The 57671-nt window shown below is 35.2% G+C and carries 59 protein-coding genes and 1 pseudogene (1 of these 60 only partly in view); 49 read left to right on the forward strand and 11 right to left on the reverse strand.

Translation table 11 applies throughout. The features are described from left to right. Both HMPREF3270_RS01700 and HMPREF3270_RS01705 read left to right on the forward strand, forming a co-directional pair. Positions 1–1023, forward strand: partial view of an aspartate aminotransferase family protein gene (locus HMPREF3270_RS01700; RefSeq protein ID WP_070848320.1) — the 3' portion only. It extends 315 nt beyond the left edge of the window; the window shows 1023 of its 1338 coding nt (coding positions 316–1338); the start codon falls outside the window, past its left edge; it ends in the stop codon at positions 1021–1023. 13 nt (positions 1024–1036) lie between these two features. Next, the gene (locus tag HMPREF3270_RS01705) at positions 1037–2128 is read left to right on the forward strand and encodes a YkvI family membrane protein (protein WP_070848319.1); all 1092 of its coding nucleotides are present in this window, start codon (positions 1037–1039) and stop codon (positions 2126–2128) included. A 912-nt stretch (positions 2129–3040) separates the two neighbouring features. On the opposite strand, the gene HMPREF3270_RS01710 is transcribed toward HMPREF3270_RS01705, so the two are convergent. After that, the gene (locus HMPREF3270_RS01710) at positions 3041–3412 is read right to left on the reverse strand and encodes a Na-translocating system protein MpsC family protein (RefSeq protein ID WP_023015448.1); all 372 of its coding nucleotides are present in this window, start codon (positions 3410–3412) and stop codon (positions 3041–3043) included. 358 nt (positions 3413–3770) lie between these two features. Further along, on the reverse strand, positions 3771–4568 hold the full coding sequence (gene tagH / locus HMPREF3270_RS01715) for a teichoic acids export ABC transporter ATP-binding subunit TagH (protein ID WP_002481421.1): 798 nt from the start codon (positions 4566–4568) through the stop codon (positions 3771–3773). A 288-nt stretch (positions 4569–4856) separates the two neighbouring features. Between tagH and HMPREF3270_RS01720 the strand changes: the two genes are divergently transcribed. From HMPREF3270_RS01720 to tagD, 4 genes are all read left to right on the forward strand, one after another. After that, positions 4857–5660, forward strand: coding sequence for an ABC transporter permease (locus HMPREF3270_RS01720; protein WP_023015447.1), 804 nt, complete (start codon positions 4857–4859; stop codon positions 5658–5660). Positions 5661–5734: 74 nt separating this feature from the next. Next, positions 5735–6826, forward strand: a complete 1092-nt coding sequence (tarB, locus tag HMPREF3270_RS01725) for a teichoic acid glycerol-phosphate primase TarB (RefSeq protein WP_070848318.1) — start codon at positions 5735–5737, stop codon at positions 6824–6826. Continuing rightward, positions 6823–7881 carry a glycosyltransferase family 2 protein gene (locus HMPREF3270_RS01730; RefSeq protein ID WP_070848317.1) on the forward strand — a complete coding sequence of 353 codons (1059 nt, stop codon included), beginning with the start codon at positions 6823–6825 and terminating at the stop codon, positions 7879–7881. The genes tarB and HMPREF3270_RS01730 overlap by 4 nt, the downstream gene beginning before the upstream one ends. Before the next feature lie 84 nt (positions 7882–7965). Continuing rightward, on the forward strand, positions 7966–8364 hold the full coding sequence (tagD, locus tag HMPREF3270_RS01735; RefSeq protein ID WP_002481425.1) for a glycerol-3-phosphate cytidylyltransferase: 399 nt from the start codon (positions 7966–7968) through the stop codon (positions 8362–8364). Positions 8365–8439: 75 nt separating this feature from the next. Here tagD and pbp4 read toward each other — a convergent pair whose 3' ends face one another. After that, entirely contained in the window at positions 8440–9729 is a 1290-nt protein-coding gene (pbp4, locus tag HMPREF3270_RS01740) for a penicillin-binding protein PBP4 (protein ID WP_060803714.1), read from the reverse strand. Between the two features lie 233 nt (positions 9730–9962). Between pbp4 and HMPREF3270_RS01745 the strand changes: the two genes are divergently transcribed. The 9 genes from HMPREF3270_RS01745 to HMPREF3270_RS01785 all read left to right on the forward strand — a co-directional run bounded on the left by HMPREF3270_RS01745 (position 9963) and on the right by HMPREF3270_RS01785 (position 20873). Further along, entirely contained in the window at positions 9963–11693 is a 1731-nt protein-coding gene (locus tag HMPREF3270_RS01745) for an ABC transporter ATP-binding protein (RefSeq protein ID WP_023015443.1), read from the forward strand. 304 nt (positions 11694–11997) lie between these two features. After that, positions 11998–13227, forward strand: a complete 1230-nt coding sequence (locus HMPREF3270_RS01750) for a NupC/NupG family nucleoside CNT transporter (protein WP_070848316.1) — start codon at positions 11998–12000, stop codon at positions 13225–13227. Between the two features lie 411 nt (positions 13228–13638). Next, complete coding sequence (locus HMPREF3270_RS01755; RefSeq protein WP_002481429.1) at positions 13639–14475, forward strand: YitT family protein; 837 nt, start codon at positions 13639–13641, stop codon at positions 14473–14475. Between the two features lie 293 nt (positions 14476–14768). Continuing rightward, positions 14769–15575 carry an ABC transporter ATP-binding protein gene (locus HMPREF3270_RS01760; RefSeq protein WP_023015441.1) on the forward strand — a complete coding sequence of 269 codons (807 nt, stop codon included), beginning with the start codon at positions 14769–14771 and terminating at the stop codon, positions 15573–15575. 10 nt (positions 15576–15585) lie between these two features. Continuing rightward, positions 15586–16593 (forward strand): FecCD family ABC transporter permease, encoded by a 1008-nt coding sequence (locus HMPREF3270_RS01765; protein WP_002481431.1) that lies wholly within the window; start codon positions 15586–15588, stop codon positions 16591–16593. Then, a complete protein-coding gene (locus tag HMPREF3270_RS01770) occupies positions 16590–17606 on the forward strand; it encodes a FecCD family ABC transporter permease (RefSeq protein WP_002481432.1) in 1017 nt (338 codons plus the stop codon). The genes HMPREF3270_RS01765 and HMPREF3270_RS01770 overlap by 4 nt, the downstream gene beginning before the upstream one ends. 115 nt (positions 17607–17721) lie before the next feature. After that, on the forward strand, positions 17722–18222 hold the full coding sequence (locus tag HMPREF3270_RS01775) for a hypothetical protein (RefSeq protein ID WP_002481433.1): 501 nt from the start codon (positions 17722–17724) through the stop codon (positions 18220–18222). Between the two features lie 326 nt (positions 18223–18548). Continuing rightward, a complete protein-coding gene (locus HMPREF3270_RS01780) occupies positions 18549–19616 on the forward strand; it encodes a YkvI family membrane protein (protein ID WP_023015440.1) in 1068 nt (355 codons plus the stop codon). 228 nt (positions 19617–19844) lie between these two features. Next, on the forward strand, positions 19845–20873 hold the full coding sequence (locus HMPREF3270_RS01785; protein WP_070848315.1) for an alpha/beta hydrolase: 1029 nt from the start codon (positions 19845–19847) through the stop codon (positions 20871–20873). Between the two features lie 156 nt (positions 20874–21029). Here the strand turns inward: HMPREF3270_RS01785 and HMPREF3270_RS01790 are convergent, their stop codons facing one another. Then, positions 21030–21536, reverse strand: coding sequence for a GNAT family N-acetyltransferase (locus tag HMPREF3270_RS01790; protein ID WP_002481436.1), 507 nt, complete (start codon positions 21534–21536; stop codon positions 21030–21032). A 207-nt stretch (positions 21537–21743) separates the two neighbouring features. On the opposite strand from HMPREF3270_RS01790, the gene HMPREF3270_RS01795 reads away from it, so the two are divergent. The 6 genes from HMPREF3270_RS01795 (at position 21744) to HMPREF3270_RS01820 (ending at position 28227) form a co-directional block, all read left to right on the forward strand. Then, a complete protein-coding gene (locus HMPREF3270_RS01795) occupies positions 21744–22424 on the forward strand; it encodes a response regulator transcription factor (protein WP_002481437.1) in 681 nt (226 codons plus the stop codon). Then, a complete protein-coding gene (locus HMPREF3270_RS01800; RefSeq protein ID WP_070848314.1) occupies positions 22411–23454 on the forward strand; it encodes a sensor histidine kinase in 1044 nt (347 codons plus the stop codon). Before HMPREF3270_RS01795 ends, HMPREF3270_RS01800 begins: the two co-directional genes overlap by 14 nt. Positions 23455–23544: 90 nt before the next feature. Further along, complete coding sequence (locus HMPREF3270_RS01805) at positions 23545–24306, forward strand: ABC transporter ATP-binding protein (protein WP_070848313.1); 762 nt, start codon at positions 23545–23547, stop codon at positions 24304–24306. A 67-nt stretch (positions 24307–24373) separates the two neighbouring features. Next, entirely contained in the window at positions 24374–26194 is a 1821-nt protein-coding gene (locus HMPREF3270_RS01810; RefSeq protein WP_256324324.1) for an FtsX-like permease family protein, read from the forward strand. 394 nt (positions 26195–26588) lie between these two features. Then, entirely contained in the window at positions 26589–27206 is a 618-nt protein-coding gene (locus HMPREF3270_RS01815; protein ID WP_002481441.1) for a DUF47 domain-containing protein, read from the forward strand. A gap of 13 nt (positions 27207–27219) precedes the next feature. Further along, positions 27220–28227 carry an inorganic phosphate transporter gene (locus HMPREF3270_RS01820; RefSeq protein WP_002481442.1) on the forward strand — a complete coding sequence of 336 codons (1008 nt, stop codon included), beginning with the start codon at positions 27220–27222 and terminating at the stop codon, positions 28225–28227. A gap of 217 nt (positions 28228–28444) precedes the next feature. Here HMPREF3270_RS01820 and HMPREF3270_RS01825 read toward each other — a convergent pair whose 3' ends face one another. Further along, the gene (locus tag HMPREF3270_RS01825) at positions 28445–29239 is read right to left on the reverse strand and encodes a CHAP domain-containing protein (RefSeq protein ID WP_023015435.1); all 795 of its coding nucleotides are present in this window, start codon (positions 29237–29239) and stop codon (positions 28445–28447) included. Positions 29240–29597: 358 nt separating this feature from the next. Between HMPREF3270_RS01825 and HMPREF3270_RS01830 the strand changes: the two genes are divergently transcribed. From HMPREF3270_RS01830 to HMPREF3270_RS01935, 22 genes and pseudogenes are all read left to right on the forward strand, one after another. Continuing rightward, positions 29598–30245, forward strand: a complete 648-nt coding sequence (locus tag HMPREF3270_RS01830; protein WP_070848311.1) for a Bax inhibitor-1/YccA family protein — start codon at positions 29598–29600, stop codon at positions 30243–30245. A gap of 277 nt (positions 30246–30522) precedes the next feature. Next, positions 30523–32697, forward strand: coding sequence for a helix-turn-helix domain-containing protein (locus HMPREF3270_RS01835; RefSeq protein ID WP_070848310.1), 2175 nt, complete (start codon positions 30523–30525; stop codon positions 32695–32697). Positions 32698–32852: 155 nt separating this feature from the next. Next, positions 32853–33209, forward strand: coding sequence for a transcriptional regulator, SarA/Rot family (locus HMPREF3270_RS01840; RefSeq protein ID WP_002481446.1), 357 nt, complete (start codon positions 32853–32855; stop codon positions 33207–33209). Positions 33210–33404: 195 nt separating this feature from the next. Beyond that, positions 33405–34121, forward strand: coding sequence for a YebC/PmpR family DNA-binding transcriptional regulator (locus HMPREF3270_RS01845; RefSeq protein WP_057510173.1), 717 nt, complete (start codon positions 33405–33407; stop codon positions 34119–34121). 3 nt (positions 34122–34124) lie between these two features. Beyond that, a complete protein-coding gene (locus HMPREF3270_RS01850) occupies positions 34125–34616 on the forward strand; it encodes a cupin domain-containing protein (RefSeq protein ID WP_070848309.1) in 492 nt (163 codons plus the stop codon). Positions 34617–34999: 383 nt separating this feature from the next. Further along, positions 35000–35479 carry a hypothetical protein gene (locus HMPREF3270_RS01855; RefSeq protein WP_070848308.1) on the forward strand — a complete coding sequence of 160 codons (480 nt, stop codon included), beginning with the start codon at positions 35000–35002 and terminating at the stop codon, positions 35477–35479. A gap of 29 nt (positions 35480–35508) precedes the next feature. Further along, entirely contained in the window at positions 35509–35961 is a 453-nt protein-coding gene (locus HMPREF3270_RS01860) for a hypothetical protein (protein WP_057510176.1), read from the forward strand. 391 nt (positions 35962–36352) lie between these two features. Beyond that, on the forward strand, positions 36353–36841 hold the full coding sequence (gene gvpQ, locus HMPREF3270_RS01865) for a gas vesicle protein GvpQ (protein WP_002481451.1): 489 nt from the start codon (positions 36353–36355) through the stop codon (positions 36839–36841). A gap of 60 nt (positions 36842–36901) precedes the next feature. Further along, positions 36902–37252, forward strand: a complete 351-nt coding sequence (gene gvpJ / locus HMPREF3270_RS14160; protein ID WP_002481452.1) for a gas vesicle protein GvpJ — start codon at positions 36902–36904, stop codon at positions 37250–37252. A 75-nt stretch (positions 37253–37327) separates the two neighbouring features. Beyond that, on the forward strand, positions 37328–37597 hold the full coding sequence (gene gvpO, locus HMPREF3270_RS01875) for a gas vesicle protein GvpO (RefSeq protein ID WP_002481453.1): 270 nt from the start codon (positions 37328–37330) through the stop codon (positions 37595–37597). 57 nt (positions 37598–37654) lie between these two features. Then, the gene (locus HMPREF3270_RS01880) at positions 37655–38419 is read left to right on the forward strand and encodes a GvpL/GvpF family gas vesicle protein (protein ID WP_070724559.1); all 765 of its coding nucleotides are present in this window, start codon (positions 37655–37657) and stop codon (positions 38417–38419) included. Between the two features lie 28 nt (positions 38420–38447). Next, on the forward strand, positions 38448–38675 hold the full coding sequence (locus HMPREF3270_RS01885) for a gas vesicle protein GvpG (protein ID WP_256324325.1): 228 nt from the start codon (positions 38448–38450) through the stop codon (positions 38673–38675). Between the two features lie 3 nt (positions 38676–38678). Further along, on the forward strand, positions 38679–39488 hold the full coding sequence (locus HMPREF3270_RS01890) for a GvpL/GvpF family gas vesicle protein (RefSeq protein WP_002481456.1): 810 nt from the start codon (positions 38679–38681) through the stop codon (positions 39486–39488). Positions 39489–39505: 17 nt separating this feature from the next. Beyond that, on the forward strand, positions 39506–39769 hold the full coding sequence (locus HMPREF3270_RS01895; protein ID WP_002481457.1) for a gas vesicle protein: 264 nt from the start codon (positions 39506–39508) through the stop codon (positions 39767–39769). Beyond that, positions 39753–40037: a gas vesicle protein K gene (locus HMPREF3270_RS01900; protein WP_002481458.1), complete on the forward strand. Its 285-nt coding sequence runs from the start codon at positions 39753–39755 to the stop codon at positions 40035–40037. The genes HMPREF3270_RS01895 and HMPREF3270_RS01900 overlap by 17 nt, the downstream gene beginning before the upstream one ends. A 40-nt stretch (positions 40038–40077) precedes the next feature. Then, positions 40078–40392: pseudogene (locus HMPREF3270_RS01905) on the forward strand (gas vesicle protein); the annotation flags it as partial. 97 nt (positions 40393–40489) lie between these two features. Beyond that, positions 40490–42697, forward strand: coding sequence for a YtxH domain-containing protein (locus HMPREF3270_RS01910; RefSeq protein ID WP_070867152.1), 2208 nt, complete (start codon positions 40490–40492; stop codon positions 42695–42697). A gap of 21 nt (positions 42698–42718) precedes the next feature. Then, complete coding sequence (gvpU, locus tag HMPREF3270_RS01915) at positions 42719–43105, forward strand: gas vesicle accessory protein GvpU (protein WP_002481461.1); 387 nt, start codon at positions 42719–42721, stop codon at positions 43103–43105. 237 nt (positions 43106–43342) lie between these two features. Next, positions 43343–43915 (forward strand): ribonuclease FAU-1 family protein, encoded by a 573-nt coding sequence (locus HMPREF3270_RS01920; protein WP_002481462.1) that lies wholly within the window; start codon positions 43343–43345, stop codon positions 43913–43915. A 132-nt stretch (positions 43916–44047) separates the two neighbouring features. Next, positions 44048–44917 (forward strand): LysR family transcriptional regulator, encoded by an 870-nt coding sequence (locus HMPREF3270_RS01925; RefSeq protein WP_070848302.1) that lies wholly within the window; start codon positions 44048–44050, stop codon positions 44915–44917. A 185-nt stretch (positions 44918–45102) separates the two neighbouring features. Further along, entirely contained in the window at positions 45103–46299 is a 1197-nt protein-coding gene (locus tag HMPREF3270_RS01930) for a sugar efflux transporter (RefSeq protein ID WP_070848301.1), read from the forward strand. A 14-nt stretch (positions 46300–46313) separates the two neighbouring features. Continuing rightward, positions 46314–46802 (forward strand): DUF456 domain-containing protein, encoded by a 489-nt coding sequence (locus tag HMPREF3270_RS01935; RefSeq protein WP_070848300.1) that lies wholly within the window; start codon positions 46314–46316, stop codon positions 46800–46802. A 77-nt stretch (positions 46803–46879) separates the two neighbouring features. Here the strand turns inward: HMPREF3270_RS01935 and HMPREF3270_RS01940 are convergent, their stop codons facing one another. Further along, positions 46880–47566, reverse strand: coding sequence for a DUF1129 family protein (locus tag HMPREF3270_RS01940; protein ID WP_002481466.1), 687 nt, complete (start codon positions 47564–47566; stop codon positions 46880–46882). Between the two features lie 204 nt (positions 47567–47770). On the opposite strand from HMPREF3270_RS01940, the gene HMPREF3270_RS01945 reads away from it, so the two are divergent. From HMPREF3270_RS01945 to HMPREF3270_RS01955, 3 genes are all read left to right on the forward strand, one after another. Further along, positions 47771–48151: an SA0632 family lipoprotein gene (locus tag HMPREF3270_RS01945; RefSeq protein WP_070848299.1), complete on the forward strand. Its 381-nt coding sequence runs from the start codon at positions 47771–47773 to the stop codon at positions 48149–48151. 71 nt (positions 48152–48222) lie between these two features. After that, complete coding sequence (locus HMPREF3270_RS01950) at positions 48223–48534, forward strand: hypothetical protein (RefSeq protein ID WP_023015425.1); 312 nt, start codon at positions 48223–48225, stop codon at positions 48532–48534. A gap of 178 nt (positions 48535–48712) precedes the next feature. After that, entirely contained in the window at positions 48713–49258 is a 546-nt protein-coding gene (locus tag HMPREF3270_RS01955; protein ID WP_070848298.1) for a GNAT family N-acetyltransferase, read from the forward strand. A 75-nt stretch (positions 49259–49333) separates the two neighbouring features. Here the strand turns inward: HMPREF3270_RS01955 and HMPREF3270_RS01960 are convergent, their stop codons facing one another. From HMPREF3270_RS01960 to HMPREF3270_RS01975, 4 genes are all read right to left on the reverse strand, one after another. Further along, entirely contained in the window at positions 49334–49909 is a 576-nt protein-coding gene (locus tag HMPREF3270_RS01960) for an LOG family protein (protein WP_002481470.1), read from the reverse strand. A gap of 12 nt (positions 49910–49921) precedes the next feature. After that, positions 49922–50374, reverse strand: coding sequence for a YaiI/YqxD family protein (locus tag HMPREF3270_RS01965; RefSeq protein ID WP_070848297.1), 453 nt, complete (start codon positions 50372–50374; stop codon positions 49922–49924). Further along, positions 50375–51076, reverse strand: a complete 702-nt coding sequence (locus tag HMPREF3270_RS01970; protein WP_057510181.1) for a hypothetical protein — start codon at positions 51074–51076, stop codon at positions 50375–50377. A gap of 166 nt (positions 51077–51242) precedes the next feature. Further along, positions 51243–52142 (reverse strand): undecaprenyl-diphosphate phosphatase, encoded by a 900-nt coding sequence (locus HMPREF3270_RS01975; RefSeq protein ID WP_002481473.1) that lies wholly within the window; start codon positions 52140–52142, stop codon positions 51243–51245. A 419-nt stretch (positions 52143–52561) separates the two neighbouring features. Between HMPREF3270_RS01975 and HMPREF3270_RS01980 the strand changes: the two genes are divergently transcribed. Together HMPREF3270_RS01980 and cydC are read left to right on the forward strand one after the other, a co-directional pair. After that, the gene (locus tag HMPREF3270_RS01980) at positions 52562–54202 is read left to right on the forward strand and encodes an ABC transporter ATP-binding protein/permease (RefSeq protein WP_070867153.1); all 1641 of its coding nucleotides are present in this window, start codon (positions 52562–52564) and stop codon (positions 54200–54202) included. Beyond that, positions 54199–55866, forward strand: coding sequence for a thiol reductant ABC exporter subunit CydC (cydC, locus tag HMPREF3270_RS01985; protein ID WP_070848295.1), 1668 nt, complete (start codon positions 54199–54201; stop codon positions 55864–55866). The genes HMPREF3270_RS01980 and cydC overlap by 4 nt, the downstream gene beginning before the upstream one ends. Before the next feature lie 180 nt (positions 55867–56046). On the opposite strand, the gene HMPREF3270_RS01990 is transcribed toward cydC, so the two are convergent. Continuing rightward, positions 56047–56487: a MarR family winged helix-turn-helix transcriptional regulator gene (locus HMPREF3270_RS01990; RefSeq protein ID WP_023015420.1), complete on the reverse strand. Its 441-nt coding sequence runs from the start codon at positions 56485–56487 to the stop codon at positions 56047–56049. 248 nt (positions 56488–56735) lie between these two features. Between HMPREF3270_RS01990 and HMPREF3270_RS01995 the strand changes: the two genes are divergently transcribed. Continuing rightward, positions 56736–57665 carry a CobW family GTP-binding protein gene (locus tag HMPREF3270_RS01995; RefSeq protein ID WP_002481478.1) on the forward strand — a complete coding sequence of 310 codons (930 nt, stop codon included), beginning with the start codon at positions 56736–56738 and terminating at the stop codon, positions 57663–57665. The last annotated feature ends 6 nt before the right edge of the window (positions 57666–57671 follow it).

Here is a 57671-nt window from a genome sequence, read left to right on the forward strand (position 1 = left end):
GTACTTTTTGGTCTTACTGGTTCTGATGCATGTGATGGAATCATTAAATTTTCAAGAGCTTATACTGGTAGACCTTATATTATTAGTTTTACCAACGCTTATCATGGTTCCACATTTGGTTCGATTTCTTTATCAGCGATTAGTTTGAACATGAGGAAAAAAATAGGGCCGTTATTACCCGGAGTGTATCACATCCCATTCCCAGATAATTACAGAGGAATGTATGGTTCGACAGAATCCAATACTATTGATGAGTATTTAGCACCTTTAAAAGAAATGTTTGAAAAATATTTACCTCCAGATGAAGTTGCGTGTGTAATCGTAGAAACTATTCAAGGAGATGGAGGATTATTAGAACCGGTAGAAGGTTATTTTGAAGCTTTGGAAAAGCTATGTAAGGAACATGGGATTTTAATTGCAGTTGATGATATTCAACAAGGAATGGGAAGAACTGGAAAATGGAGTTCGATAGAACACTTTAATTTTGAACCTGATTTAGTAGCATATGGAAAATCGTTAGCAGGCGGAATGCCAATGTCAGCAATTGTTGGAAGAGAAGAAATTATGGATAGTTTAGCATCACCAGCTCATCTATTCACAATGGGAGCAAATCCAGTAAGCTGTGCAGCGGCGTTAGCAACTTTAGAAATGTTAGAAGAAGATAAGTTAGTTGACAAAGCAGCCGTAAAAGGTAAATACGCTAAAAAATATATGGAAAATTGGATTGATAAGTTTGAATTTGTAGGTGATGTAAGAGGTCTAGGGTTATCTATTGGAATAGATATTGTAAAAGATAAACAAAGTAAAGAAAGAGATAATTTAGCTGCTTTAAAAATTTGTAATCGTTGTTATGAAAGAGGAGTAGTAATTATTGCCGTAGCAGGAAATGTGCTACGATTCCAGCCGCCTTTAGTAATAACAGATAAAGAGTTAGATAAAGCATTGAATATATTAACAGAAACTATGGAAGAATTGCGCGATGGAAAATTAGATGTTTACCAAGTTGAAGGACAAGGTTGGTAATAGGGGTGTTTATATGGAAAAAGGAATTGATTGGAAGAATGTTTTAAAGTTAAGTGGGGCCTATATGGCGTATTTGATTGGATCAGGATTTGCAACGGGGCAAGAAGTAATGCAGTTCTTTGCTTCATACGGTAAAGCAGGAATTGCAGGTATATTTTTAAGTGCACTCCTATTTTGTTCTTTAGGAGTAACATTAATGACTAGAGGCTATGAGCTTCAATTAGCACAACCAGGTGACATTTTTAAACTATACTGCGGAAAAATAATAGGGAGATTGGTAGAGTATTTCACGTTATTATTTTTATTCAGTATTGTAGTAATAATGATTTCAGGTACTGGTGCAATTGCTAATGAACATTTTGGAACACCAACTTATGTTGGACTTTTAGGTATGGGAATTGTAACAATGATAACAGTAATATTTGGCTTGAAAAAACTGGTGGATATTATTGGAGCAGTCGGACCAGTTATTGTTGTTTTAACTATCGCTATTTGTTTAGTGGTCTTCCTAAAAAATATTGGTTCATTACCATCTTTAGACACATTACCGCAAGCTGCTAAAGATTTACAGCCTGCTGGTCATTGGTGGCAATCAAGTATTTTGTTCTTTTGCTATAATATTTTAGCAGGAACGATATTCTTTACTCAACTTGGACAACAATCTGGTAGTCGTAAAGAAGCATATGCTGCAGGTATTTGTGGTGGAGCTGGTTTAATGGCTGCTGTGCTGGCCATGGTATTAGCAATGTTTGCACATTATCCTAACGTATTAAAGTTAGAAGTACCGGTATTATATCTTGGAGATACAATTAGTCCTTGGGTAGCGACTATTTTCTCTATTTGTATATTGCTAGGTATTTATTCAACAACAGCACCGATGTATTGGTTGATTAAAAATGAGTTTATGCGTTTTATTCCATCAAAATTTGGTGTGCTTATCACTGTTTTATTAGGTATTGTTTTTATGGCTGGAGGTACACTTCCATTTGGAGAATTGGTTGCAATGATTTATCCATTTGTAGGATATGTTGGATTAGCATTAGTTATAGTCATTTTCGCACGAACTATATGGTCTAAATTCAAAACTACTAATAGTAAAATTTAAGAAATAAAAAATACGCATTGCAGTAGAAAGGGTAGCTGCAATGCGTTTTATTTTTAAGGGTTATTATTTTATAGTTTCATGTGTTTCAATTAAGTAGTTGAGGGAGCTTAATTGAACACAGGTTTTTTGACATTTTTATTAATGAGGGTAGGATTCAGAATGCAGGGCTAATCACGTTCTGAATCGTCGTGTGATTTTCAAGATTGAGTTTAAACGTTTTGTTTGGGCTCATTTCCATATAACAGGTGTGCGTTTGATCGATGATTATCATTCAGAGCGACTTAAACTCTGTTTTATTTGAGTAAGGGTTGTGTTGTAAGTTTGAAATAGTAACGTGAAGCATAAGAAAGTTGAGGGCACTGCTGGTGGTGATGAATTGTGGGAATTCAATCAGCAGAATATATGCATTGTTACCTTATTTCAATACTTAGCGCGTTTTAAATTTTAACGCAGATTTATTTTAACCATCAATTGCTGTTATAGGCATACTGATTACTATTTGGCACTTAATTTGAACTTACCGGTTGTTGTTAGGGTTATTGTGTAGCTATGACAGCATCTTGCAATGTTTATGATTAGCTTTTTCAATCAAACATTTTAAAACAGGAGGTTGCAAGAGAATTGCTGCTGTATCAGCTTTGTGCGTATAGAATGGGCTGTTTTCTTATACGTAAAGCACATTGTTATAATTTGGGCTGGTTTCAATAGACTACTATAGTGGTGAGTGTAGCGTATTGAAAATTTTTATAGAAATGAATGGTTGTTTAATAAGGTAAGTTCAATTTAATGTTATATGGAAATAAAAAAACTCGCTCCTGTTTACATGCATCACCTCCTTGAAAAGTCTTTATGAGTTTCAAAGTAGGTTAGTAAACAGCACCGAGTACCTTACACCAATCCTAATATATTCTATTACGATTCAATATTGCGATCGAACACGAATATTGAAATGACTTCATCATCTTCTAAATTAACATCTGTAAATAGTTTTACAAATTTCGCGCCTACCAATTCTTCCATTTCTGTAGGTGGATGTTGGTTGTAAAGTTGTTTAATTTCTTCTGTACGTCCAAATTTAAGCATTCTTTCGAATTCCTTACTTTGAGTATTACGCAAATAGAAGTTTTCAACTTTACTTAGGCTTCCTGTCATATGGGCAACCGCCCAGTTATCTTTGAAAAACACTTTGATTTGTTCGGGACCTTTACCGATGTGTTCTTTACGATACGCACGGACAAGGTTCGCAAATGCTTGTGTCTTATTTTGTTTAGCTATATCAATCACCTGCTTACTTGAGAAATGATATGACATATTGAAGTTCAGGCTGATTAGATTTCAATATTTTGATACACCTTCACTTTAAAGAAAATGAAGTGTGCAGCAAGACTATTGAAATGATTACTTGTATCAAAATGTCATTGTATGAGAGCATCCGACATTAATCAAGTGTGCAATATTATTTTGCCTGTTGTTAATACACTTGTACTTAATGATAATACTTTTTTTCTTTGATTTAAAGAGGTTTGCTTAAAGTTTTTTAAGTAAAAAGATTCAGAAATATCAATATCGCTTTAAAAGAGTGAAGTAGAAGAAGAAAAGAAAAAGCAGTTTATACTGCGATTTCTTTTACAGCTTCAATTGTTTATTTCATCACAAATCTTTCTTCGTCTAAGTTTTTACGGAAAGCTTTTTGGTCTGCTTTAGATTTCTTTTTAAAGTCTTTAAGGAATTGTTCGTACTTAGGCAATACTTCCTCAACTTCGCCGAATTGTTTCAAGCGTCCGCCTTCAATCCAAGCGATTTTTGTACAGAATTGACGGACTTGGCCGATGTTATGGCTGACGAAGAAAATCGTTTTGCCTGCTTCTTTAAATTCGTGGATTTTGTCTAATGATTTTTGTGTGAATGTTTGGTCTCCGACAGACAACGCTTCGTCAATCACTAAAATATCCGGATCAATCGTGACGTTGATAGAGAAACCAAGTTTAGCACGCATACCACTTGAATACTTTTTAACGGGTTGGTAAATAAACTCTCCCAGTTCACTGAATTCAACGATTTTAGGTGTGAGCTTTTTAATTTCTTTACGTGTAAAGCCCATGCACAACATTTTAAATTCAATATTTTCTAATCCTGTTAATTGTGCGTTAAGCCCTGCATTGATCGCAATAACACTGACTTCACCATTTTTTTCAATTGAACCTGCAGTGTTGGATAAAGATCCGCCGATAATATTGCTGAGGGTTGATTTGCCTGAACCGTTGATGCCGACTAAACCGATAATATCACCTTTATACGCTGTCATTGAGACATCTTTTAACGCGTAAAATGTTTTGTTCTTATGATTAGGAATGAGCGCATCTTTGATTCGTTCTTTGTTATTACGATAGATACGATATTCTTTTGTAATATTATCCATCTTTACAGATACATCTTTCATTGTATAACCTCTTCCTTAACCTCTATTTACTCTATTATAGTACATATTGCGATGCCGAGCGGTCAAAACGCATATGAATTCTTCAACGCTATAAATTTTACCATTTCTTGAAGAATTGGTCATTATTTTCGTCGTTAAAGTCATTTCTTTGCCATTAGTAATGAAAATTATTCCATTCTATATTATAATTACGTATAATGTTGAGATGGATATATTTCAAGCATAGAGAAAAAATTACATAAGCATATGTAATGAAATGCGCAAATCGTTTGAAAGCGTGGTTTGAACATGGGAGCATTAATAACTGTTCTGAAAGAACATATTAAAGGATTTTATTTGATCCACAGGTTAGCACAATTTGAGTTGAAAATTGCTAACCATAATAACTACTTAGGTATGGCGTGGGAGTTAATTAACCCGCTTATCCAAATTTTAGTCTACTGGTTCGTGTTCGGATTCGGGATTCGTACAAACGCACCGGTTGATGGGATACCCTTCATCTTCTGGATGCTTGTCGGTATCAGTATGTGGTTCTTTATCAACCAAGGAATATTAGATGGGACACGCTCGATTGTATCGAAATATAATCAAGTGGCGAAAATGAATTTCCCGTTATCGATTATTCCGACGTATACCGTAACTGCAAAATTATATGGACATTTAGCATTACTCGGGATTATTATTATTTTCTGTATCGCTTCAGGTATTTATCCGACGATACATATTATTCAGTTATTCTTATACGTACCATTTGCGTACATTGCTACAAGTGCTGTCGCAATCTTAACTTCGACTCTAGGTGTATTAATTCGTGATACACAAATGATGATGCAAGCGTTAATGCGTGTATTATTCTATGCATCACCAATTTTATGGGTCGCTAAGCCAGGTTCGATTGTACAAAAGATTCTGATGTTGAATCCGATTTATTTCATCGCAGAATCATACCGTGCAGCAGTACTGTATCATAACTGGTATTTTATTGATCATTGGCAATTAGCACTTTACAACGTATTTATTGTCGTATTTATATTCTTTGTAGGTTCGATTCTGCACATGCGCTACAGAGATCAATTTGCAGACTTTATGTAAGATTATTTAAGAGTAAACTCCAAGCATGTTTTAGCGTGTTTGGAGTTTTTTTAAAATAAGCAGAGGTGAAAAACATGAGACAAGTCATCAAGAAGCTGTATTTAACCATTATCAATGTATTTAATACATTATGGTTCAATAAGAAAATCGATACGCATCATATTGTGTTGTTTATGAGCTTTAAAGAAGATATATGGCCTTTAGTTCAAAGGTTTCATAATGAAGGTTACCGTTTAACTATCATCGGTAAAGAAAAAGATAAACAACAAGTTGCACAATTATCAGGTGTTGATTATGTCATCAACAGTAATAAAAACGTTATTGCGCAATTAAAAGCATTAGCCACTGCTAAAGTTATTTTTGTCGATAATTACTATTTGTTAATGGGAGGTTATCGCAAGAAAAAAGGGCAGACTGTCATTCAAACATGGCATGCGGCAGGCGCCTTAAAGTACTTTGGCCTAAAAGATCATGCGGTCGATTTGTCTAACAAGAAAGTGGTAGATCAGTATTTGAAAGTATATCATGCGACAGATTACTATCTCATAGGCGGCGACCCAATGGAAATTTGTTTTAGAAATGCTTTTAGTGCAACACCTGAACAAATGTTACGCTTTGGTTTGCCTAGAATGCAACAGTACTTTACAGTTAACTTAGAACAACAAAAAGAAAAGTTGAAACAACAGTATGGGATTAAAGATAAGCTTGCAGTATATGTACCGACATACAGAGAACATCAAGCAGCGAACAGAACGATTGATGCACAACATTTTGAACAGGAGTTGCCAGGCTATACAATTATCAATAAATTACATCCAGCTGTAAGACAAGGGTCTACACCTGATATTGAGACACAACACTTGTTCTTGATGGCAGATGTCATCATTACAGATTATAGTTCACTTGCGATTGAAGCGAGTTTATTGAATAAACCTGCCTTATTTTATGTTTACGATCAAGCGGAATATGAAGCGGATCGGGGTTTGAATCATTACTATTGGCAAATTCCTGAAAACTATAAAGCATATAATGAAGCAGAGTTGCTGCATAAATTAAAAGAAGGTTTAGAACATTATCCGCCGCTCTTTAATGAATGGCATGATTACAATACGGATGAAACTTTAAATCAGATATCAAATTATATAAAAGAATTGGTGAAACGATGAAAATTTCTATTATTATTCCAGTTTATAACTCAGAAGAAGTCATTAAGAAAGCAGTCAGTTCCATCGATACGAAATACGATCATGAAATTATTTGTATTAATGATGGTTCTACAGATGGCACACTTGAAGTACTTGAAACAATTCAAAAAGAAAATAAGCACGTCAAAATTATCAGTCAATCTAACAAAGGCGCAGCGGCTAGTCGTAATGTCGGCTTATCTCATATTACAGGCGATGTCTTCATGTTTTTAGATGCTGATGATGAATTTTTACCGAGCCGTATCGATGTGATGGCACGTCGTTATGAACAAAATGACGATGTTGAAATCGTGATTGGACAAACAGGACGTGATTATCATGGTGAATGGCGTACTTTCCCGACACATGAAGAAATTAAAAAAGATGAAGTTGTGAATTTAGCACAATGCCCAGCGATGCTGCAATCTATCGGACCAAGAGATAAGATGTTCAGCGCACGTTTCAAAGATTTACGTTTTGATGAAGACATTGTTTTTTGTGAAGAACATACATTTATGGCACATGCATTTAATCAAGCACATGATATTCAATTGTTACCAGATATTATTGCGGGCTATAATGTACGTGAGAACTCGATTACAGCACGCAGTGTTGAGCGTTTCTTTGATTATATGCACGATGCTTATATTGTACGTGGCCGCGTGATGGATTACTTGAGACTTCGTAATGTACAACAATATTATAGCTATCGTATGGATGAATTGATTGTCAGTTATATGCTTCAAGCTTATGTGACAGAAAAACCAAAAGTGACACAAGAATTATTAGATACAGTTATCCAATACATTGAAGGTATGCAAAAGACGCATTATGATGGCGATGCATTATTTAGAATTGTCAAAGTGATGGAAGGCGGCTGTAAAGGTTGGACGTTGCATTATTATCGTCAATGGCGTGAAGCGTTGAACAAAGTAGGCATCGGACGTCCGAACTATTTAGCGTTCAAAGCACAATTAGTGCCTAAACAATCAGCTTTTAGAGGGCGTGCTGCTTTAAAAAGCGCGTTAAAAAAATAAGCAAACTTACAATTTTAATATGAATTGAAGTGTGAAATGTGTTATTTTTTTACAGTAACTAAAATTGTGAAGGAGGGTTTAAATTTGAAGAGAGTTATTACGTACGGTACATATGACTTATTGCATTATGGTCATATTGAATTACTGAGAAGAGCGAGAGAAATGGGAGATTACCTGATTGTGGCACTCTCTACAGATGAATTTAACCGCATTAAAAATAAAAAATCTTACTACAATTATGAACAACGAAAAATGATGTTGGAATCTATTCGTTATGTAGACTTAGTTATTCCTGAGGATGATTGGGGTCAAAAAGAACGTGATGTGGAACGTTATGATGTAGATACTTTTGTCATGGGTCATGATTGGGAAGGAGAATTCGACTTCTTAAAAGACAAATGCGAAGTGATTTACTTAAAACGTACAGAAGGTATTTCTACGACACAAATCAAAAAAGAATTATATGGTAAAGATGCCAGATAAAATAAAAACAGAGGTATAATCGCCAGGGCTTGGCAGTTATACCTCTGTTTTTGATTTGTATTTAAAATTTCAACATTATTTCTTACGTCCGAATGATGAAATAATCATATAAACAACGATGGCTAGTGCTGCGACAATAAATGCAACGCCAAGGCTCGTTAGAATCGGATGTGTACTCCAAGAAGATTCTGCGAATGTTGTTGCTTTTCGCATCAATGGACGTTGAACATCTACTGATGGCGGGCCATAATCTTTTGAGATAAATTGTCGGTCATAGTCTAGATGAAGCTTGCCATCTTCTACGACGAATTTATAATCTTCTTTTTTAAGATTGCTTGGAACAACATCGTATAAATCTTTTTTCACGTAATAGGTTTTATTATTGATTTTGTGTTGTCCTTTAGACATAACTTTAACGTATTTATATTGTTCAAATGAACGATTGATTAAACTGTTGCCCATTTTATTACGTTCTTTATCTCCGCCTAGATGTTCGAAGTCACCTGCACCCATCATAGCTTGATCAATACGGAAGCCATCACGCTTAGTACTTAATGTGTGGTTATAATCAGCGATGTCGCTTGATCCAGTTTTTAAACCATCTGTACCAGGTAAGCTCAATTCAGAACCTTCAAGCGACCAGTTGAACGTATAATATGTTACACCGTGTTGAGTTGGTGAGATTGCTTTAGTAAATTTAAGCACTTTAGGTGTATCTTGCACGACACGTTGTGATAAAATCGCGAAATCTCTTGCGGTTGATGTACTAGACATTTCATCTTTATAACGTTTTGGCGCAAAACTTTTTAATAAGTTATTTTCAGCGCCTGTCGGATTTACAAAGTGTGTATGGTTCATACCGATTTCTTTAGCTTTTTCGTTCATCTTGTCGGTAAAATCAGATGTGGAATCAGAAACTTCATTTGCTAAAATCAATGCAGCCGCATTACTAGAGGCTGAAACCGTAATTTGAAGCAATTCACTGATGGTATAAGTTTCACCAGGATATAATTTAGTATTACTTAACTCTGGAAGGGTAGACATCGCATAATGTTTATCGGTGATTTTCACTTTATCATCTAACGATAATTTACCTTCTTTAACAGCTTCTAACGTCAGGTACATTGTCATCAATTTCGTCATTGAAGCGGGGTACCATTTCTTATCCATATGATAGCTGTAGAGTACTTGCCCGGTTTGACTAATGTTCACAGCACTTTCTGGTTCAAAACCTTCTCCGATATTTTGACCGCGTTCATTAGCGATTTGGACAGGTGATTTGGTTTCAGTGTCCGCATCAGAAAATGGTGTTATAATGGTACTTACGAAGAATATTAACAGTGTCAGTATTACTATCTTTTTCATTATGTATGTTTCAGTCCTTCAACAATAATAGTTTCACAGTAAAACTATTTTATCATAAAAGTAGTTTGATACAAGGGAACAATAAATATATGAAAATTATGCCTATTTTAGACGTCAGTCTAACGGTTGTCTGACCGAAGGGTGCCCGGACGTCTAAAATCATGTGAAAAGTCGGGACTATGCATCATAATTTAAGAAGAAACATAAAACTATAATTGAGGTAAGCGTGAAAAATGAAACAGACTAACAAAACATCTAATCCACTCTTATTCTTATTGAAGAAACTGACATGGCCAGTCGGCTTGATTGCGATTGCAGTATCTATTTCTTCCTTAGGGAGCATCAGTGGTTTAATTGTCCCTTTATTTACTGGAAGAATGGTTGATAAATTTACTGGCGAATCCTTCAACATGCAGTTTATTTTAATCTTTATTGCTGTGTTTGCGTTGAATGCAGTCTTAAGCGGTATCGGCTTATACTTATTAAGTAAAATCGGTGAAAAAATTATTTATGCGATTCGTACTGTTGTATGGGAACACATCATTCGTTTAAGAATGCGTTTCTTTGATGTGAATGAAAGCGGACAGTTAATGAGTCGTTTAACAGATGACACTAAAGTGATTAACGAATTTGTTTCTCAAAAATTACCGAATGTGCTGCCTTCTATAATCACATTAATCGGTTCATTGATTATGTTGTTTATTATGGATTGGCAGATGACGTTATTAACTTTTATTACGATACCTTTATTTGTGATTATTATGATCCCTTTAGGACGTGTCATGCAGAAAATTTCTACGCGTACACAAGCAGAAATTGCGAACTTCAGTGGTTTGCTTGGACGTGTATTAACGGAAATGCGTTTAGTTAAAGTTGCCAATACGGAACAAGTTGAACTAGATAAAGCACATATAAATTTAAAAGAAATTTATAAGCTGGGTCTGAAACAAGCGAAAATTGCGGCAGTCATCCAACCGATTTCCGGTTTGATCATGTTGTTAACAATCGGGATTATTCTTGGTTTCGGAGGTATCCGTATTTCATCAGGCGCGATTACTGCAGGAACACTTGTTGCGATGATTTTTTATGTTATTCAAATGTCGATGCCGCTTGTGAACTTGTCGACATTGATGACAGATTATAAGAAAGCAGTCGGAGCAAGCAGCCGTATTCATGAAATCATGCAAGAACCGTTAGAAGAAGTCTATATGCCTACGGGTCAATCTTTAGGTAATGGTGACATCGCATTTAAAGAAGTTTCATTTGGTTATGATACAAAAGAAGTCTTACATGATTTGAATTTTGATATTCCAAAGGGTAAAGTAACTGCATTTGTAGGGCCATCAGGATCAGGAAAAAGTACGATTTTCAATTTAATAGAACGAATGTATGACGTGACACACGGAGACATCCTTTATAATGATGTTTCTATCTATCAATTACCGCTATCGGATTGGCGTAATAAAATTGGTTATGTCATGCAGTCTAATGCGATGATGAGCGGTACAATTCGAGATAATATCTTATATGGTATCAACCGAAAAGTGACAGATGCTGAATTAATGCAGTATACACAATTAGCGAACTGTCACGAATTCATTACAGATTTTGATGAGGGATACGATACCTTAGTCGGTGAACGCGGATTGAAACTTTCTGGTGGTCAACGTCAGCGTATTGATATTGCGCGCAGCTTTGTGAAAAATCCTGATATTTTATTATTAGATGAAGCGACCGCAAATTTAGATAGTGAAAGTGAAAGAAAAATTCAAGAATCATTAGAAACATTAATGAAGGAACGTACAACTGTGGTAATCGCACACCGTCTTTCTACCATTATGAAAGCTGATCAAATTATCTTCTTAGATGGTGGACGTGTGACGGGTATTGGTAAGCATCATGAGTTAATGCAGTCGCATGAAAAGTATAAAGAATTTGTGATGACACAAAAACTAACAGATTAATGATAAAGGTTGAGACAAGAAGAAAAGTCTCAACCTTATTTTTATAACAAAAGAGATATATAGACGAATTATGACAATCATATTTATTGCAAGAATTTTTGTTTCATTTCTCAAAAATCTAATTCAAAGGTAACAACCAACATGATATACTAAAAAAGCACTTAAATTTTTTACAATTTGTAAATACGAAATATCTCAAGTAACAGGCGGACATTGTAAGGATTATAGGGAATTCAATCGGGAGGTTATGATTCTGTCAGTGTAGACTTGTACATAATAAAATAATAGAAATGGCGGGTGTAAAATGTATTTACTTATCAACATTGTTGGTTTGATTGTATTTTTAGGTATTGCAGTGCTCTTCTCTAGAAATAGAAAAGCGATCCAATGGAAATCAATTGGTATCTTAGTCATTGTAAACTTATTCTTAGCATGGTTCTTTGTCTTCTTCCCATGGGGAAATATGGCAGTTTCTAAAATGGCTGATGGTATTGCATGGTTGATTGAATCAGCGAACGCTGGGACTGGCTTTGCGTTCAACAGTTTTGTAGAAACAAAACAAATGGATATGGCGGTTGCAGCCTTATTCCCAATTTTACTCGTAGTACCTTTATTCGATATTTTAATGTACTTTAATATTTTACCGAAAATTATCGGTGGGATTGGTTGGGCGTTAGCTAAAATTACACGTCAACCAAAATTCGAATCATTCTTCGGTATCGAAATGATGTTCTTAGGGAACACAGAAGCATTAGCTGTTTCAAGTGAACAGTTAAAACGTATGAATGAAATGCGTGTACTAACAATTGCGATGATGTCTATGAGTTCAGTATCTGGTGCAATTGTCGGTGCGTATGTAACGATGATTCCAGGCGAACTTGTGTTAACAGCAATTCCATTAAATATTATCAATGCGATTATTGTTACTTCTATCTTAAACCCAGTGACAGTTGAAGAACGTGAAGATGTGATTTACCACATCCAACAAGAAGGTGTAGAACGTCAACCGTTCTTCTCATTCCTTGGAGACTCAGTTATCAACGCTGGTAAATTAGTATTGATTATTATCGCATTCGTAATCAGTTTCGTAGCATTAGCGGACTTAATTGACCGTTTACTTCACGTACTTTCAGGTACAGTAATTGGTTGGTTCAATGTCAAATTCAGCTTTGGCTTAGACCAAATTTTAGGTGTCATCATGGTACCTTTCTCATTATTACTTGGTCTACCTTGGAGCGAAGCATGGCCAGTTGCACAACAAATGGCTAAGAAGATTGTCACAAACGAATTCGTAGTCATGGGACAAATTTCTGATGCGGTTAAATCATATGATCCGCATAGACGTGCAGTTATTTCTACTTTCTTAGTATCATTTGCGAACTTCTCAACAATCGGTATGATTATCGGGACATTAAAAAGTATTGTTGATAAGAAAACATCTGATTTCGTTTCGAAATATGTACCTATGATGTTATTGTCTGGTATTTTAGTTTCATTACTAACAGCAGCATTCGTAGGATTATTCGCTTGGTAAGCGTATAGATAGAAGCATTGTATTCGGTAGTTGTTACTGAATATGATGCTTTTCTTTTTTAAGCAAAATGAAAACAGGTGAATGAATGTGGGGAGACACAAACATTACCTGCTTTCAACGGGAAATGAATTTGATGCACGTAATCAGTAAGGACTAGGTACTGATGGTGCATTCGAGCGAAAATTTTGCTTGTTTATTGTAAACAACACAAAGGAGATAACTTCCTTAATCTCTTGATTAAGGAAGTTGAAATTTATTATAGCAAAGCTTCAACACAAAGTAAACAAAATTTTCAGAATAATTAATTTAATATTAATAAACACTGTGATTCAGGGGTTTCACATTGTTGGTTAAGAGCGCCTGTGCTAGTATTTATCTTATCTACACAATTTAATAAGGGGGCGATTGGATTTGAAACGAAGAACGTGGCGTGACCTCGCACTCGTAGTATTTGGTTCATTTATGTTCTCTGCAGGGGTCAATACATTCATTATTTCCGCACAATTAGGGGAAGGCGGCGTAACAGGACTATCCATTGTATTTTATTATGCTTTTCACATTTCGCCAGCTATCACTAACTTTGTGATGAATGCGATTTTAATTGCGATTGGCTATAAGTTCTTAAGTAAGCGAAGTACGTACTTAACCATTCTTGCAACAGTGTTAATTTCAGTCTTTTTAGGACTGACTGAATCTTGGCATGTTGAAACTGGCAACATTATTGTGAATGCCATTTTCGGGGGTGCTTCAGTCGGATTAGGTATTGGCGTTATTGTACTTGCAGGGGGGACGACAGCAGGTACAACGATTTTAGCGCGTTTAGCACATAAATACTTAGACGTCAGCACATCTTACGCGTTGCTATTTTTCGACTTAATCGTTGTGGCGATTTCATTTACTGTGATTCCAGTCAATAAGTTATTGGTAACGATTATTTCACTTTATATTGGTACGAAAGTTATGGAATTCGTTATTGAAGGTTTAAATACGAAGAAGGCGATGACTGTAATTTCAAGCCGACCTGATGAAGTGGCGAAAGTTATTGACCAAAAAATCGGACGAGGGGTTACGATTATAGATGGTCGCGGTTATTACTCAAAAGAAGACAAAGAAATTTTATATGTGGTTATCAGTAAAACACAAGTTTCAAAAGCGAAACGCTTAATTCGAAAAATTGATGAGAATGCCTTTTTAGTCATCCACGATGTGCGTGATGTGTATGGTAATGGCTTCTTAGTAGATGAATAAAGGATGAGAAATCGAGGCGATAGTCTCGATTTCTTGCGTTTTAGTACATAAGAATTGTTAGGAAATCGCTCCAAAAAATGTTATAATATAGCCTATGATAATGATTATCAATTACAAGACTGTAGTTGATAAAAGTATGAAAGCTTTCACGATAATCTTTACAGGTCATAATTATAAATAAATGCAATGAGATAAGAAATAGAAATAAATTCTGCGGCAGACCTTGAAAAGAGACAGGTGTTTCGGCAACTGTATTTAAGGTTCATGTCGTATCCAATGGAGGATGAAGTATATTGGCAAATCGTTTAAATGGTCAGCACGTAACAATCGGATATGGGGATCATGTGATTGTTGATAACCTAGATGTAGAAATCCCTGATGGAAAAGTTACGTCTATTATCGGACCTAACGGTTGCGGTAAATCAACATTACTAAAAGCATTATCTCGTCTTTTATCCGTTAAAGGCGGAGAAATCACATTAGATGGTAAAAATATTCATACACAATCTACGAAAGAAATTGCGAAGAAAATCGCCATTTTACCACAATCACCAGATGTTGCAGATGGTTTAACAGCAGGCGAATTGGTTTCATACGGCAGATTTCCACACCAAAAAGGTTTTGGCCGCTTAAGCGCTGAAGATAAAGCTGAAATCGATTGGGCGCTTAAAGTAACAGGTACGTATGATTTTAAACACAGAGCTATTAATGATTTAAGTGGCGGTCAAAGACAACGTGTATGGATTGCGATGGCTTTAGCACAAAAAACAGATATTATTTTCTTAGACGAGCCAACAACGTATTTAGATATCAGTCACCAATTAGAAATTCTTGAATTAGTTCAAGAATTGAACCGTGAACAAGGTTGTACCATTGTAATGGTGTTACATGATATCAACCAAGCGATTCGTTTCTCAGATCATCTGATTGCGATGAAAGCAGGCGAAATTGTTTCGAGCGGTGAAACACAAGAAGTCTTAACGAAAGATATTTTAGAAAGATGTTTCAATATAGATGCAGAATTAAGTACAGATCCACGTACAGGTAAACCGATGTTAGTCACATATGATTTATTGTGTAAACATTATTCGAAAGTATGAGGCACGGTAAATGAGTGATAAAGAGAGAAAAGAGAAGTATCCCAGATTTATATTGTTATTACTTTTATCATGTGTGATGTTAGGGACAATGTTGGTGCTCTCCATTTTATATGGAGATGCGCCCATTCGTCTTGGGACGATTTATGAAGCGGTTTTCCATTATAACCCTATGAATGAACAGCACAACATTATCAGTGAAATTAGAATACCTAGAGACTTAGGTGCAATACTTGTAGGTATGGCGCTTGCGGTGGCTGGGGCAGTTGTTCAAGGTGTGACTAAAAATGGTTTGGCAGATCCAAGCTTAATCGGCTTGAATGCTGGTGCCAGTTTTATGCTCGCTTTAACATATGCCTTTGTACCGCAAGCTTCTTTTAGTTTATTGATGCTTGCAGGTTTTATCGGTTCAATATTAGGCGGTACAATCGTATTGATGATGGGCCGTTCTAGAACTGATGGGTTCAATCCTATCCGTATTATTTTAGCAGGTGCTGCTGTCAGTGCATTCTTGACGGCTTTAAGCCAAGGCATTGCATTAACTTTTAAATTGAATCAAGACATCAATTTTTGGAGCATGGGCGGTGTTTCTGGCACAACTTGGGTTCAATTGAAATGGAGTACCCCTGTTATTTTAGTGACGATCGTTTTGTTAATCTTACTAAGTCGACAATTAACAATTTTAAACTTAGGAGAAAGCTTAGCTAAAGGCTTAGGCCAAAATGTGCGCGTCATTCGTACAATCAGCTTAATACTAACGATGCTGTTAGCAGGTGTTGCTGTAGCAATGGTCGGACAAATTGCCTTTGTCGGTTTAATCGTGCCACATATTGTACGCTTTTTAATTGGTACGGATTATGCGAAAGTGATTCCGTTAACTGCTGTTTTAGGCGCATTTTTAGTTCTTTTAGCAGATACCGTCGCACGTATGTTAGGAGATGCGCCAGTCGGTGCGATTGTATCCTTTATTGGCGTGCCTTACTTTATTTATTTAATTAGAAAAGGAGGTCGCTCAATATGATAGAAGATAAATTACGAAGACGTCAGTGGCTGGCTTTATTAATTACGAGTGTCCTTTTGTTTGCGGCCTGTGTTTGGAGTATCACGTCAGGTGAATATCAAATGTCAGTCGGCACGTTCTTTAAAACTTTATTTGGTTTAGGTGACTATACGGACAGTTTGATTCTACTAGATTTTAGACTGCCGAGAATGTTAGTAACGATTCTGGCAGGTGCTGCATTAAGTTTAAGCGGTGCGATGATGCAGAGTGTAACCAATAATCCACTAGCTGAACCTGGTATTTTAGGTATTAATGCAGGAAGCGGCTTCTTTATCGCACTCTTTATTGTCATCGGACAAGTGAGTGCAGATAGCTTTATCTATGTTTTGCCAATACTGAGTATGACTGGCGGTATTTTAACTGCATTAATTATTTTCTACTTCAGTTATTCTAAAGAACGCGGTATGACTCCAGCTAGTATGGTCTTAGTCGGTGTCGGTTTATCTGCCGCACTCTCTGGCGGTTCGCTGACATTGATGTCTAAATTTGATAAAGACCAAGCAGAGTTTATGGCAACATGGCTTGCGGGTAATATATGGGGTGATGAATGGCCGTTTGTCATCGCATTATTACCATGGTTGATTGTCATCATACCGTTCTTGTTTATGAAAGCAAATACATTAAATATCTTGAATACCAATGACCTATTAGCACAAGGCTTAGGTGTAAATGTCAGACGAGATCGTATGATTATTTTACTGGCTGCTGTTGCTTTATCATCAGCAGCTGTAGCGGTGAGTGGTGCTATCAGCTTTATTGGTTTAATGGGACCGCATATTGCGAAAACGATTGTGGGACCAAGACATCAACTCTTTATGCCTTTAGCAATTGTTATTGGCTCGTTCTTACTAGTATTCTCGGATACAGTTGGTCAAGTGATTTTACAACCATCAGGTATTCCAGCTGGTATTGTCGTTGCGTTAATCGGTGCACCTTATTTCTTGTATTTAATGTATCGTACACGTTCATTGTAATTTAACGTAATGAAATATTGTTATACGTTATAGTAATTGATGTGAAATCCAAAAAAATATGGTAAACTAATACTAATTGTAGATAAAATCTGTTCAACAATAGGAGGACATTGGCATGAAAGATTTAATCAAGCGACATGTCTTAAACGGCGAATTTGAATCTGTGAAACGATTAATGTCCGAATCAGATTTTATGGAATTTGAAGAACATTACATTTCAAGTGCGCATGAAGCAGAAAGTGTTATGTTTTATACGTGTATCTTAGATATGATCAAAGATGGAGAAACAGCGGAAATGCATGATTTAGCATTCTTGCTTCTTGTTTATCCATTAAGTGACTTAGAAGGTGCATTGGATTCTGCTTACTATCATGCAGAAGCTTCCATAAAACTCACTGAGGGCAAAGAAGTGAAGAGTTTATTACAAATGTTGTTGCTCCATGCAATTCCTGAACCTGTTATTTCTGATAAAAAAGCTTTCGATATTTCTAAACAGATCTTGAAATTAGATCCTAATAATAACGTAGCCCGTAATATCCTTAAACAGACAGCGAAACGAATGGATAACGTGGTGGTCAGCATTGATGAACTGAACCAAAATCGTGATGCAAAATAATGAATTTAAAATGAATTAAAGGGTATCTCACATGAGGTATCCTTTTTGTTTTGCACAAAAAAGATATTTATCCATAAGTTTTACTAATGGGTATGTTTACAAAGTTTAATGAGTAATTCTATCAAATTGAGGGTAATTTATTGTTGTGTTTGGGTAATTACACTTAACGGCTATTGCGCAATTGAGTGTTTTATTGTTACTATATACTTTTCATGGAATAAGTAATGGCCTTTTTCAGAAAAAGACAGAAACATAAGCTATGGATAGTAAGTATTAACGTTGGCAAGCATTGTTTTTAATTACACGAGGAGGTATTCAACGTTATTATGACGTTTAATAAAGAAACAGTAAAAATTGGCTTTGCCTATGTCGGTGTAGTCGTCGGCGCAGGTTTTTCAACAGGCCAAGAAGTTATGCAATTCTTCACTGAATATGGTCTATGGGCTTATATCGGTGTTTTAATTTCAGGTATTATCTTAGGATTCATCGGAAGACAGGTCGCAAAGATAGGGACAGCTTTCGATGCTGAAAACCACGAATCAACTTTGGCATATTTATTTGGAAAATACGTTGGACGGATCGTCGACTATATACTGGTCTTCTTCTTATTCGGAATTTCTGTCACAATGATTGCAGGGGCAGGTTCTGCATTCCATGAAAGTTATGGCATCCCTACATGGTTAGGTTCACTGATTATGGTAATTGCTATTTATATTACATTACTTATGGACTTCAATAAGATTGTCCGCGCACTTGGTGTGGTAACACCTTTCTTAATCATCTTAGTGATTGTGATTGCAGGTGTTTACCTATTTAAAGGTCAGGTGCCATTTAATCAAATTAACGCAGAAATGCCTAAGACAAGTCCGCTTTGGGGCATTATCATGGGAACAGTTTACGGCGGTTTAGCGTTTGCGGTAGGATTTAGTACAATCGTCGCTATCGGCGGTGACGCAAGTCGTAGAAGAGTATCAGGTGCCGGTGCAATGTTCGGCGGTATCATTTATACGATTCTGTTAGCATTGATTACATTTGCATTGCAAACTGAATTCCCAGCAATCAAAGAAGCGGCTATTCCAACATTGACATTAGCGAATGGTATTCACCCAATCGTAACAATTGTATTGTCAATTGTGATGTTAGCCGTAATGTACAACACAATTTTGGGTCTGCTTTATTCATTCGCAGCAAGATTCACAACACCTTATAGCAAAAAATATCACATTTTAATCGTGATTATGATGCTTGTCGCTTACGGATTAAGTTTCGTAGGTTTCTCAAGTCTGATCAACTTCTTATACCCAACAATGGGTGTTATCGGACTTGCGATTGTTATTGGCGTGTTAGTGAAATATTTCAAACGTAAAAAAGAGAATGAACAACATATCGCATAAATTGCCCAATGTGTGACATTTACTAGATATAGCAGAAAACTTATGAATAATGAAGGTCAACTTACTGCTTGTAAGCAGTAATGATGAAAACAATAGGTATAGCGCAGCTGATTTTGCTGCGCTATTTTTCTTGATTTCACCCTTTGAGATGACTTTAAATATAAAGTACAATAAATACAAATTGGAAATTATCTTGCCGATAGAATAAAGAGAGGACTTGGTAATCAAATGAACAGTCGAAGAAAAAAATGGCTGGCAATCGGTGCGATTATCTTCGTGTTATTAGGCATCGCTGTCGGTGTTGGTATAAAACTTTATATGGACTATCAGCATAAACAAAACATGAAACCTAAAGTCGCGATTAACAATAATAATGTAAAGGTCTTTAATAATATTACATATAGTAAAGCATTCCCGAAGAGTCAGCTTGATATCATCACACCAGCAGAATTAGATAAAGATGTGAAATTACCAGTGATTTTTTGGATGCATGGCGGCGGCTTTATTGCGGGTGATAAACAATATAAAAATCCATTGTTGGCAAAAATTGCAGAACAAGGCTATATTGTAGTGAATATTAACTATGCTTTAGCACCACAGTACAAATATCCGACCCCTTTAATTCAAATGGATCAAGCTGTAAAATTCATTAAAAAGAATCCGCATGAATTGCCGATTGATTTTACGCAAGTGGTGTTCGGCGGCGACTCAGCAGGTGCACAGTTATCCAGTCAATTTACTGCGATTCAAACAGATGAACAGTTAAGGAAAGATATGCACTTTAAACAACGTTTCAAACCGAAAAATATTCGTGCAGCTATCTTTTTCGGTGGTTTCTATAACATGAATACAGTCAGAGAAACAGAGTTCCCACGTATTCAACTCTTTATGAGAAGTTATACTGGTACAGAAGAGTGGGAAAGTGAATTCAGAGATTTATCTGAAATGTCGACAGTGGAACATGTCACAAAAGATTATCCACCGACTTTCTTATCTGTTGGGGATGCAGATCCATTCTTCAGTCAAAATCGAGAATTTGCACGGGTCTTAGAAGAAGACGGTACATCAGTCGATACATTCTTTTTTGATGGGTCACACCATTTAAGACATCAGTATCAATTCCATTTAAACTTACCAGAATCAAAAGAAAATCTAGTCTCTGTACAACGTTTCTTAAGTAGAAATACAAGCTCAACAACGATTAAAAATCCAGATGAGCAATTTGAACCGATTCAATTAAATCCTTATAAGGATTAGTATGTTAATAACAGATCATATTTTAAAAGAAGTATCACAAAGTAATTGGCTTTGTAGATACTTCTTTTTGTTATAAGATAATAAGTGGGTTATATGTAAAATAGAAAATGAAAGTAATAAAAAACCTGATATGTTTGTGACATATCAGGAGAAATATTAGTGCAATAGTTTAGCCATAACGTATTCACTATAGTATTTATTATCTATTTTGAGTTTATCGCGCATTTCGCCTTCAATTTGATAGCCTGCTGATTTGAATAAATCTACAGCATGCTCATTTTGAGGGACAACTAATGCTTCTAAACGACGAATATCGTGGTTGTATGCCCATGCATCCACTGCATTTAATAATGATTGTCCAACACCTTTGCTGCGGTATTGTGCGCGAATGCCAAGACGCACGCGTGTTTCGTGGCGTGTACGTTCATATTCGCGAGATGTGACAATCGCAAAACCAATCAACTTACCGTCGATTTCTGCAAGATAAATAGTATTCGATGGAGAAGTGATAAAATGTTCAAGCTGTTGTAATGCGCTTGAAAGAGATGGCACATATTCGCCAGGGCTATACAGCATATAGCTAGATTCATCATAGATATCTTTTAATAAAGCAATATATGCATCTGCATCATTGATACTTATTTCTCTAATCGTATGTTCCATAGACACCCTCCATAATATAAGGTAGTATTACACTGAGTATAGCGTAAATGACGATTGTCTGCATCGTTTTTAGTTTCATTTTACTTTAAAATGATAGAACGCAATGATTGTTAGAGAATCGCACAAAGATAAGTGTAAAATAAAAGTTGTGAAATGTAAATGAAACAGTTTTGAAATAATTTCGAAATAAAAATAATAGGTGATAACATGAAAATTTTATTGGTAGAAGATGACAAGTCCTTATTTGAACAATTAAAAAAAGAACTAGAACATTGGGATTTGCAAGTGTCTGGTATTGATGATTTTAATCAAGTTATGGAAGCATTTGAACAGGAACAACCAGAAATTATTATCATGGATGTAGAGTTGCCGAAATATGACGGGTTTTATTGGTGTCGTGAAATACGTAATCAATCGAATGTACCTATCTTATTTTTATCAGCGAGAGATAATCCAATGGATCAAGTTATGAGTATGGAACTAGGGGCAGATGATTTTATGCAGAAGCCTTTCTATACTAATGTCTTAATCGCGAAGCTTAAAGCCATATATCGCCGTGTATATCAATTCAATCTAGAGGAGCAACGTATGTTGTCATGGGGCGATGTCCAAGTGGACCTTGGTAAAGGCGTATTAGAGAGAGGAAATGAAACCGCACATCTTTCTAAAACTGAAATGCTTATTCTAGAGATTTTATTAAAACATCGTAATCAAATTGTCAGTCGTGATGAGATTATTACGGCGTTATGGGATGATGAAGCATTTGTGAGTGATAATACGTTGACGGTTAATATCAATCGACTACGTAAAAAGTTAGCAGACTTTGGATTAACTAATGCGATTGAAACACGGGTCGGTAAAGGATATTTAGCACATGACAATATTTAAACGTATCTCAAATTATTTAGTCTCTCGGTTGAATTGGTTGGCGTTGATTGTTGGCTTTCAAATCTTTTTAGTGATTTTAGCTGTACTAGATCAAAATTTATCTGTTGAATCTATGCTTTATGTCATTTTATGTAATATTATCTTCACATTGGTGTTCCTCATTTTTTCTTACAACTATGAAACTTCGTTCAACAAAAAATTGTCTGAAATGAAAGAGGTTGAGGAGTTGAAGCATAAAGAAGCGGCCAATACTCCGATGGAAGAAGAAGTCTTACAATATTTATATCTGATGATTCAAAGACAAAAACAAATTGTATCTAGGCAATCTGTGCAATTAAAAGAAAATGAACAAAGCCTAACGGAATTTGTGCATGAAATTAAAACACCTTTAACCGCATTGAAATTAATCATTGATCAAGAAGAAGATATGACTCGTCGACAAGCTTTATTGTTTGAATGGTCACGCATGAATGAAATGTTAGACCAACAATTGTATTTATCACGATTAAGCCAAAAGCACCAAGATTTATATTTTGAAGTCGTTTCATTAAAACGTATGGCGATTGAAGAAATTCAGTTAACACGTAATATTTGTAGACAGCGCGGTATTGGGTTCGATATAGACTTTAATGAAGAAGATAAGGTCTTTACAGATATGAAATGGTGCAAGATGATGATTCGCCAAGTCCTTTCAAATGCGGTGAAATACAGTCAAGCGGGTACAGAGATACAAATCATCACTAAAGAAGTCGAAGGACATATTGTGCTTGAAATCAAAGATACAGGACGCGGAATTGCTTCTCAAGATATGCCGCGCATATTTGAACGTGGTTTTACGTCAACACAATACCGCCACGAGACAACTTCTTCAGGTTTAGGTTTATATTTAGTGGATCAAATCAAACAGCCATTACATATACAAGTATCGGTTGATTCTATTGCAGAAGAAGGGACAACAGTCTCTTTTATCTTCCCCAAACAGAACGAAATGTTAGAACGTATGTCTGAAGTGACAAAATCGTCACTTTAAACATGCGTTTTGTAATATCAAATCAACGACCATAAAATCACTTATGCGTACACTATAAATACAAGAGTTAAGAAAAAAGGAGCGCAAAAAATGGAAATTCTAACAGTATCCAATTTAACAAAAGTATTTGGAAATAAGCATGTGGCGCATGAAGTGCTGAAAGGCATCTCGTTTAAAGTTGAAAAAGGTGAATTCATTTCAATTATGGGACCGTCTGGTTCTGGTAAAACGACATTATTGAATATGTTAAGCTCCATTGATTATATAACACAAGGTTCAGTGGAACTTAACGGACATCAATTGCAGAAATTAAGTAACAAAGCACTGTCAGAAGTGCGTAAAAAAGAAATCGGCTTTATTTTCCAAGATTATAATTTATTAGACACGTTGACAGTTAAGGAAAATATTATGTTGCCGTTATCTATTCAAAAGTTATCCAAAAAAGAAGTGGATGCACGATTTGATGAAGTGACAGAAACATTAGGTATCAGAGATTTAGCAAATAAATATCCATCTGAAGTTTCAGGTGGTCAGAAACAAAGAGTTTCTGCAGCCCGTGCATTTATCACACGTCCAGCAATTATCTTCGCAGATGAACCAACAGGGGCGTTAGATTCTAAAAGTGCACAAGATTTATTAAGACGTTTGAAAAATATGAATGAACGCTTTGATACGACTATTTTAATGGTGACACATGATCCGGCAGCAGCCAGTTATTCAAACCGTGTCATCATGTTGAAAGATGGTCAAATTTATTCTGAGTTGTATCAAGGTGAACGTTCAAAACAAACGTTTTATAAAGAAATTATTCAAGCACAAAGCGTCTTGGGCGGTGTGTCTTATGACGTTTAGACATATTGTATTAAAGAACTTAAGACAAAACATCAGACATTATGGTTTATATCTTTTTTCTCTCATAATGAGTATTTCCTTGTACTTTAGCTTTGTGACATTAAAATATACAGAAACAATCAATAATAGTGAATCTTCGAAATTAATTCAAAAAGGCGCGAGTTTAGGTAGTGTTGTACTGTTCATTATCATTATAATCTTTTTAATGTATGTGAATCAGCTCTTCATTAAACAAAGAGATAAAGAACTTGGACTCTATCAATTAATCGGATTAACGAAAGCAAATGTAGTTCGTATGTCGATGTTAGAGCAATTTGCGATATTTGTTGTCACAGGTCTTGTCGGCATAGTTGTCGGCTTAGTAGGGTCTAGAATTTTATTATTGATTGTGACGAAATTAATGCAAATGAATGAAACAGTACATTTGCATTTCAGCTTAAAAGCAGTAGGCGCAACGGCATTGATGTTAGTAATTGCGTACATCTTAGTTATTGTTCAAAACGCAATCTTTATCAAACGACGTTCCATTTTAGGATTAATGCAAACTCGTCGTACGGCTGATGTGAAATCAAATAAAATTACAGTACTTGAAGCAATCAGTGGGATTGTAGGGCTTGCGATGATTATTTCAGGATATGTTATGGCGGTTGATACAAAGCTTTTAGTGAATATGGCTATTCCGTTTTTAATTTTATTCCTGACAATTGTCGGTGCTTATTTATTCTTTAGAAGTACGGTATCTTTATTATTCAAGACATTGAAGAAAAGAAAAAAAGGCCAAGTTTCAATTAATGATGTCATTTTCACGTCATCTATTATGCATCGTATGAAAAAGAATGCCTTATCTTTAACTATTATTGCGGTCATTTCTGCGATTACAGTAACTGTACTTTGTTTTAGTGCTATACAAATGAAGATGGAAAAAGTGCAACTCAATATGTTTTCGCCATATGATGTGACATTACAATCGAAACATGATGTGGATTTATATGAAAAAGCATTAAAAAAACATCATATCGATTATGACTTAAATTATAAAGAGCTGTTGATGGTACAGTCTCAGAAGAATAATTTATTTAAGAAAAATGTCGGATACGAGATAGGTATTCGCGTCACAAGTGAAAAATATGTCGACAATGCAGGACTCTCTGATCATACCGCAAAACTTTCACATCCTTTTGGAACAGGTATGCTCTTAAAACCGATTACTAACGATTCATATGTAGCATTTCAAGATAAACAAGGACAACAACTCTTCCGTGTGAAAGTACAAGACACTGAACTTGATACACGTTTCAGCTTGCTTACGTTACGTGGCGGTGTGTTGGTAATCGTCAATGATGAAGACTATCGTTTATTGAAAGAGAAAGGGGAAATAGATAAAGATGACCTTTCTCCGCAATATGGCTTTACTATTACAGATAAATCTCAAATGAAAGAAGCTTCGAAAGCATTGGATGAAGTTGATCCAGGTTATGAGACAAAAGAAGAAATAGCTAAGGATAATAGAGAAAATAATGGTATGTTCTTATTCATATCATCATTCTTAGGTATTGCTTTCTTAATTGCGGCAGGTTGTATTATCTACATTAAACAAATGGATGAAACAACAGATGAAATCGGTAACTTTAAAATATTGAGAAAGCTAGGTTATACACAAAATGACATGCGTCACGGTTTAAAACTTAAAATCATGTTCAACTTTGGTTTGCCATTGATTGTAGGTTTGGCACATGCATACTTTGCATCATGGGCATTCTTGAATTTGATGGGGTCTGATGATCATTCTCCAGTCTTTATCGTAATGGGAGTTTATACATTGATTTATGCATCATTTGCGATTATTGCTTATATACACACAAAACGTACTATAAAACAGTCAATATAGTATAGAATAGTAAACTTACTTCGAAAACTTGAAATAATGAGTTTTCGGAGTATTTTTTTGGATTGGAATGTGTAAGAATGGTGAAGTTAGGTAAAATTTTTAGAGAGGAAGTATTTACTTTTCGCTTAGGATTGTGGAAATTTTGAAAACTTAGCGAAGTAATCGGACATTACAATTATGTTCAATTGTTAAGATTTTGTAAATAGAATTGTAGTGTTGTAAATTTTGTGCTATTTTCTTTTTAGGAAGGTAAAATTTATTTGAAGCTAGTGTGAAGATGGTATACATATTAGTTTCAAAAGTATCACACGATTACTTTTTACAATTATATACTTTTGAGTTCAAATTTATGAAATGTGATTGGGAAGCAATCGCTGAAAATGGAGGATTTTCAATGTTTAACAAGAAAAAGGATAAGTTCATGGTTAAATTGGAGGAAATGGTATTCAATTTAGATCGCGCAGCAATTGAGTTCGGGAAAATGGACTTTAACACACACCTAGATTTAAAAGCTTATTCTGATAATATCAAAACGTATGAGTCACACGGTGACGAATTAATGCACCAAGTAATCTCAGACTTGAACCAAACGTTCATTACCCCAATCGAGCGTGAGGATATTTTATCTTTATGTAACGCTATTGATGATGTTTTAGACGCAATGGAAGAAACATCAGCAATGTTCGAAATGTATTCAATCGAGTATTCAGATGAATACATGGCTGAATTTGTAGATAATATTCAAAAAGCAGTAGCTGAAATGAAATTAGCTATCGGCTTATTAGTAGAAAAGAAACTTTCTCACATGCGTATTCATTCAATTAATATTAAAGAGTTTGAAACAAATTGTGACGGTATTTTAAGACAATCAATTAAACATATCTTCAATAGTGAAACAGATCCAATCACATTGATTAAAATTAAAGACATATATGAAAGCTTAGAAAACATTGCAGATAAATGCCAAGCAGTCGCAAATAATTTCGAAACAATTATCATGAAAAATAGCTAAGGAGTAATATAAAATGGATTATATTATAATTATCACTGTAGCTATCGTTATTTTTTCATTGGTGTTCGACTTTATTAACGGTTTCCACGATACAGCGAATGCGGTAGCTACTGCAGTGTCGACAAGAGCACTGACACCAAAACGCGCAATCTTTTTAGCAGCGATTATGAACTTTATCGGTGCATTAACATTTACAGGTGTAGCAGGGACAATTACGAAAGACATTGTGGATCCATTTAAATTGCAAAATGGATTAGTCGTGGTATTAGCGGCTATTTTCGCAGCGATATTCTGGAACTTGTTAACATGGTACTTCGGTATTCCAAGTTCTTCATCACATGCCTTAATCGGTTCGATTGCAGGTGCAGCGGTTGCATCTCAAGGTTCATTTTCAGTGTTGCATTTCCAAGGCTTCACTAAAATTATTATTGTGTTGATTGTATCGCCATTGATTGCCTTTTGTGTAGGTTTCATTATGTATAGTATTGTTAAAGTCGTATTTAAAAATGCGAATTTAACAAAAGCTAACCGCAACTTTAGAATATTCCAGATTTTCACAGCATCATTACAATCATTCTCACATGGTACAAACGATGCGCAAAAATCAATGGGTATCATTACACTAGCTTTAATTGTTGCGAACTTACAAGATGGTAACAATGTTGAACCGCAATTATGGGTTAAAGTAGCCTGTGCTGCCGCTATGGGTCTAGGTACAGCAGTAGGTGGTTGGAAAATCATCAAAACTGTCGGCGGTAACATTATGAAGATTCGCCCAGCTAACGGGGCTGCTGCAGATTTATCTTCAGCATTAACAATTTTCGTCGCATCTTCATTACATTTCCCATTATCAACAACACACGTTGTATCTTCATCTATCCTTGGTGTAGGGGCATCTAACCGCATCAAAGGTGTGAAATGGAATACAGCACAACGTATGATTGTAACTTGGGTAATTACATTACCAATTTCAGCATTCGTCGCAGCAATGATTTACTGGATTATGAATATTTTCTTATAATCAATCTCAATCATTGAGACATAAACATAGAGAACATTAAATAGAAAGCGGATCATTTTCTGATTTTGAAAATGATCCGCTTTTTTTGCGATAAATCGGTCTTAGAACTATATAAAAGCGATTGAGGCGCTCAGTTTGATTAGCATGTTACATCATCTATTGGTTTTCAAATATAAGTCAAAATAAAAAGACGATGCGTCATCGTCTTTTTAGATTATTAATGAATGTAGTTATAGCTAGAAGCCATTGAAGCAGGGATTGTACGGTAGTCGACAATGCCTGGAGGTGTATTGTAGTTCATTTCAGAAATTAAAATGCTGCCATCACCATTCACTTGTTCTACATATGCAACATGACCGATTGGTCCTTCATAGTTTTGCATAATTGAACCAGCTGCAGGTGTGTTGTTTACTGTGTAACCGTCAGCTTGTGCATTGTTTGCCCAATGATCTGCGTTCCACCAGTATGTACTGATTGGTTGGCCTGTTTCAGCACGACGATTGAATACATGCCAAGTACATTGTCCCCAGTCATATAAGTTAGCATGATTAAATGTCGGTGATTGGTTCGATGCAGGTGTAGCTGTAGGTGTACCGCCTGAACCACCAGCTGCGCCAGAAATTTTTAATTGTTGGCCAGGGTGAATTAAATAACCATTCAAGCCGTTAGCTGACATGATTGCCTCAGCAGATGTACCGTATTGATTAGCAATGATATTTAATGATTCACCAGCTTGCACTGTATGAGTGCCACCAGAAATGTTAACAGTCGCCCCTGTATTTGAACTTTGACTGCTGCCATTTACTGTAATGACTTGGCCAGGGAATACCATATTATTCGATAAATTGTTATCTTGTTTAATGCTTTCGATAGAAGTGCCGTATTCTTGTGCAATAGACCAAAGTGATTCACCGGCTTGTACTGTATGCTGTGTCGATGCATCAGCATCTTGTTGAGTAAGCGCTAAGGCTGCACCTGTTGCAACTGAAAATGTAACTGCTAACTTTTTCAAATGAGATTCCTCCTCTAATAAGTTTGGTTCAGTAATTATACATTCGTTTTATATTTACTATGTAATACGAATATCAATCATTATTTCTATACTTCCACATCTTATCAAAAATATGCGGTGATTTGTCGGTTGTTACGTGCTTGTAATAATTTTTAATAAAACCTGAATTGTCTAAAATTCAGAAAACACTAGACAATATAGGGTTTATTGAAGAAAAATTTGGATTTTGACAATACTGATGTAATGTTTGTAATGAAAAATGACAATACATTAAAGCGCTTTGAAGATTTATAGTTGCTAAATCAGAAAGTGGAAATCAGAATACACTCTATGAAATAATAATTAACAAATAGTTTCAATGAAGGAGTTGAACAACTTGGTAAACGCAACACATACTACCTCTAAATCGAGTGCTTATGCGAAGGTTTGGCTTTACTTTATGTACTTTTGGATTATTTTTGGTATTGGTACATATTTTGGCCAATATCTGCCTGATGTTTGGAGAAGACCACTCTCTATCGGTTTGACGGTATTAATTTTGATTTCGTTATTTGTGAATCGATCACGTAAATTCGGCTTTTTAATTTCTAATATATATGCTGTAGCAATTGGGTTATTAGCTTATGCTGCATTTACGACATACATGCAGAATTTGGGTCCAGAGTTATTTTATAAAAACGTAGCACTTGCAGTAGGTGCCTTTATTGCGTTTGGTGTCATTGGATACTTTTTCGTGCAGAATGCATCAAGTATCGGCAAATATCTATTTGTGGTATTAATCGCATTAATTGTGGCCACTTTAATTGGTTTCTTTGTGCAAAACCCGATTTTTTATACTGTTATCAATGTTGTAGCAGTTGGTTTATTCTTGCTGTATACATTGTATGACTTTAACAGATTGAAACGAGGACAATTTGCACCAAGTGAAATGGGCTTTAATTTATTTGTGAACTTATTGAATATTATTATTAATATCTTAAGTTTAGCTAATCGTTTTAGAGATTAATATCATCAAGAATAGGACTGGAACAAAGAAAAACAATGTTCCAGTCCTTCATTATATTATATAATCTAGTTATCATTGATAAGAATAGTACGATATAATCATACGTTACGTAATTTGAAACAACATAAAAATACTATTAAATTTTAAAATTTGTGTCTAATTGCGTTGTATGCTAAATTTGTAGAGTATAGTCCTAGAGAAATTACAGGAAGGAATAAAATAAAGAGAGATGTATCATTACGACTTAAAACAGCTTATTTTATTAAAGGTTATATAAATGAGAAGTAGTATTATCGATTTATACGCAGCTGAAAATTTGCCAGCCAATCGTTGTTATGATGGAGTGTTATTACTTTGGCCAGTAAACGATACAGCAGAAATCCAAAGGTCCGCTCAAGTTGAAACAGTAAATAACACGGTTTGTCTCATCAACCATAATGAAGTTTTTCAAGTTTCGAAAAACAAAAAGATGATGATGGTTTATGTTGCGAGTGATTGGTTCCTTGAGAAGGATTTCGCTTTTTTTAATTATTGCTTTAATATTCAAATGGTTCAGTCGAACAGTAAAATTGAAAAAGCAATGTTGATCTTATTGGAAAAGTATCTTGAAGAAACCTTAACAGAAGAACTGATTAAAAAATGTATTAGTGAGATATGCGACATTTTAATTGAAGAGGCGAGTGTTGAAATCAAACATACGTCACACCAGTTAATTGCATCGCTAGATTATAGAGAAAAGAAAATCGTAGATTATATCAACGAACATATTGGAGAGAAACTAACTTTAGAGACAGTAGCTAAAGAAGTTTATATTTCTCCAACAACACTCTCTTCTTCCTTTTATAAAATATTTAATATGGGTTTCAGGAATTACATTGAAACATTACGAATTGGACTTTCTATAGAAATGTTAGTAACGACTGACCGAAAAATTTTGGATATCTCTGAAGAAGTAGGCTTCAGTAATTTCAGTGGTTATTATCGGAAATTTAAACGTCATTTAGATACAACGCCTAATGACTACAGACATAAATCTAAGCTGAGTAAAGACCTTTGTTATTTAGTAAAGGATCAAGATTCTGAAGTCAGTGAACAAGGTAAAAAAGTATATTTAAAGAAAATCAAAGACATACTGAAGAACTGGACAGAAGATAAAGAGAACATTATTTATGCAGATAATAATAATCCCATCTATTCTCCTACACGTCCATTTGTGATGACGATTCAAATTCGCACGCTTGAAGAATTGAAGGAAGTGATGGTTTATCACAGGCATCAAGAAATCTTTGATTTCGATGATGAAGTGATGTTCTTAATCCATCCAAGTATACCAACGATTCATCAACATTTTAGCACGAGTGAACTAGTTGCTATGCTTGATACTATCTATCAAAGCAATGCGAGGGTAGCTTTTGAACTTGAATCAAAAGAAGATATTGATTATGTGAAACATGAATTATTACAGTCACGTGCATTTACAGATCATCAAGCCTATGCATATCTTAAAAAGGATACATCTAAGATTTCGATAACATTTAGTTTGCAGAATCAATCGTTGAAAGACATCTATATACAAAAAATGAGAATTAAAGAAATTGGGTTTAATGTTAATTTTAACCTAGATGTCACTAAATTGTTTAATGATCCTGAAAAATTTAAAGCATTAGAACTCCCAATTAAACGAGTGAATTTTGATTATTTCTTTATTGATAATGAAAAGTTGAAACATCCTTATTTGGAAAAATCTTATAAAAAAATGCCGATGAAACAACTAGCCAATTTGAATACGCTGCAGTCAGTTATGAAACAGGTTCATTTAGAAGAACGTAAATATATACTGCTTAATGTTCCGAATAGAAAATTATTGAATGAAGATATGAGTCTCTTAGATAGCACACCATTAATGATGTATATGTTTATGCGCTTTTATAGTATTTTATCTGGAATCGGCGTGGATTTATATCAACGTACTGATACGAATATCGCATTTCTTTTTGATACAAATGGTTTCAAGACCACACTGTATTTTTTATATAGACAACTGTCTGGATTTGAGACGTTTTATTTCTATGAAGATGATGCTTGTCTCATGACACGTGGGGATGAACATTACAGTATTATCGTCTATGACTGGCGTATTATTGAAAATGAAATACATGAAGGTAATCAAAGTTGTCATCGTTTCTATATCGGTTTTAAAGATAAAAGTTTAAGAGACAATTATTTGGTAACACGTGAAGTAACAGATTATAAACACGGTAATATCAAGGAGATTATTTCACCCAATATCATGCCTACATTTAAATGGCCAAAAGATTTAAAACGTAAGATAAAAAACGCCAATAATCCAAAGTTTGATGTATTTGAACACAACTTTAACAATGGCACATTGAGTGTTGATGTTGAATATAATTCATTGCAATTGATTTCTTTATATAAAACAACGAAATAGATTGAAGTTTATAAAAGGTAATTGTATTTTATACAATTCAATTTGTCGTACTTAGGAAAATTGCAAAGACAATGTGGGGAAACACTAAAGACTTTTAGAGTTTTAATATTCATACTTAATGTATTATATCGATATAAAATCTGGAGGCGTATACTTTGAAAAAAAGTAACTTAGAGAAATTGCTCAATGAATACAAAAAATTTATGGATTTGACACGTTTCATTGAAGAAACATATAAAATCAACATGAATGACTTTGTAATACTTAATTGTGTTCATGAGAATTGCACCGAAGAAAAGATGTTAATGCAGCCCTTTTTAAAGATTGCAACAGATTCATTTGAAATTAGCCGAACTAAAGTTTTGGCATCCATTCGTAAACTAGTCAATCAAGACCGTGTCAGCAAAGTCCGTTCTGAGTCTGACGAACGTAAGGTTTATATTTATATGGATGATAAAAACATAGAAAAACTTGATCAAATGCTTAAAGACATTGATAAGTTCTTAGGTTGATAATACATCTGAACACCCCATACTAGAGAGATATAATATTGTGGATGAACAGCCCGGTTTTTGGGCTGTTTTTTTATGAGAAATCAAAGTAATTATGCACAAAAGGGGAACTTGGTTTTCAATAACTATATATTAAGCGTGAAATCATGTATAATAGTTGATGTTAAAAATTGAGAGCGAAAGCGAGATGGAAGTATGGGACGTAAATGGAATAACATCAAAGAGAAAAAAGCCCAAAAAGATAAAAATACAAGTCGTATTTATGCGAAATTCGGTAAAGAAATTTATGTAGCTGCGAAATCTGGTGAACCTGATCCAGAATCGAACCAAGCATTACGTTTAGTGCTTGAACGTGCAAAAACGTATAATGTACCGAAAAACATCATCGACCGTGCGATTGACAAAGCAAAAGGTAATGATGATGAAAACTACGATGAATTACGTTATGAAGGGTTTGGTCCTAGCGGTTCAATGCTGATTGTTGATGCATTGACTAATAATGTTAACCGTACTGCATCAGATGTACGTGCTGCTTTCGGTAAAAATGGCGGTAACATGGGTGTATCAGGTTCAGTATCATATATGTTCACACATACAGGTACTTTCGCATTTGAAGGCAAATCTGCAGATGAAATCTTAGAAGTTTTAATGGAAAAAGATTTAGATGTGCGAGATGTTGTCGAAGACGGTGATTTAACTATCGTTTATGCTGAACCAGATCAATTTGCACAAGTACAAGAAGCTTTAAAAGAAAGCGGCGTTGAAGAATTCGAAGTAGCTGAATTTGAAATGTTACCTCAAAATGACATCCAATTATCAGATGAAGATAAAGCAATTTTAGAAGGCTTAATCGATGCGTTAGAAGATTTAGAAGATGTTCAAAACGTTTATCATAACGTGGACTTGGATTAAGTAATGGAACATTCTGTATCGGAATGGGTGCGCCAATTAGATTTATTACCGCATCCAGAAGGCGGCTATTATAAAGAAATTATTAAAGCTGAACGCCAAGAAGAAGGACAAGCACGTCCAACTTATACGAGTATTTACTTTTTATTAACAGATGATAATATTTCACATTTTCATCGTATAGATGCAGATGAAATTTGGTATTATCACTATGGTAATACTTTAACAGTGCATATGATTTATCCTAATGGTCAATATGAAGCGGTAGACCTTGGACCCGATATAACAAAGGGTGAAGTGCTACAACACGTTGTGTCTGCAGGTACAATTTTTGCATCTTCGATTAAAGATGAAAAAGGCTATGCGCTGGTTGGATGTATGTGCCAACCAGGTTTCATGTTTGAGCATTTTGAAATGTTTGATCAAGCGGAACTTAAAAAAGCGTATCCTCATTTGATTGAAGTGATTGAACACTATGCACTAGAAACTATTGATTGATTTTAAAATTGAATCTATGTTTTACCAGGCACTTGCTTTAGATTTTGGGAACGAGCCCAAGCTAAAACAAGTGCTTTTTTTGTATCTCGAAATATTTTAACTATAGCAGAAATTTATATTAGGGTAACACCTAGAATTTAATACGTCTTACGAATCAGCTATTTAATCTATTCGCATTGATGAAGTTTAAATGTTTAAAGCGAATATTGGAGAGGATTTTATTGGTAAATAGTTTTTATCTTACAGACTAATTCTCAATCAATTAAAATAAAATACAAATACGTTTTACCTAAAAAGTATAAATGAATATAAAAATGATTTGTTTGCAAATTAGAGTTGAGGGTAAAAACAATAATACCAATTAAAGAGAGAGGGGTGTTATCGTGAGCAGGTATAAAAAGGGCGTAAATATTAAAAAGAAGAAAAACAAGGGCAATAAAAACATTCATGTCGCTGATGCTATTGTAGGCGGTGTGTTCGGCGCAACTTTCGGCTGGTTCTATAGACGAGAGGGCACTCAAAACATGATTCACCGTGTAAAAGAATCAGAGTTATTCCAAAACATTGCTTCAGATGTTTATGAAATTACTGAAGAAAATATTAAAGCCTACATCGCGATGAATATTGAAAATAAAACCCGCGATTTTTTTCAAAAGCCCGATGAAGAGGACGAAGACGAAGAATATTATGAAGATGATGAAGAGTTTGAAGAAGCATACGTAGAAGATGAAGACGGTGCTTACGATGATGAAGATGAAGAAGAGTTAGATGAAGAAGAATATTACGAAGCGTTATTAGAAGAAAATGAACAGCTTAAAGAAGCTATCAGTCGTTTAGAAGATCGCTTTGAAGAATTACTGTAAAAACATTAAGAAAGTAGAGGGAAAACAGTATGAGTAAACAAATTAAAAACCAGACAGAAAAAACTAAAAAGTTACAACCTAAGAAGAAAAAATGGACATCTAGTCCCGTATACCGCACAGTGGCTGGGGGAGCAGTCGGTGCAGGTCTTGGTTATGTCTTAAAACCTAAGCAAGATAAAAAAGCACTTTATACTAAAAAGAATGCTTCAAATGCATCATTAAAAGATAAAGCTTCTGATTTAAAAGACTCTATCTTTGGTGATGATAAGAAGAAAAAAGGCAAAAAAGGTAAGAAAAATGCTGGGTTATTCAGTAAAAATACTAAAGGTAAAAAACGTAAAAAGAAACCAAATAAGAAACAGTTTCAGTTATTGAAATCCGAAAATGAAACACTGCAACAACGTTTACAATTTTTAGAAGATAAATTAGATCAATATACAACATCAAAAAAACGTAAGAAATCTCTTTTCCGTAAAAAATAAACTTTGATTAAACGTTCAATCGAAAAGGTGCACAGTTAAAAAAACTGGCACCTTTTTTAACTAGTAATACAAGCACTTTCAAAACCTCAAGATGTTAAACGTCAATACAATGATTGTAATGTATATTAAGAGAATATTTCAAAAGTTGTAATTGTGTTTGAGTTTAAATTTAAAGTGGTACTGTAATTAACATGAAAGAAAATAGATTTTACAACTAAATCGAATATTCAACTAAAAATAATAAATAATTTAAAGGTATTCAGACATCCTTTGAATCAAACGATAAGAATGTACAGAAAAACATCTTAGACATCTTTATTTATTTTATTTATTGATAAGTCAAAGGTGGTTTCTATCAAAAAAGAAAATATCAATTTAAAGGAGGTCTACAATGCCTAATAAAATGGTGAAAAAAGCTGCTGGTGCAGTGGCAAAAAAAGCAATTGAAAAGACTCCTGACGAAATTGAAGATAAAGCAAAAGATAAATTAAAAGATAAAGCACACGAGATGATGGAAGAGAAAATAACAGAAGGCGTTCAAGATAAAGCAGATCAAGCAGCAGGCAAATTACAACAAGTGAAAGAGAAAAACCAAGAAGTTGTGCCTGAAGTTGCAGATAAAGCAACAGACAAAATGCAAGGCGCCCTGTTAAAGACACGTGATAAATTAGGACAAGTCAAAGAAGCCGGGGAAGCATTCCAAGAAAAAATCAACAAAGATGAGTCCGGTAACAGCAAGAAAAAAATCAAAGGTGTTCAAGACATCAAAAGCGTTCAAAACATCAAAGGTATTTCTAACATTAAAAGCTACAACGACATTAAACATGCCTCAGACATTAAGGGAGTAGAAGATAATAAATCAACATTGATTGACAACTAAAAGAAACATTAAAAGTTTAACGAATGAAAACAATATCAATTTGAGAGGGGATTGAACATTATGAGTTCAGTACAAAGAAGTGCAGATACGTCTAGTTTAGCAGAAGTAATCGACAGAATTTTAGATAAAGGTATCGTTATTGATGCTTACGTTAGAGTTTCAGTAGTAGGTATCGAAATCTTAACTATCGAAGCAAGAATCGTAATTGCCAGCGTAGATACTTGGTTAAGATATGCAGAAGCTGTAGGCTTACTGCGTGATGAAGTTGAAGAAGAAGGCTTACCAGGCCAACAACAAGAACAACTTTCAGGAGATACGAACCAACAGCAACAAATTTCTCAACAAAGTGAACCAGAAGAAGCAGAAACAAAAGAAGCAGACGACAAGAAAAAATCAAAATATAGTGTTTAATTTTTAAATTAAAAGGGAGGCGGCGACGGAATGTTGTCGTCATCTCTTACTATATAAGATTGATGGAGGATAATTATGACGATCAAAGAACTTATGAGTAAAATTAGAGAATTCTTCAATGAAAATGTAGCACCGCCTTTCAAAATTACTTCAATCGAAGAACGTGAAGGCGATGAATCAGGTTGGACTGCGACAGTTGAAGTGATTGAAGAGAAAGAATATATGAAACGTTACGCGAAAGATGAAATGCTTGGCACGTATAGCGTTGTATTAGATAAAGATGGCGAAGTCACTTCATTTAAACGTGAAGGTATTCGTTACAGAAGTAAAGTAGACGGTAGTTAATTAATAAACGCTTTAATTAAAGGACACTAATACTAGGTACTCAAAGGAGATAAGCTTATGGCACAAGAAGAAACAGGGATTTATATATTTTGTGGAACACAGACAGATCAAAACGACGATTTCGGAACTGTTGAAGTAGAAGGTGAAAATCGTGAGTTGTTCACAATCAGATATAAAGATGCAGCTATTGTTGCTGCAGAAGTTCCGATGAAGATTTATGCACCGAAGAAAGATAATTTAATGATGCACCAAAATGTTGTGGCGACTGTTATGAAAGAAAAAGATGCAGTGATTCCTATCAGTTTCGGTAACGTATTTAAGTCTAAAGACGATGTTAAAGCTTTACTTGAAAAATTGTACCCGCAATTTGAAACGTTATTCCCTGAAATCAAAGGAAAATTTGAATTAGGACTAAAAGTCATTGGCAAACAAGAGTGGTTAGAGTCAGTAGTGAATGACGACCCTAAATTACAGGAAATGGCAAAATCAGTACGCAGCAAATCAGAAGATGCAGGCTACTATGAACGTATTCAACTGGGTTCTGCGACACAAGATGTTTTCAAGCAATTATCTAATAAAATAGAAGCGGATATTTATGAACCGCTCGCAGAGTTGAGTGCATCTGCTAAATCGAATGAACCTCAAAGCGAGAAAATGCTATTAAATGCAGCATTTTTAGTTGATGAGAAAAATGATCAAGCCTTTGATGATTTAGTAAATAAACTCTATGAAAAATGGGAAGACAAAGTAGAGTTCAAGTACACAGGTCCATGGGCCGCTTACAACTTTGTGAATATCCGTCTTAATATCGAGGGATCATAAAATGATAGTATATGGCTCACTTAAGTTATTGAAAAAAATTGCAGAACAAGTCAAAGATGAAGCAGACAAAGAACTTTATGACCTTCCGACAATTGAAAAGAAATTAATTCAATTACAAATGCAAGAAGAACTAGGTGAGATACCAGAAGACGAATACAAAGAAAAAGAAGAACAATTATTAGCACGTTATGAAACTGCTAAACAAAAAGAAATTGATGAAGCAGAAGCAATGATACAACAAAAGGAAGATGAATAGCGAATGGAAAACTTGTTATATTTATATGCACTTGTTCCAGAAGCGGAACTAGAAAACCAAGACCTTCCTTCCCTAACTGGTTTTGATGGTGAAGGCAGCTTATATACAGTTCCTGTTGATGATAAAATCACAGCAATTGTATGTGATTTAGATGGGAATGAATATTCAGAAGAAGTAATCGAAGATAAAATCGATAATGATATGGAATGGCTACAGAAGAAAGCTGTTCATCATCATGAAACGATTGAAACACTTTATCAAAACTTTACTTTAGTTCCATTGAAGTTCTGTACGATTTACAAAACAAAAGACAGTTTGAAATCAACAATTCAAGGTTATAGCGAAAAAATTACTGCCACTTTCAATTTCCTAGAAGATAAAGAAGAATGGACAGTTAAAATTTATACAAACGATAAGAAACTTCGCAAAGAAGTCAGCAAAAATAATAAAGCTGTTGAAGAAAAACGTGAAGAAATCAAAGACTTACCACGCGGTCGTCGTTTCTTTGCGGAAAAGAAAATTGACAGTATCGTTGATAAAGAGTTAGAAAATGAAAAAGACCGAGTCAGCGAAGACTTACATCAAAACCTCAAAGCATTAGCTGTTGATTTCTCAATTAAAAAGAATTGGGGCAGAGATGTAACAGGTTTAGAAGAAGAAATGGTATATAACAGTGTCTATCTTGTACCTAATGAAAAGGTAAATGATTTTCTTGAAGTCATTGATGACACTAAAAATGAATTACCAGAAGAAGGATGGCATATAGAAGTCGCTGGACCTTGGCCTGCCTACCATTTTTCTAGCTTTAACTAATATGGAGGTGGATAGAGATGCCGTCGACAAGAGAAACTATCGAAAACAAAGAAGTCGGTCTCATTGATATTTTAGATGTCATTCTCGATAAAGGTGTTGCGATCAGAGGAGATTTAATCATTTCGATTGCCAATATAGACTTAGTCTATTTAGACTTACGTGTTTTGATTTCTTCAGTAGAAACATTAGTACAGTCTTCTATGGGCAATCGTCGACATGATATTACTTCCGAAGCATTTGATGAACAAAGGAGGGAACTTCTAGATGCCACAGATGAATAATAATAGCTCACGTATCAACTTAGGCCAAGATAATGCAGAAGATGGATTAGCGCAATTAGTAATGACAGTAATTGAGTTATTGAGACAAATTGTAGAACGCCATGCCATCAGACGTGTAGAAGGCGGAACACTGACTGACGAACAAATCGAAGAGTTAGGTGTTGCCTTAATGGATTTAGAAGAAAAAATGGAAGAACTGAAAGACGTATTTGGACTAGACGATGAAGATTTAAACATCGACTTAGGTCCTTTAGGAAGACTTATGTAACAGTTCGTTATGAATTTGATTAAGGGAGTGAGAATAAGTTATGGCAAATGAACAACTGCCTCCTGCTTCAAACGGTTCTAGTAACTTAGTAGATGTATTAGAGAAAGTATTAGATAAAGGTGTCGTAATCGCCCGAGATATCAGAGTCGGCATCGCAGATGTCGAATTATTGACCATCAAAATTCGTTTAATCGTAGCTTCAGTTGATAAGGCTAAAGAAATGGGCTTAGATTGGTGGGAAACAGATCCGTATCTCACATCTAGAGCTACAGACATGAAAATTGCAGAACAACAAAATGCTGAAGCTGAAAACAAAGAACTACAAAAGAAAGTTGAAGCTTTAGAAAATAAACTCAACGAACAAAATGAAGCACCTTCAACAGAGAAGTCTACAGCTAAAAATGCTTCAACCAAAAAGGCATCCGATAAGCAATTAGATGGAGAGGATAAGGATGAGTAAAAAATCTAGAAAAAAACAAAAAAAGAATCAAAAGCGTGAAATTAACTTAACCAAAACCATAGCTGGCGGATTAGTAGGGGCTTCTTTCGGTTATCTTACGGCTCCTAAGAGCCGTAAGAAAATCGTAAAAGAATTAAGTAAAATTGTATTAAAAGGGACTGCCAAAGAATTTGGTCATACAACTAAGAAAAAAATAAGCAGCTTAACACCTTCCCCTAACAATCCTTTCAAAAAAAAAGCACCCGACGAAGAAAAATCACACGACATTCAAGAAGATGAAGACAAAGAAGAAAACACAACAGTATTAGTTCAAGGTGAAGATGATCGAGAAAATGAAGAAAATCAAAACGATCAAGACAACGATGAAAATGACACTGATGAATCTGAAACAGAGGAAGTAGAAGATACAGAAGACAACGAAGAAACTGAAGAAGATGATTCAGCAGACGAAGACAGCGATAAGCCTAAAGGTAAGAAGAAAAAGAAATTCTTCGATAGATTCAAATCGCATAAATCTGATAAAGAAGAGTCAGATGATGATGAAGACTCAGAAGATGATGAAGATGAAGAGAACGATGACCAGGATAAAAAAGCATCAAAAAAATCTAAGTCAAAAGAAGATGACGATGATTCTGAATCTGATGAGGAAACAGATGAATCAGAAGATGAGGAAGAAGATACAGAAGACAACGAAGAAGATGAAGAAGATGATTCAACAGAGGAAGACAACGATAAACCTGAAGGCGAGAAGAAAAAGAAATTCTTCGATAGATTCAAATCGCATAAATCTGATGAAAAAGAGTCGGATGATGAAGAATCTGAGAATGATGAAGACACTGATGAATCCGAAGATAATTCTGAAGAAGAATCCGAAGAAGATAGCGACAAACCTGAAGGTAAGAAGAAGAAAAAGAACATCTTCAGCAAGTTAAAATCACGTAAATCAAAGAAAAATGAATATGAAGAAGAACAAGCATCAGATGATGACGATGAAGACGAAGAAAAAGAAAAACAAGACAAAAAAGCAACTAAGAAAAATAAAGCAAAAACTAAAAAAGAAGATGATTCTGAAGCTAAATCCGAAGATGATGATGTAGAAGATTCTGAAGAAGATGAGACATCGAAAGATGAAGAAGAATCCGAAGAAACTAGTGCGGATAAAAAAGCATCAAAAAAATCTGAGCCGGAAGATGAGACAGAATTAGTATCAGAAGATGACACATCAGAAGCAGATGAACCTGACGAATCAGAAGAAGAATCCGACGACGCAGCTGAAGAGTCCAAAGAAGACACTTCAAAAGACGAGGACGCATTAGAAGAACCTGAAGCGGATGAGAAAACATCAAAAGCATCAGCCGGAAAAACTTCTGAAAAACCCGAATCAGAAGAAGAGTCTGAACCAGAATCAGATGATGAGACATCAGAAACAGATGAATCTGATCAATCAGAAGAAGAATCAGACGATGAGGCTGAAGAGTCCAAAAATCAAGTTGAAGATTCTAAAGTTGATGACACTTCTGATGATAAAGATGAAGCTTCAGATGAGAAAAATGAATCCGAAGAAGATAGTAATTCAGACGATGAGGAATCCGAAGACGAAGCTGAGGAAGATTCAACTAAATCAGATGAGTCTAAAAAAGCAGATAATGTAAAGCTTGATTCTGAGGATTCAAAAGATGAAGAGTCTAATTCGAAAACAAAACAGCCTAAGAAATCTACATCAAAGAAAAAAGCAGATAATTCTAAACCAGATAATCAATCTGACGAAGATGATGAAAGCGAAAAAAATGATAGTAAAGAAAAGGCAACGGGGGAATCTAAAAACTCAAAGATGCCAACTGAACCTGAACAAACTAAAGATGAAGACAACGAGGAAGAGAAGGGTTCAAAAGAAAAAGGCACTCAATTCAACCAAGTTGCCAGAGCAAAACTCAAAGGCTTGAAAACATCAACGGCAAGCCTGTTCAAAAAGGATGATAGTGATGACGAACAATCAGAAGAAATTGAAGAAAATGAAAGACAAGAAACTAAAACAAATCAACAAGATGAAAAAGAACCTGAAGAAAAACTTCAAGAAGAACAAGAAGAAACCTCTTCTAGGCAAAAAGAAAAAACACAGACCACTAAGAAGCAAGAAGAAACGTCTGAAGAAAAAGCTGGAACGTGGATAGAAAGTCATGATGACACAGGTGACAGATAATTAAACGAGAGGAATGATATAATGAGTAACAAACAAACATCTAAAGATGATATTCTTGAATCATTTGTAAAAGCCGCAAACGAAGACGACTTTACTCTAGATATTTCGTTATTAGTCGACGGTGCCATTGTGACTGGTACATTGATTTCAGCGAAAGAATACTTTAAAACATTAAGCAAATCATTTAAAGGCGGCAATGCAACGTCTAAACAATTTAGCGAAGACTTAGATGAAGCTGGTGACTATGCCGCTGAAAGTGATAACGATGAAATCAATTATATTCACTTAAAAGATACAAGTATATTTATCAGTGAGAATAAACCTACACCTTCAAGTGGTAAGTTGATTTGGAGAGGTAAATTAAGCGAAGTAAACAGTTTCTTTTTAGGAAAAATTAAAAGTAATTAAAACTTAATATAAGCACTGAATAAATAGTGTGATATAAAACGAGGGACCGTACTTATCAGCTGAAAGTACGGTCCTTTCTATTGTTGTAAGCTATTTCTGTTTTACTTACAGGACTCCATTGTTATGTGTACAACTTGTAAAAAGAGCTTTTAATTTGTGTAATACTTTTGATAATATCAAACATTGAGTGACATGTATGTGACAGTTTTATATAATAATGTCAAGGAGTTGGTGACAGTGAAAGTAAAATACATCGACAAACGTCACTGGCGTCGTCTGATTGAAAGAGATTATACTGAAGTTAAGGTGAATAATAATAAATTCAAAGGAATCATTGGCTTAATCACAATGAAGAAAGTAAAGGAACCTTTAAAAGTTTCTGTCGTCGGTAAAACCATGATAGTCGCAGATGATAACTATCAATGGCTTCAAATTGTACCGGATAAGAAACGTTACAGTATAACAGTGATGCTAGATGAAAAAGGCAACCCACTTGAATATTATTTTGATATCAATATTAAAAATATCACGCAAAAAGGTAAAGCACGCACAGTAGATTTATGCTTAGATGTTATTGTATTGCCTAATGGAGAATATGAGTTGGTTGACGAGGATGATTTATTACGAGCATTAGAAACAAAACAAATTTCGAAGAAACAATATCACGAAGCATACATCATTGCACATCAGTTAATGATGAAGATTGATCATGATTTTCCAAGTATGCAAGAAAATATCATGTATTGCTATAATAAGATTAAACATAAGTATTTAAACGATAAACATACGACGCATCATCACCGAGGATAACAGTCAGGAGAACCCAGCACACAGTGTGAAAGAGTGTTTGTATGAAAGGTACCATGCTGTCGCTGTCATAAGACTGCCGCATGGTTTTTATTTCATAGTAGAAAAGGATTGAAGGAAGTAGGAGGATAAAACGTGAAGATTGAGGATTACCGTTTGTTAATCACGTTAGATGAAACACGTACATTGCGTAAAGCAGCTGAAATTCTTTATATTTCTCAACCTGCTGTAACACAACGATTAAAGGCCATAGAAAGTGCCTTCGGCGTTGATATTTTTATTCGTACTAAGAAGCAGTTGATCACTACAACTGAAGGTGCAATGGTTATTGAACATGCGCGCGACATGTTGAAGCGCGAGCGTTTATTTTTTGATAAAATGCAAGCACATATGGGCGAAGTAAATGGCACTATCTCTATAGGGTGCTCTTCTTTAATCGGCCAAACTTTATTAACCCAAATACTTAGTCATTATAACGATCAATACCCCAATGTTGAAATTCAAGTAAAAGTAGGTTCTACTGATCATATAAAAGCACATCATCGTGATTATCACGTGATGATTATCCGTGGAAGCAAGATTTTGAATTTGAACAATCAGTATTTGTTTAATGATAAACATTATTTTATTTATCCTAAGGGTCAAAGAGATAAAGCACCAGAACTGCCGTTTATTGAGTTTCAAGCTGATCCGATTTATATTAATCAGATTAAAGAATGGTATGGTCGTAATTTAGGACGTGATTATCATGCGATGATATCCGTAGACCAAGTTGCGACTTGTAAAGAAATGTTAGTCGGCGGTGTAGGTGTAACTGTATTACCAGAAATTATGGTAAAAGATTTAGACACAGAACGCTTTGACTTTGAGCAAGTTGATATAGAAACACATCCGTTAGTGCGTTCAACCTATCTAAGTTACGATTCTAGTATGTTGCAATTGCCACAAGTGGAATCATTTGTAGAATTAGTCGTAAATGATATTGCGAAAGCTCCGCAGAATTAACTGATGTGTAAATAAGACATCCTAGCTAGGGTGTCTTTTTCTCTTGTGTGAAGATTTCTATATAGAAACGCTGCTTTTTGAAATTATATGCTGTTTTAATGGAAATCTTTGTACATCTATTCCAAAAGGTAAGAAAATTGATTAAACTAGAGATTATCTAAATAAGTTTTAAGAGAGGTTAGACTATGTTTGCAGCGTTACTGCACATTAAAAATTATAAATTATTCGTAGTTAATATGATGCTGGTCGGTATGGGGATTGCGATTACGATTCCTTATCTTGTTTTATTTGCGACAAATGAACTTGGTATGACAACTACTCAGTTCGGTGTCTTATTAGCACTAGCCGCAATCAGTCAGTTTACTGTTAATACCATTGTGGCACGTTTTTCTGACAGAGGGAATGTAAACCGTAAAGTCTTAATTATCGGTGCGCTGTTTATGGGCGCAATGAGTTTCGGTATTTACTTCTATGTTCATACAATCTGGCTGTATATTGCGTTATATGCTTTGTTCCAAGGTTTGTTCGCACCTGCAATGCCTCAACTTTATGCTTCAGCTCGTGAATCTATTAATGCATCCTCTTCACGCGGTCGTGCAAAATTTGCTAATACAGTATTACGTTCTATGTTCTCGTTCGGGTTTTTATTTGGTCCGTTAATCGGAGCTTTGTTAAATAAAAGTATGGGCTATGCCGGTTTGTTCGGCGGTACAGTAGTTATTTTATTATTTACACTGTTACTTCAAGTCTTCTTCTTTAAAGAAGTGAAAACGAATCGCCCGATTGAAGAGGGTACACATATCGAGCGTAAAGCCCCAAGTATGTTGACACACAAGAAATTAATCGTACCATTTGTTGCATTTATCTTACTGCATATTGGACAGTGGATGTACACGCTTAATATGCCTCTATTTGTGACGAATTATCTTCATGAGAGTGAAGACTATGTCGGAGTGCTTGCGAGCTTGTGTGCAGGATTAGAAGTGCCATTTATGATTATACTAGGTGTTTTGTCTGCGAAACTTGAAACAAGAACCTTATTGATATTCGGCGCATTGTTTGGTGCACTCTTCTTCTTCAGTATCGGAGTGTTTGATAACATTTATATGATGATGCTTGGGCAAGTCTTTTTAGCAATGTTTTTAGCGGTATTATTAGGGATTGGTATCAGTTACTTCCAAGACATCCTGCCTGATTTCCCGGGTTATTCTTCAACACTCTTTGCGAATGCGCTTGTAATAGGTCAACTATGTGGGAATTTACTTGGCGGTGTGATGAGTCAAATCGTAGGATTAGGGAATGTATTCTATGTATCCGCTGCTTCTTTAGCATTAGGAATGATTTTAATCTTCTTTACGAGAGAGCAGAAATTTATTGAATAAGAAAGAGGTTTACCATGCTAACAACAATTTTATGGCTATTGATTATTGCGTGTTTCGTTACCGCATTTATTGGTTTGATTAAACCTGTTATCCCATCAATGCCAATGATGTGGATTGGATTTTTAATTTATCAAATCGGTTTTCATAACGGAAAATTATCTTGGGTCTTTTATATCTCAATGATTATTTTAACAATCTTTATTTTTGTGGCTGATCTGATGATGAGCCAATACTTCACTAGACGCTTTGGCGGTTCTAAAGCAGGGGAAATCACAGCTTTAATCGGTGTGATTGTCGGTTGTTTTGTTTTCCCACCATTCGGTATTATTTTAGTTCCGTTAATCGCAGTGTTTATTGTAGAAATGGTATTAAGACGTGACCCAATGACTGCACTTAAAGCCAGTTTTGGTTCAGTTGTCGGCTTTTTAGCAAGCACTGCAGCTCAAGCCATGGTCATGATCATTATGGTCATTTGGTTCTTCTTAGCAATTTTAATTAACTAAATTATTGAGAAATAGTGCAAACACTAACAGCCTCAAAAGCAAAGATAATCCTGCTTTTGAGACTGTTTTTTAATTTATCATAAATAAGTATTGCTGTTTTTCTTCACAAAATGATGGTCGACATAAAACGCAATTGGCGTGATGATGAATGAGACAATAATAAATGTCCAATTACCAATATGGATGGACGGACCAAATGTAAGGTAAGATTGCGGGATATATAAGACATAAAATAACAGCGCAATTAAGCCGAAAATAACCGCATAAGTTAAAAGCCAAACCCAGTTAGACTTATTGAAAGCTTGTATTTGTACCGTTTTAAAAATCCACCATACGAATAAAAAGATGATAAATAATCCCATTAATACGATGATTGGGAATGTGAAATAATAGATAGGTTTTTCGCCTATGAAGAAGCCTATAAATCCTTTGAAGAACGCAAAAATACCAAGTAAAAACAAAATGTGATGCCAAATATATTTGAAAATATTTTGTACCGTTTCGTTTTTTAGTTTTTTAATCGTTTCTTTCGCATGCGCACGAGGATTATGATCAAAGAAATCCATGGCTAACATACCCTGGTTTTCTGATTTTAGCAGTTCTTTTAAAATACGATTCAACATTAATTCAGAATCATGAGGGTTGACGCGTAAATCAGCACGAATATAAGTCATATAGCTTTCGAAAATTTCGCGGTCTGTATTATTAAGATGCAACGCTTTTACGTTATTTTCGCGCATCAATTGTTCTGTAGATTTAGCCATTGCTTTTGCCCTCCGATTCATATTATACAATCAAGCATATTATGACTAAATTGCGCGCATAAATCAATGATTGAAGCAATATCTCGCTTTCTTTTTTTAGTGTATGCGTGGAAACTATGAGCGAAGCCGGATACATGGTAAAATATACATAGCAAATTGACGTTACATAGGCGTTGGATTCATGGTAAAAGGAGTTAAAGATACATGAAAAAAGTGATGATGGTGCTGTTAGCTTCAACTTTAATGTTAAGTGCTTGCGGTAAAAGTGACGAGAAGACAGCGCTTGAGAATGATATCAAACAACTAGAGAAAGAAAATAAACAGTTGAAAGATAAAAAAGAGAAGTTGGAAAAAGAACAAAAATCAGTGAAAGAACGTGTAGATAAGTTAGAAGATGAAGTGAAAGATAAAGTTGCGACAGAAAGAGCAAAACAACAATCTGAAGCAGAAGACAAAGCTAAAAAAGAACAAGAAGCTAAAGATAAAAAGGAAAAAGCAGCAAAAACGTCATCTAACACAACAAAAGAAAGTGATCAAAAATCACCCACACCGCATTCTGACAAGAAAGAAAACAAACCGTCTTAAGCGTTTGTTTGAAAAGTCAGAAGGGTATTAAATAGGTAATGGATAAACGAACTAAAGGAGTCGATTGAATCATGTACGAACAACAATTTTTTGAATTAGAAGGTAATAAGATGACTTTAAGAGAAGTCGGCAAAGCCATCGAAAAAATTACAGGCTACCAACATGATGCGCCTTCAGCACAAGTAAGACGCAGAGTTGCGCAAAAGCCTAATTTTGAATCAGATACAGATACATTTGAAGCAACTTATAAATTAAGTCATTTAGGCGATTTTGTTGACGTAGTATTTACAGCACCTAAAAGCGAACGTGATCGTTTACAAGAAGTGCCTGTAACTGTTCAATTAATCAGTTATAATACGCGTTCTGAATTTCCTCAAGCATAATCGCAACTATAAGTAATTTCGACAATCTTATAAAGTATACAAAAAGGCGCTTATAAGTGAAGTCATATCGCTTTGCATTACTATCATGATTAGAGAACACTTTACTAAAGTGCTTTTTTGTATATCGATTTTTTAGATAGAGCACAAGAGATTGAATGGGTGTACGAGGTGGAATCAAATGAGTGTATATTTGGAAACACAACGTTTAAAGTTAAGAGATTGGGAAGATAAAGATTTATTGCCATTTCAAAAAATGAATGCGAATCGACAAGTTCGCAGATTCTTCCCAAGTATATTAAGCTATCGCCGTTCTGAATTGGATATGCAGGCGATGCAGAAACAACTGAAACAATCAGGCATTGGTTTATTTGCGGTAGAATTGAAAGAAAGCGGAGAATGGATTGGCTTTATCGGATTGAATTATCTCCCTAAACGCAGTCAGTATCCATTTAAAGATCTGCCTTTCTTTGAAATTGGATGGCGTTTGATACCTGAGGTTTGGGACAATGGTATCGCAACAGAAGGGGCAAAAGCAGTGCTTGAATATGCCAAAGAAAAAGGTATCGAAGAAGTTTATAGTCTGACAGCCAAAACAAATATGGCTTCAAGAAGAGTGATGGAAAAAATCGGTATGACATATTTAGAAGACTATGAATTACCGAACGTGTCAGCAGAACATCCATTAAAAACACAAGTCAGATATTATAAAAAGCTGAATGAATAAAGCGAGAAACTCAAGGTGACGTTTCTCGCTTTTTGTTTTGAATGAACATAGGGTATGTTATTTAATCTAGAAGTGTTAATCATAAGTACGTGTACCGACAGAACGATAGTGTTCTAAACCGTCGAATAAATCATCTAAGTTATCATAAAGCGGAGCTAAGCCGCGATATTTATCATCAATAAAACCAGCTTCAATCATAGATTCAATGAGTTGTTGAAGCGGTTCGAAAAAATTGTTGATATTAAAAACTGCCATCGGTTTATCGTGGATACCGATTTGTGCCCAACTATATGTTTCAAAGAACTCTTCAAGTGAACCAGCGCCGCCAGGTGCTAAGATAAATGCATCGGCTAATTCACTCATTTTGGCTTTGCGACCATGAAGTGAATCTACTAACACTAAATCTGTTAAGCGTTGGCTCGTAATTTCTTTATCATCTAAGCTTTTCGGCATCACACCAATCGCTTCTCCACCGTTATCTAAGACGCCATTAGAAATTGCGCCCATTACACCGACAGAGCCGGCACCGTAGACTAAAGTATAACCATTTTCTGCCATGTATTTACCTAAGGCATAGCCTTGCTCCATATAAACTTTATCTTTCCCTCTGCTTGCGCCGCAAAATACTGCAATACGTTTTAATTTACTCATAAATGTCATCTCCTAAGAAGAAATCTGATTGATTACACGTTTAAATGCTTGCTCAAAATGATTGCGTGTCTCTTCTGAGAACTTTTTCGGACCTTTATGACGTCCTCTTTGACGTCTGGTTTGTGCATTCAAATAACGTTGTTCGAGTAAGGAATTAATATTCTTATCACTATATAGCATACCATTATGATGCATCACGTACTGTATTTTATTAATCAATAGGTTAGCTAAACCATAATCTTGTGTGACGACAATATCATTTGGCTTGGCTAATTGAACAATTTTATAATCCACTTGATCAGGACCATCATCGACGTAAACGACACGAACATGGTCAGGATAATCTCGCATTGAAAAGTGTGCATAACTACGTACCAACACAACAAAAATGCCTGTCCCTTCAGTCAATTGAATAATTGAATCTGTAACGGGACAAGCATCACCATCAATAATGACTTGTGTCATTTAGAGATTCGGCTTATTTTCATGTTTTTGAATCTCTGCGATGCGTTCTTCTTCGTTGGCACGTCTAGCTTCTTCTTCGGCTTTTAAACGTTGTTCAATGCGATCTTCTAAAATACGGTTCATGTCATAAGCTTCATCTTTATTTTCTTGTTCAAGTTCTTCACCTTTATTGTGAAGTTGTTTGTCAGATTGACCGCCTGGTACAAGTCCGACTTTTTTCTCGTATTTCTGAGCGTCTTTTAATTCTTTCACGAGACGTTTACGAGTTGCTTCTGAATCTTTATCTTCTTTTTTATGGCGTTTTTCAATGTTTTTCTCTAATTTCTTCGCCATTTTTTCAGCTTCTTTAGCGTTTTGTTTTTCTAATTTGTCACCTTTAGCTTTGATGCGTTCTGGGTCATTGGCTTTCGCTTCTTTTTTAGCTTGGCGTTTTTCTTCGATTTCTTGTTTCTTCTCGCTTACATATTGTTTAAGGTCAGAAGATTTATTAGAAACCGCTGACGCAGCTTTAGAAGATTTATCTGATACACCGCTCGCAAATTGTGAAGACTTGTCAGAAACACTTTGTCTTAAACCTGCGGTTTTATCATTCAATTTTTGTACATCAGGATGATCTTTGATGCGTTTTCTTTCCACAATTAAAGGTACAAGAATGATAGGTAATACCGTTAACAATGTTCTAATTAATCGTTTCTTCTCCATTTGAATGGCCTCCATTTATTAGTATATAACATTTAAATACCCCGACTGATTAGGGGATAAACGAATACCCTTGTATCATACATAACTTTTTCCATCGATTAAAGCATCAGTAATTGAAGGCATGAAAAAAACCAGCATTGAAATTCAATGCTGGTGAGTGTATCAATTAAATGCCTTTTCCGATTCCGAATCCGAAATAAAGGATTGCGATAAAGATAACTAAAATAATACGGTAAATCGCAAAAGGTACCAATTTAATACGGTTAATTAAGTTTAAGAATAAGCGGATAGATAATAATCCGAATAAGAATGCGGCAATAAAGCCGATTAAGTAAAACGGAATGTGATTTAAATGAATATATTCCATATGTTTTACCAATGATAAACCACTTGCGGCTAACATAACTGGTACAGCCATAATAAATGTGAAGTCAGAGGCAGCTTTATAGTTTAATTTCATTAATACCCCAGTTGAAATTGTTGAACCGCTTCGACTGAACCCTGGCCACATCGCAACCGCTTGTGATAAACCAATAATAAATGCTTGAACATAAGTAATTTGATCAAGGTGCTCACGGTGTGCATAACGACGGCTGAACTTTTGTGCGAAAATCATATAGAACGCACCTAATAAAAGTCCAATCATAACAGTCGGCACACTGAATAAGTATGTTTCGATTAAATCATCGAATAATAAACCTAAAACACCAGCAGGAATCATCCCTACTAAAACGTGCCAAATCGTTAGACGTTTGTGTTTAGATTGAGCCGTTCTGCTTAAAGTTTCTCCTTCAGTATGTTCCGTAGATGGTGCAGTATGTTTATACTTTCCAAGGCGGAACATTTCAAAATAACGGTTTCTAAATACCCACGCTGCCGCAAATACAGAACCTAACTGTATGACGATCTTAAAGGTGAATGCGGATTCTGATCCTAAGAAGCTCGTCGATTTCAGCCAGATGTCGTCTACAAGAATCATATGTCCTGTTGAGGATACAGGCGCAAATTCTGTCAAACCTTCGACAATCCCCAAAATCAGCGCTTTGAGTAATTCTAACAATAACATAGTGTACCTTCCTTATTTCAAAATATATTTTGTATGAATGTATGTAAATACCAGTTGAAACAACTTTTATGATAGCACATAAAAAAATCTTTGTGCTACTAATTCTCGTAGTAAATTGAAAGATAAGACTTAAGATGTAGGTCTTTCAAAAATTATGACAAAACTTTGAAGGTTAATTTCTTATTTGAAATTAATTTTGAGTCGAATAAATTGAAAATTCTACTTATATGTTTTAAGTTGAAGATAAGACATTTTTGACACAAATGACTATTAAGGACAAAGGACGTCCTGATATCTATTAATTAAAGATGAAACGACAGTAAAGCGGGTGGGACAAGTATGCATGACATACATACGTGTTCCACCTTTATTGTGTCAAAATTAATCGATGCCTGATTAAATAAAAAGGGTGAAAAAAGATGAAACATTTAATGCGTTACGCACTGAAATACAAGCAATATCCCATCGTCATGGGTATCATTTGTGCACTATTAGCTGTGATTGTAGTCGTACAAAATGTGACCATTGCGAAAGTGTTAGATAAAATGCTGATTCAGAATTCGCATCATTACCATATTTCAACATTATTGATGATTTTATTGGCCGCTTTATTATTACGTGCAGTATTGAATATGTCCAATCAATGGATGGGGACAGAACTCGCATATAAAGTGAAAGGCACACTGCGTCGTCGTATGGTAGATCATCACACGAAACAACCTGTCGGTGCTCAAATGAGTGTGATGACTGAAAGCATTGATGGAATTACGCCATTTTATCAAGATTACTTACCTCAAGTGTTTAAAGCAGTACTTGTACCTGTAGTGATTATTATTGCGATGTGTTTTATTCATTTGAATACTGCGATTATTATGATGGTGACAGCACCTTTTATTCCTGTGTTCTATATCATTTTCGGATTAAAAACACGTGATGAATCTAAGGAACAAATGACTTATTTAACACAATTCAGCCAGCGCTTCTTAAACTTAGCGCAAGGCTTAGTCACTTTAAAATTATTCAACCGTTCTAAACAAGCTGAACAAGCTATTTATCAAGAAAGCACACGCTTTAGAGATTTAACAATGAATATTTTACGCAGCGCCTTTTTATCTGGGTTGCTATTGGAATTTATCAGTTTGTTAGGTATTGGTTTAGTTGCGCTAGAAGCAGGGCTTGGTTTGGTACTCTTTCATAATCTTACTTTCGAAACAGCTGCGATTGCGATTATTTTAGCACCAGAGTTCTACAACTCTATTAAAGACCTTGGCCAAGCATTCCATACTGGTAAACAAAGTGAAGGAGCAGCAGATGTCGTATTCGATGCGCTTGATCAAGAAATGGATGACGCTACTTTAACCAAACAACACGTCAATCCTAAACAAGAGGCGTTGATTCAGTTGGAACATGTATCTTATCGTTATCCAGAAGCAGATAGAGCAGCAGTTAAAGATGTGAGCTTTAATATTTATGAAGGTGAACAGATTGCCTTAGTCGGTCCAAGCGGTGCAGGGAAGACGACACTTTCTGAATTGATTTTACAGCACAGACAACCGACAGATGGCTATGTTTCTTTTCAATCCGAATACTTAAAAATGGGTGTGTTAAGTCAACAACCTTATATTTTCAATGCGACAATTAAAGAAAATGTCTCAATGTTTGAAGCGGTTGAGGATGAAAAGGTGATTGAGGTGTTAGCAGCGGTTGGTTTAATGGAAAAAATCAATCAATTGCCTCAAGGTATTGAAACGTATATCGGAGAAGGCGGCGAGATGTTATCAGGCGGGCAAATGCGACGTATTGAATTATCGCGTGTATTGTTAGCACAACCAGAATTGGTTGTTTTTGATGAGCCAGCCACAGGTTTAGATGTTTGGACAGAGCGTACGATTCAAGAAGCACTGAATACTTATTTTAAAGGAAGTACCGTTATTATGATTGCACACCGTGAAAGTACAATTCGTATGGCACAACGTCGTATTTATATGGAAGGTGGCCATATGATTACAGATGATCAAGTCATTTCCACGCAAAGAGACAAAGGACGTGATAGACAATGAAACGACGCGGCATTCAATTTAAGTTAGATAAAGATTTAGCTTTAGCGATATTGTTTGGAGTTATCGGTAGTTTAGTCGCAATCGGTATGTTCTTTTTAAGTGGTTTAATGATTGCGCAAGCTGCGAAAAATGTACCGTTATATGGTTTGATTGTCTTAGTGGTCAGCGTGAAAATGTTTGGGATTATCCGTGCGATTATGCGTTATTTTGAACGTTTATACTCACATCGAACAACTTTCACGATGTTAAGAGACGTCAGAACACAATTCTTCAAAGGCTTGATTCAAGTTGTACCGGATATTTATCGTAAATTTAAATCCAGTGATTTGATTGCACGAATGGTATCACGCGTTGAAGCGTTACAGAATATTTATTTACGCGTTTATTATCCGCCAGTGGTCATTGGTATCACGGCAGCTATTACGATATTAACCTTGTGGTTCTTTTCTTGGATGCATGCCGTCTTATTATTAGTCAGTATGCTGATTTCATTAGGTGTCTTACCTTGGATTTCTGCGAAGCGTGCACAATTATTGAACGCACGAGCAGCTCAAGATGAATCATCATTTTTAAGCCGCTTCTACGACTATAAAGAAGGCTATGAAGAACTAGCACGATTCAAACAATTAAAACCCTATCATCAATCTGTACTTAAGGCACTCTCTAAATACAGCCATCAACAACGTAATGAACAACGTTTCTTAACGCTTTATGAATTTATGTTAGATTTAGTTTCTATGTTGGCCTTGTTCTTTTGTGTTTGGTTAGGTGTCATACAAGTTCAAAATGGACAATTAGATGTCATCTATTTAACAAGTATTGTATTGATGTTGTTGACGTTATTTGAACAAGCAGTAACGATGAGTAATGTGGCTTACTTTAAAGCAGATACAGACCAAGCATTAGTAGAAATTGAAGAGGTCTTGCAAGAAGTGCCAGAAACACCTGAAAGTTCAAAACAAGTGAATAATACGCAGATACTAGCAGTTGATGATGTGACTTTCCAATATGAACATCAAGTTACAAAGGTATTAGAACACATTCAATTAGATATCCAGCCTGGTGAAAAGCTTGCGATTATCGGACCTTCAGGTTCAGGTAAGAGTACTTTACTGCAAGTGCTGGCTGGTTTATATCAAACAACACAAGGTTCTGTTACTTATCAAGGTCAATCAGTATATGAGATGTCTGAAGCGTCTAAAGCAGAGACGTTTAATGTCTTATTGCAGCACCAACAACTCTTTGATGGTACAGTGCGTGATAATTTATTATCAGATTACAGTGATAATGAAATGCGTGCTGTCTTAGATGACTTAGGTTTAGCGTATATTGATTTAGACTATGAAATTACCATGAGTGGGGAAGGACTATCAGGTGGAGAATTGCAGCGGATTTGTCTTGCGAGATTATTCTTAAGAACAGCACCTGTTTGGCTGATAGACGAACCGACACGTGCATTAGATTGGCATAATAGTCATCGTGTGATGCAACGTCTCTTTAATGAAAGTGAGACGCTTATTGTCGCAACGCATGATTTAGAATTGTTACCTCAATTTGATCGCATTATCGTCATGATTGAAGGTCAAATTATTGAAAGTGGCACTTATGATAGTTTGCTTCAACAACACGGTGCACTTTATGACATGGTGACTTTAAACCGATAAGACTATGTATTTACTCAAAAGATAAGCACACTAAATCCAATACTGAGAAGTAAAATGAAGAAATAGAAAAAGCGGTTGAGACCTCTATGACAGAAGTCTCAACCGCTTTGTTTTTGCTTTATTTAAAAGTGAAAAAACTAAAAATGCAAGTTATCACTCTAATTTTAATGGCATTCGAAATTATGAGTTTTGCTTAGTTAAAGAATCAATCAGTTTATCTAATAAACGATTCAATTCTTTTTCTTCTTTTTTGTTTAATCCTGAGATATCGCCTAAGTGGTTACAAGCACCGCCTAGATCTTCTTCGATTGCTTCGCTCTTTTCAGTTAAGTGAACAAACACTTCACGTTGATCGACTTCAGAACGTTCTCTTTTGATTAAATCTACTTGTTCCATTCTTTTTAAAAGTGGGGATACTGTACCAGTATCTAATGCAAGTTCAGTAACGACTTTCTTCACATTAACTGGTGATTCTTCCCATAAAATTGTTAATACTAAAAACTGCGGGTAAGTTAATTTGTACTTCTTAAAAACGTTATTTGAATAGTAGCGATTTACTTGTCTTTGAGCGTTGTACAAACTAAAGCATAAACGTCCGCCTAAATTAAGTTTTTCAGTCATAAGTTCTCCTCCAGACATTCTATCCGTTATATTTTTCTGTGTACCGGAATTCGTTCCGTCTTGTTGTGAAAGTTTGAGCAGTGACAAAAATGGAAATTTTATCTATTTTGTCGACTCCTCACAAGCCATGTTAAAATTAAAGCATGCATTGATTTTAGAAGATATCTTGCATTAAATCAAGTTGTAACATAATATAATATGTCCATTAATGATTGTACCATTAAGTCCTTTAGAAATGAGTGTTAAAAATGGAACGAAATAATAATAGTAAATTATCTATTTGTATTGTAACAGGTTTTCTAGGAAGCGGTAAAACGTCTTTCCTTAAATATTATACTGAGCAATTATTAAAAAGAGATGAGAAAATCACTGTAATTATGAACGAATTTGGTGATTTCGATGTCGATAGTAAAATTTTAGGAGATAAAGTTCAAACGATTTCCTTGCAGAACGGATGTGTCTGTTGTGATTTACAACAAGACCTTATCGCGCAACTATCAGCAATAATCAATCAAAATCAGTCACAATTCGTTATTATTGAAGCCACAGGGATTGCACATCCACTTCAACTCATCCAAGCTTGCTATGATCCATTGCTTACTGACTATGTTAATCCGCCGCTTGTGGTCGGTTTAGTTGATGCACCTAGATTTTTACATCGTGCGGATTATTCTGAATCAACGCAAGCATTGATGGAAGAACAGCTTGCAGTCAGTCAAACGCTGATTGTCAATAAGACAGATTTAATCAGCCAAGATGAGCAGCAAGTGCTGATCGAAGCTTTAAAACAAATCAATTCGAATGATGCCATCTATTTTACAACCTATGGTCAAGTCAATATTGATGAATTGCAGGCATTAGAGCCAGTCAATATGAAGCCAAAACACCAACATTTACATCACCATGGTATCAGCTCAATTGCGTATACCTTTACTTCGCCTATAGATAGACAAATGTTTTACCAGTTTATCTTACGTTTGCCAGACAACGTCTATCGTTTGAAAGGTTATGTAAGATTCAGAGATGCACCAGAAACAACGTATTTATTCCAATTCGCCAATGGGCTGCCAGATTACGAGCCGATTCAAGATGAGGTGCAAAAGACTATTGTATTGATTGGTGAACAACTCGATAAAGAGCGTTTACGCAATCAATTAGATGCATTGCAGTTCACTTGAAAATTG

Origin of the sequence: Staphylococcus sp. HMSC65H10 (assembly GCF_001839185.1) — a bacterium.
GTDB lineage: Bacteria > Bacillota > Bacilli > Staphylococcales > Staphylococcaceae > Staphylococcus > Staphylococcus simulans.

Excerpts from the sequence above, each read along its gene's own strand:
- HMPREF3270_RS01705 (WP_070848319.1), top strand. The coding sequence starts at position 1,037 with ATGGAAAAAGGAATTGATTGGAAGAATGTTTTAAAGTTAAGTGGGGCC.
- tagH (WP_002481421.1), bottom strand. The coding sequence starts at position 4,568 with ATGAAAGATGTATCTGTAAAGATGGATAATATTACAAAAGAATATCGT.
- HMPREF3270_RS01720 (WP_023015447.1), top strand. The coding sequence starts at position 4,857 with ATGGGAGCATTAATAACTGTTCTGAAAGAACATATTAAAGGATTTTAT.
- tarB (WP_070848318.1), top strand. The coding sequence starts at position 5,735 with ATGAGACAAGTCATCAAGAAGCTGTATTTAACCATTATCAATGTATTT.
- HMPREF3270_RS01730 (WP_070848317.1), top strand. The coding sequence starts at position 6,823 with ATGAAAATTTCTATTATTATTCCAGTTTATAACTCAGAAGAAGTCATT.
- pbp4 (WP_060803714.1), bottom strand. The coding sequence starts at position 9,729 with ATGAAAAAGATAGTAATACTGACACTGTTAATATTCTTCGTAAGTACC.
- HMPREF3270_RS01745 (WP_023015443.1), top strand. The coding sequence starts at position 9,963 with ATGAAACAGACTAACAAAACATCTAATCCACTCTTATTCTTATTGAAG.
- HMPREF3270_RS01750 (WP_070848316.1), top strand. The coding sequence starts at position 11,998 with ATGTATTTACTTATCAACATTGTTGGTTTGATTGTATTTTTAGGTATT.
- HMPREF3270_RS01765 (WP_002481431.1), top strand. The coding sequence starts at position 15,586 with ATGAGTGATAAAGAGAGAAAAGAGAAGTATCCCAGATTTATATTGTTA.
- HMPREF3270_RS01770 (WP_002481432.1), top strand. The coding sequence starts at position 16,590 with ATGATAGAAGATAAATTACGAAGACGTCAGTGGCTGGCTTTATTAATT.
- HMPREF3270_RS01775 (WP_002481433.1), top strand. The coding sequence starts at position 17,722 with ATGAAAGATTTAATCAAGCGACATGTCTTAAACGGCGAATTTGAATCT.
- HMPREF3270_RS01780 (WP_023015440.1), top strand. The coding sequence starts at position 18,549 with ATGACGTTTAATAAAGAAACAGTAAAAATTGGCTTTGCCTATGTCGGT.
- HMPREF3270_RS01785 (WP_070848315.1), top strand. The coding sequence starts at position 19,845 with ATGAACAGTCGAAGAAAAAAATGGCTGGCAATCGGTGCGATTATCTTC.
- HMPREF3270_RS01790 (WP_002481436.1), bottom strand. The coding sequence starts at position 21,536 with ATGGAACATACGATTAGAGAAATAAGTATCAATGATGCAGATGCATAT.
- HMPREF3270_RS01795 (WP_002481437.1), top strand. The coding sequence starts at position 21,744 with ATGAAAATTTTATTGGTAGAAGATGACAAGTCCTTATTTGAACAATTA.
- HMPREF3270_RS01800 (WP_070848314.1), top strand. The coding sequence starts at position 22,411 with ATGACAATATTTAAACGTATCTCAAATTATTTAGTCTCTCGGTTGAAT.
- HMPREF3270_RS01805 (WP_070848313.1), top strand. The coding sequence starts at position 23,545 with ATGGAAATTCTAACAGTATCCAATTTAACAAAAGTATTTGGAAATAAG.
- HMPREF3270_RS01810 (WP_256324324.1), top strand. The coding sequence starts at position 24,374 with ATGAGTATTTCCTTGTACTTTAGCTTTGTGACATTAAAATATACAGAA.
- HMPREF3270_RS01815 (WP_002481441.1), top strand. The coding sequence starts at position 26,589 with ATGTTTAACAAGAAAAAGGATAAGTTCATGGTTAAATTGGAGGAAATG.
- HMPREF3270_RS01820 (WP_002481442.1), top strand. The coding sequence starts at position 27,220 with ATGGATTATATTATAATTATCACTGTAGCTATCGTTATTTTTTCATTG.
- HMPREF3270_RS01830 (WP_070848311.1), top strand. The coding sequence starts at position 29,598 with ATGAAGGAGTTGAACAACTTGGTAAACGCAACACATACTACCTCTAAA.
- HMPREF3270_RS01835 (WP_070848310.1), top strand. The coding sequence starts at position 30,523 with ATGAGAAGTAGTATTATCGATTTATACGCAGCTGAAAATTTGCCAGCC.
- HMPREF3270_RS01845 (WP_057510173.1), top strand. The coding sequence starts at position 33,405 with ATGGGACGTAAATGGAATAACATCAAAGAGAAAAAAGCCCAAAAAGAT.
- HMPREF3270_RS01850 (WP_070848309.1), top strand. The coding sequence starts at position 34,125 with ATGGAACATTCTGTATCGGAATGGGTGCGCCAATTAGATTTATTACCG.
- HMPREF3270_RS01860 (WP_057510176.1), top strand. The coding sequence starts at position 35,509 with ATGAGTAAACAAATTAAAAACCAGACAGAAAAAACTAAAAAGTTACAA.
- gvpQ (WP_002481451.1), top strand. The coding sequence starts at position 36,353 with ATGCCTAATAAAATGGTGAAAAAAGCTGCTGGTGCAGTGGCAAAAAAA.
- gvpJ (WP_002481452.1), top strand. The coding sequence starts at position 36,902 with ATGAGTTCAGTACAAAGAAGTGCAGATACGTCTAGTTTAGCAGAAGTA.
- gvpO (WP_002481453.1), top strand. The coding sequence starts at position 37,328 with ATGACGATCAAAGAACTTATGAGTAAAATTAGAGAATTCTTCAATGAA.
- HMPREF3270_RS01880 (WP_070724559.1), top strand. The coding sequence starts at position 37,655 with ATGGCACAAGAAGAAACAGGGATTTATATATTTTGTGGAACACAGACA.
- HMPREF3270_RS01890 (WP_002481456.1), top strand. The coding sequence starts at position 38,679 with ATGGAAAACTTGTTATATTTATATGCACTTGTTCCAGAAGCGGAACTA.
- HMPREF3270_RS01895 (WP_002481457.1), top strand. The coding sequence starts at position 39,506 with ATGCCGTCGACAAGAGAAACTATCGAAAACAAAGAAGTCGGTCTCATT.
- HMPREF3270_RS01900 (WP_002481458.1), top strand. The coding sequence starts at position 39,753 with ATGCCACAGATGAATAATAATAGCTCACGTATCAACTTAGGCCAAGAT.
- HMPREF3270_RS01910 (WP_070867152.1), top strand. The coding sequence starts at position 40,490 with ATGAGTAAAAAATCTAGAAAAAAACAAAAAAAGAATCAAAAGCGTGAA.
- gvpU (WP_002481461.1), top strand. The coding sequence starts at position 42,719 with ATGAGTAACAAACAAACATCTAAAGATGATATTCTTGAATCATTTGTA.
- HMPREF3270_RS01930 (WP_070848301.1), top strand. The coding sequence starts at position 45,103 with ATGTTTGCAGCGTTACTGCACATTAAAAATTATAAATTATTCGTAGTT.
- HMPREF3270_RS01935 (WP_070848300.1), top strand. The coding sequence starts at position 46,314 with ATGCTAACAACAATTTTATGGCTATTGATTATTGCGTGTTTCGTTACC.
- HMPREF3270_RS01940 (WP_002481466.1), bottom strand. The coding sequence starts at position 47,566 with ATGGCTAAATCTACAGAACAATTGATGCGCGAAAATAACGTAAAAGCG.
- HMPREF3270_RS01945 (WP_070848299.1), top strand. The coding sequence starts at position 47,771 with ATGAAAAAAGTGATGATGGTGCTGTTAGCTTCAACTTTAATGTTAAGT.
- HMPREF3270_RS01950 (WP_023015425.1), top strand. The coding sequence starts at position 48,223 with ATGTACGAACAACAATTTTTTGAATTAGAAGGTAATAAGATGACTTTA.
- HMPREF3270_RS01955 (WP_070848298.1), top strand. The coding sequence starts at position 48,713 with ATGAGTGTATATTTGGAAACACAACGTTTAAAGTTAAGAGATTGGGAA.
- HMPREF3270_RS01960 (WP_002481470.1), bottom strand. The coding sequence starts at position 49,909 with ATGAGTAAATTAAAACGTATTGCAGTATTTTGCGGCGCAAGCAGAGGG.
- HMPREF3270_RS01965 (WP_070848297.1), bottom strand. The coding sequence starts at position 50,374 with ATGACACAAGTCATTATTGATGGTGATGCTTGTCCCGTTACAGATTCA.
- HMPREF3270_RS01970 (WP_057510181.1), bottom strand. The coding sequence starts at position 51,076 with ATGGAGAAGAAACGATTAATTAGAACATTGTTAACGGTATTACCTATC.
- HMPREF3270_RS01975 (WP_002481473.1), bottom strand. The coding sequence starts at position 52,142 with ATGTTATTGTTAGAATTACTCAAAGCGCTGATTTTGGGGATTGTCGAA.
- HMPREF3270_RS01980 (WP_070867153.1), top strand. The coding sequence starts at position 52,562 with ATGAAACATTTAATGCGTTACGCACTGAAATACAAGCAATATCCCATC.
- cydC (WP_070848295.1), top strand. The coding sequence starts at position 54,199 with ATGAAACGACGCGGCATTCAATTTAAGTTAGATAAAGATTTAGCTTTA.
- HMPREF3270_RS01990 (WP_023015420.1), bottom strand. The coding sequence starts at position 56,487 with ATGACTGAAAAACTTAATTTAGGCGGACGTTTATGCTTTAGTTTGTAC.
- HMPREF3270_RS01995 (WP_002481478.1), top strand. The coding sequence starts at position 56,736 with ATGGAACGAAATAATAATAGTAAATTATCTATTTGTATTGTAACAGGT.